This window comes from Cupriavidus pauculus, from assembly GCF_003854935.1.
In the GTDB taxonomy this organism is placed as follows: Bacteria; Pseudomonadota; Gammaproteobacteria; order Burkholderiales; family Burkholderiaceae; genus Cupriavidus; species Cupriavidus pauculus_C.
This window is the reverse complement of the sequence record NZ_CP033969.1, coordinates 3,193,059-3,250,729: the sequence shown is the minus strand read 5'-3', so window position 1 is coordinate 3,250,729 and position 57,671 is coordinate 3,193,059. Positions and strand designations below refer to the sequence as shown.

The window sequence follows — 57,671 nt, the reverse complement described above, 5'->3', positions numbered from 1 at the left end:
CAGCCGCTATGCGGCGCTGGTCAGGAAGGCCAACGTCAAGGTCGAATAACTCACCCACAACCGATTGCCAGGCAGCAACATGACCTTCTACAGGCTGGGCGATTACGCGCCCGTCATCAACCCCTGACCGCCACCGGCCGCCCGGTGGCGCGGAACCGCTTCCACAGCTTGCGCTGGTTGTCGCGGTCGTCCTGCACGCGGGCGGCCAGGAAGCCGCGCGCGTAGCTGGCGCCGGCGGAGGCCTTGCGGTGGTGCAGTTCCAGGTGGCTGAGCAGTCCGTCGGCCACGGCCATGTCGTTGCCCCAGCCCAGGTCGTCCTGCAGCTTCGACAGCACGCGCCGGTAGGGCTTCAGCGTCTTCGGCCGGAACAGGCCGGCGAAGAACTCGGTGGCGTAGCGCAGCTTCTTGGCCGCGATCCGGGCGCGGTGGCGGCGGTGCGCGTCGAGCTTGTGCAGCCCGCGTCCGCGCTGGACCAGCTTGCGGTGGCGCTTGCGCATCACCTTGTCCGCATGGTCGATGGCGTTGGCATCGAGCTGCTTCGTGCGGGCCGAATCAGTGCCGTCGCGCCACGGGGCGGTCGTGAGCCACTGGTCGAGTGCCTGCATCAACTCGGCGTAGCGCGGCGAGGTGACCGCCTGGGCGGCATCGGCCTGGCGCGCTTGCTCGATCGACAGTGCGGCGGCGCTGGTTTCGCGCAGCGCGTCGCGCTGGTCGTCGCCGGCATCCACCTGGCGCAGCGTGGCATTCGCCAGCACGTGCCAGTCGCGCGCGCGGCCCAGTTCGTCGGCCAGCCACTTCACTTCTTCCTCCATGCCGTCCGGCAGCGTCACCACGCCCTCGAACAGGTCCAGCGCGGAGCGGAAGCGGCGCAGCCCCACGCGCATCTGGTGCACGCCTTCCGGTGAATCGCCGGCCGCCACCAGCGGCGCGTTGGCGTGCACCTGGTCCAGGCAGTTGTGCAGGATCTTGCAGAACGCCGATTCCACGGTGTCGCGCCGCTTCAGCGTCAGCCGGGCCGCCGTGGTGGCCGAGCGGGTGTCGGTGTGCGGGTCGGGCCGCGCCGTCGAGTCGCCGGCGTTCGGCCGCTGTGCCAGGTCGGTCGGCAGCTTCAGTTCGTTCTCCATGGTCGCCTTTCCTTGTGCAGCGCGCGTCCCGCCGGGGAACGACCATGCCGTCCGTACAAGCGGTGCGCGGGAATTACATGCCCTGGGGCGCCCGGGCCGTTGCGGACGGGCGCCGTCAGGGCGCTGCGGGAATGGCTGCAAGAGCCATGCCTTTGCCGGGCGCAGGCCGGTTCTCTGTCATGAAATTGACATATTCGGCGCCGCTGTCACAAAACCGTCGCAGCGGTGCGCCAAGCTCGTCGGCCACACCCACTGCGGGAGAGGCACGATGCGCTGGCTGAACGACCTATCCACGAGTCAGATGAAGGCGCTGGTCGAGGCCACCGCCGCCGAGCGGCGGCGCGTGCGCCAGTTGCTGAAGGAGGGCCGGCCCGAGCAGGCCGAGCAGGACCCGGTGCGCCGGCGCGCGTTCTCGGTCAAGAGCGGGGTGTCGATGGGCATGCCCGAGTCGGTGTCGGGCACCAACGACTTCCAGCCGGTCAGCTTCCTGGTCGATGGCGCCACGGCGCGGCGTTGCGTCTGCCGTGTGCAGATCGAGCTCGACGGCGCCACCGAGAGCGCCACCGCGTTCCTGATCAGCCCGTCGCTGATCATGACCAACCAGCATGTGATCCGCAGCGTGGACCACGCGCGCGCCGCCGAGCTGGTGTTCGACGACGAGATCAACGGCGCCGGCCAGCCCGTGGCGCCCACCGTGTTCGTGCTGGACCCCGACCGGCTGGCGGTGTTCTCGCCCGAGGCCGAGCTGGACTACGCCATCGTGGCCGTGGGCCACCGCGTGCAGGGCGCCGGCGCGCTGGCCGATTTTGGCTACGTGCCGCTCAGCGACGCCAAGGACAAGCACCGCAAGGGCATGGCCGTCAACATCATCCAGCACCCGCGCGGGCGCAAGAAGACCATCGCCATCCGCAACAACTTCCTGCTGGACCGGCGCGACCAGTACCTGATCTACGATACCGACACGCTGCCGGGCACGTCGGGCTCACCCGCGTTCAACGACGACTGGGAAGTGATCGCGCTGCATCACTACGGCCAGGGCGACAACGAGGACGACGCGGCGGGCACGCGCCAGGCCGTGGTCAACGTCGGTATCCGGGTCAGCGCGATCTACACCGATCTCAAGCAACGCACCGAGACCCTGGCGGCTGGCCCGCAGAAAGACCTGCTGGTCGATGCGCTGAGCCGCTACGCCGCGGCGCGGCCCGCCACGCGGCAGCAACTGGAACGCCGTCCGCCGCCGGTGCCGGTGCCGGCGCTGCGGCTCAGCGGCCAGCCGGAGCGTGCGCGGCTGGATCGAGACTACGCCAATCGCAGCGGCTTCGACGGCGGCTTCATCAACGGGCTCGACATCGATCTCGGCCAGCTTGTGCGCGGCATCCAGGCCCGGACGCTGCCGCTGCTGGACGGCACCACGCCCGGCTTGCTGCACTACCAGAATTTCAGCGCCATCGTCCATGCCGCGCGCCGGCTGGCCCTGTTCACGGCGACCAATATCGACGGCCCGACCTACATCGAGCTGAAGCGCAGCCCGGCGCCGCGCGAGCCCGAGCGCGAAGCGTGGTACCGCGACCCGCGCGTGGACCCGGCCGGCGTTATCGACGATACGTTCTACGCGGCCTGGAGCGCGCTGTTCGACCGGGGACACCTGACCCGCCGCGCCGATGCCACCTGGGGCGATTTCGCCGCGCGTGCCGAGACCGATACCTTCCACTTTCCGAACTGCACGCCGCAGCACTTCCTGTTCAACCAGGGCGACAACCTCTGGCAGGGCATCGAGCAATACGTGCTGGAGCGCGGCGTGCGGACCATCGAGGGCGCCCGGCTGTCGGTGCTGCAGGGACCGGTCTTCAACGACGAGACCGACCTCTGGGCCGACGACGTGCAGATCCCGTCCGCCTACTGGAAGCTCGTGGCGTGGCACGGCGCCAGCGGGCTCAAGGCCGTGGCGCTGCTGGCCGACCAGCGCGACGTGCTGGACATCAACCGCGGCGACGCGCACCCGGCCAAGGGCGTGGACGCCGGCATCCGCAAGTTCGTGGTGCCGGTGCCGCAGCTGGAGACGATGACCGGGCTCGACCTGTCCGCGTTCCGCGCCATCGACACGGCCGGTGGCCAGGTGCCCACGCCGGGAGAGCGCTTCCGCGAAGTGCGCGACCTCGACGACATCCCGCTGCGCTAGCGGTCCCGCCCGCCCCGCCTGCCCCAAATGACCCGCGCGCCCGTCGGGGCGGGGTCTGCCGCGCCCGGCCCGAATATGGCGCCCCCGTTTCAAAATCTGCCCAGTCCGTGACGCAAGTGCGTCATCGCGCAAGGTCACGCTTTCGCCCGTGTCGTGCCGTCCGTTCAGGCTGGCGCCCGTTGCAGGTCATGGTGGGCGTGCAGCGCGTCGTCGATGGTGTCGAAGCGGCGCAGCGTGCCGTTGTGCAGGACGGCCCCGGTGTTACAGAAATCGGTCAGCGTGGACGGGTCGTGCGAAACCATGATCAGCGCCGCGTTGGCCAGCCGGGCGCGCAGCGCGTCGTGGCAACGCTGGCGGAAGCGGGCGTCGCCGGCTGCCGTCACCTCGTCGATCAGGTAGCAGTCGAAATCCACGGCCAGCGAGATCGCGAACGCCAGCCGCGCCGACATGCCGGCCGAGTAGGCATGCACCGGCATGCGGAAGTAGCGGCCCAGCTCGGCAAAGTCGTTGACGAACGCGAGCGTGTCGTCGATCGGCTTGCCGTACACGCGCGCGATGAAGCGTGCATTGTCGGCCCCGGTCAGGCTGCTCTGGAACGCGCTGCTGTAGCCCAGCGGCCACGACACAGAGAACGTACGTTGCACCTGGCCGCTGGTGGGCAGCTCCACGCCCGCGGCCAGGCGCATCAGCGTGGACTTTCCAGCGCCATTGGCACCGCAGATGCCAAGCGCGGTGCCACGGCCGATGGTGAAGGAAACGTTTTGAAGGACGGTGGTCGGAACATGCCCCACGAGATAGCGCTTGCTGACGTTCTGGAAGGAAATCATTGGCGTGGCCCGATGCGGTGCGCGGAGGTTTTCGGTGCCGCATTATGAGCACGATCCTTCGGACCGATCAATCGCGGCCGGCGCGCGATGCGGTGGCGCCACGCCACGCGCCCGTGGTCATTCCTGCATTGCCTTGCGCGCAACCGCCCGTGGACCTGGGTGTTGGCATCGATGCCCGCACGTGGAGCCTCGGCGCCGGCACCGGGGTGGCCACCTATGCGCGCTCGCTCGGCGCGAGCCTGGCGCGTGCCGGCGTGGCGGTGCACTGGCTCGGTGGCGGCCGGTCTGCGCGTACGCCGGGGGGCGCGGCACGCGAGTCCGCGCCCGCGCGATGGCTGGCCGCGCTGCGCACCGGCACGCGAGAGGCCGTCTTCGAGCGTCACGCGGGCCTGGCCGAACCCCAGCATCGCGTGCACGATGGGGGCCGTCTGTTCCGCGAGGCCCAGAGCTACTTCAACCTTCACCAGCGCCTGATGCGCGTGCGCTGCGCCGCGCCGCCGGCCATCATGCACTGGACCTATCCGCTGCCGCTGTACCTGGAAGGCGCGCGCAACGTCTACACCGTCCATGACCTGATCCCGCTCACGCATCCGCGCCTGACGTCGATCGGTGCCGCGCGGCACCTGCGCCTGCTGCGCGAGATCGTTGCGCAGGCGGACCATCTGGTGACCGTCTCCGACGCCTCGCGCGCCGAGATCATCGACGTACTCGGTTGCCCGCCCGCGTTCGTCACCAATACCTCGCAGGCCGTGCACGCGGCGCTGCAGCGCGATCCGGGCCTGCCGGCCGGCCTGCGGCCAGGCGGCTACTTCATCTGCTGCGGCATGCCCGAAGCGCGCAAGAACCTGCCGCGCCTGGTGGCGGCCCATCGCACCGCGCAGACGTCCCGCGCGCTGGTGGTGGCCGGCCCCATCGCGCGCGACATCCCGCAGATCGAGTCGATGCTCGCGCGCTCGCCGGGCGTGATCCGGCTGCCCTGGCTGCCGCAGGCGGAGCTGATGGCGCTGATCCGCCAGGCGCGCGCGATGCTGTTCCCGTCGCTGGCCGAGGGCTTTGGCCTGCCCGTGGCGGAGGCCATGGCGCTGGGCACGCCGGTGATGACCAGCAATGCTGGCGCGCTGCGCGAAGTAGGGGGCGGCCACGCGCTGCACGTCGACCCGCGCGACACGCATGCCATGGCCCGCGCCATCCGGGCGCTGGACCGCGACGACCAGTTGTGCCGCCGCCTGCGTGCCGCCGGCTTCGAGCAGGTGGCCGCGTTTGCCCCGCGCGGTTACGCGCAGCGGCTGCTGGCGCTCTATGCCGATGTCTGCGGCGCCACCGCGCGCGGCGTCGCCTGACTCCCATATCGACAGGACAGCCATGCGCATCGGTGTGGATGGATTCAATCTGGCGCTGCCGAATGGCTCCGGCGTGGCCACCTACGCCCGCACGCTGGCGTGGTCGCTCGCGCGGATGGGGCACGACGTGGACCTCGTCTACGGCCTCGCGGTCGGGGCACGCACCGCCGCGCCGCTGCGCGAGGTGCTGTTTTTCGACGCGCTGGACCGGCCGCGCCGCGTGTCGCGCAACCGGCTGGCGGCCATCGGCACGGCCTGCGCCGACGTCCTGGGGCGCACGGCGGTACACGTGCCGCGCACGGACAGCGTCATCGCCCGTGGCCTGGAAGCGCGCGTGCCCGACAGCAGCCGGCTCTTCACGAGCCCCGACCTGTTCGACGCGGCGGCGCGGCATTTCCGGCGCCACGGCAGGTTTCTGCGGCTGCGCGTGCCCGATCCGCCGGACATCATGCACTGGACCTATCCGCTGCCCGTGCGGATCGAAGGCGCGCGCAACATCTACACGATCCACGACCTGGTACCGCTGCGCCTGCCGTACACGTCGCTGGAGAACAAGCGCTACCACTACCGGCTGGTGCGCGCGTGCCTGCGCGACGGCGACCACGTCTGCACCGTGTCCGAAGCCAGCCGGGCCGACCTGCTGCGGATGTTTCCCGCCGCCGACCCCGCGCGCATCACGAACACCTGGCAGGCCGTCATGCCCGTGCCGCTGGCCGATGCCGACGATGGCGCGCGGCTGGCAACCGCGTTCGAGCTGGCGCCGCGCGGATACTTCCTGTACTTCGGCGCCATCGAGCCGAAGAAGAACATTGGCCGGCTCGTGGAGGGCTACCTGGCCGCGCAGGTCGACACGCCGCTCGTCATCGTCGGCGCGCGGGCCTGGAAGAGCGCGGCCGAGACGCGGCTGCTGCACGGTGACGGCGGCCATCCGCTGCGCGGCGTCAGTGAGCGCATCCGCCGCTATGACTACCTGCCGCGTCCGTGGCTGATGACGCTGGTGCGCCAGGCGCGCGCCGTGGCCTTCCCGTCGATTTACGAAGGCTTTGGCCTGCCGGTGTTGGAGGCCATGGCGGTGGGCACGCCGGTGCTGACGTCGAACGTGGCGTCGCTGCCCGAGGTGGCCGGCGACGCGGCGCTGATGGTCGATCCGTACAGCGTGTCCGACATCGCGGCCGGCTTCCGGCGGCTCGATGCCGACGCCGATCTCCGCGCGCAACTGTCCGCCCTGGGCCCGCGCCAGGCGCAGCGGTTTGCGCCCGAACCCTATCAAGCCAGGCTGCGCGCGATGTACGCGCGCGTGCTGTCCCTTCCCGATTCACCATGAAACGACCGTCCGCTTCCCTTGCTTCCCTTGCTCACCTTGCGCCGCGCGCCGTGGCGCTGGCCTGCGCCGCCGTGCTGGCCGGCTGTGCCTACTTGCCCAGCAGCGGCCCCACGGCGCGCGACATCCTGGACGCGCAGGCCAGCGCCGCCAACGCGCTGGGCTATCGCATCGCCGACGTCGACGCCGACCTGATCGGCAAGCTCGACGCCATGCCCGCCGCGCCCGCGAGCGTACCCGTCGATGTGCCGGTGTCGCGCGGCGGTGATACCGTCTTCGAGCGCATCGGGGCCGGCGATACGCTGGGCATCTCGATCTTCGAAGTCGGCACCACGCTGTTCGGCCCGGCCTCCACGCTGGGGGCGATGGGCGGCGGCATGACGGCGGCCCCGCAGCCCACCGCGGCCGGGCAAGCCATGCCGACGGTCACGGTGGCCGCCGACGGCACGATTCCGGTGCCCTACGCGGGCCGCATTCGGGCCGCCGGCCGCACGCCGCGCGAACTGGAAGACGCCATCCGCGCCGCGCTGCGGGGCAAGTCGCAAGACCCCCAGGTGGTGGTCAGCGTGCGCGACAACCTGGCCAACAGCGTGATGGTGATGGGCGAGGTCCGCAAGCCGGGCCGGGTGCCGCTGACGCCCGGCGGCGAGCGTGTGCTGGACATGGTGGCGCTGGCCGGCGGCGCGGCCTATCCGATGACCGACGTCGCCGCGCGCCTGACACGCGGACAGACCACGCTGGAACTGCCGCTGGCCGACCTGTCGCCCGAGAGCGACGCCAACCTGCCGCTGCGGCCGCAGGACCGCCTGATGATCGAACGCCGGCCGCGCAGCTTCTCGGTCATGGGCGCGGCCGGCAAGGTATCGCAGGTACCGTTCGACGCCCCGCGCGTGAACCTGGCGGAAGCCGTGGCCAAGGTGGGCGGCCCCGGCGACCTGCAGGCCGACCCGCGCGCGATCTTCGTGTTCCGCTACCAGCCCGATACCGCGCCCGTGATCTACCGGCTCGACCTGATGAACCCGTCCAGCTATTTCCTGGCGCAGCGCTTCGCCATGCGCGACAAGGACGTGGTCTACATCGCCAACGCCGAATCCAACGGCCTTACCAAGTTCGTGTCGATCCTGAACCTGCTGTTCTCGCCGGTCTATACCGGGAATCAGTTCTTCAAGCGGTGAGGGAAGGGGGCCGGCCCGCGGCCGGCCGCCGCTGTCATGGCCATTGCAGCCGGCTCCGGATCTCCTGGACCGGCCAGATGGCGAGGCTCTTGTCGGCAAAGTGCCCGTCGTGCTCGTCGCAGCCCTCGATGATGTACCGGCGTGGGGCGGGCCAGTGAAACGGCGCCAGCTCGAAGTTCAGCCGGCGCCACTGTCCAAAGTCGATCTCTTCGTTGGCCGATGGCGTGCGGAACGAGAAGTGCGTGGTCAGCAGATACAGCGCACCACTGCTGCAGATGTTGCGCAGCGCCGCCGCGATGCTGGCATGCGGAAAGTGCACCAGGCCATCGCGGCACAGCACTGCGTCGACCTTCGGCAAAGGCGAGGCGATCACGTCCAGGTGCTCGAACTGTATGCGGGGGCCCCGGTAAGTCCGCCGGTTGTGCTCGACGAGTTCCGGCACGATGTCGGCGCCGATGTAGTGGACGCCGCCCAGGTCGACGTGCCGCATCCAGTTGAAGTCGCCGCAAGGGATGTCCAGCACCGATCGGATGTTGAATTCCCGAAGCAGATGCGGCAACTCCGCCCGCAGATGGCGCGTGCGCGTCATTTCGGAGCCGGACCCCGAGACAGATTCGGGGCTGCCCCATTGGTTCCGGTGATAGATCTCGGTGAAGACGGCCTGCGCTTCGTTTGCCTGGTTCATGGGGGTTTCCTGCTCTGTTTTCGTGGGGAGGATAGAAGGCGTCAGGGGGCGGCACGGTCCGAAAGCCGCCAGTTGCCCTGGGTCGATTGCTTGTAGGCCATGGTGTCGCGTTCCTCCGAGAAGCTCTCGTACTGCCCCTTGGTCAGCAGCAGCACGCGTGCGCAGGCGTCCGGCTCGCTCATGAGCAGATGGCTCACTGCACGGGTCAGAATGCCGGGGCCCGTCGCGTGCCAGATATCCAGCCTGACGCCGGCCCGTCGGGCGCGCGCCAGTTGGGCAAGCAACTGTTCCAGCACGCGCCCGACGATGTCCGAGCGGGGCCTCGCTGCGAGGAATGCGTTGTAGAGGTACGGCGCCACGTCGGCGGAGCGCGCGGCAACCAGTTCGACCGAGGCAAGCGCGTGCAGGATGGGCGCCAGCGGCCTGCGGCAGTACTCGTCGGCGTCCACATAGATGCCCCCGTCACTGGCCAGATAGGCGATGCGGAACACATCGGACTTCATGGCCGGATGGTGGCACCAGTCGTAGCTTGCCCCCGCCTCCTCGCCATACCGGTCGAGGATGTAGGCCCTGGCCGATGCATCGTCGAAGACGATATGGCGCAGCCCTGGGTTCATGGCCGACCAGGACGACATGGCATCCATGACTTCCGGGGGCGGGCTGGGGGTGTCCCAGAACTGGACCAGCGTCGTCGCGGCAGGCACGCCGCCGTCCACATGCCGCGCGCCCGTGCCTTCCCGAAAGGTCTGCAGCCGGCCACTGGCGTGCTGGGCCGCCAGGGCGAACATGAAGGGCGCGGTGTCGTCGGGGGCGTCGTGCATCCATTCCCGGCAGTGTTCGAGCAGCAACTCGCCTTCGTTCAACGCCAGAAGTACCGAGCTTGCCAGCGCGCGGGATTCCTGTGATACGCGCCGCAGTGCGGGGGTCAGCAGACGCCACGCGACGTCGTTCTCGCCCACTTCATACCGCAGGCGGGCCGTCGCGATCTCGAACGCGGCTTGGCCGCCGAACAGCCAGCGGATGCTGTCGAGGAAAGCGACCGCCGCGGCCGGCCCGGTATCGCGGGCGAGCACGTCGGCGTGGATGGCAAACGCCTCCCAGGTGTGGGGATGCTGGCGCATGACTGTCCGGGCAATGGACCCGGCGGCACGGTGCTTGCCAATCTGGCCGAGCAGGCCGGCCAGCCGCAGCGTGTCGGGCAGGGTTGAGCGCTCGCCGTCGGCGTGGCGGCGGGCCGCCAGTCTCTGGCGCGCCTCGTGGCGGGCCGCGCGCCAGGCGGCGATCGCGTTGTCGCGCGCCGCCGCCCACCAGCTTGGCAGCGACGCGGGCAGCGGGGCGAGGATGTGCGCGGCGCGTCCCAGCATCTGCATCGATGCCAGCGCGTTGCCGAGGTTGAGCCGAAACTCCGCGCAGTGAGGATCGAGCTCGAATGCCGACGTGAACAGCCGCAGCGCTTCCCAGCGCCGGGCGATGCCGGTGGACCAGAGCATCTGCGCCAGCTGGAATCGCGGCCACGGGTCGGTCGCGGATAGCGAGATGCAGCGCCGCAATGCCACCATGGCAAGCCGCGTCTCACCGTTGTGCCGGTGCAGCAGCCCCTTGCGGTACCACGCCAGGGTACAGCTTTCGTCGGTGTCGAGGATCCTGCGGTAGGCGTCCAGCGCGGCGTCGAAGCGGCCCGCTTCCGCCAGCGACTGCGCTTCCGCCAGATCGGTCTGTAGGGTTGCGTTGGCTTCCGGCATGCCTATCCCCGCCCGTACACGTCATCGAACCGCACGATGTCGTCCTCGCCCAGATAGCTCCCCGACTGCACCTCGATGATCTCCAGCGTGGTCTTGCCCGGGTTTTCCAGGCGGTGCGCCACGCCCAGCGGGATGTAGGTCGACTGGTTCTCGCTGACCAGGAACGATTCCTCGCCGCGCGTCACGCGCGCCGTACCGCGTACGACGATCCAGTGTTCGGCGCGGTGGTGGTGCATCTGCAGCGACAGGCGGCCGCCGGGTTCGACGACAAGGCGTTTCACCTGGAAGCGCTCGCCCTGGTCGATCGACTCGAAGCGGCCCCAGGGGCGTTCCACGCGGCGGTGCGTGCTGGCCTCGGTGCGGCGCTGGGCGCGGATCTTCTCCACGGCCGTCTTGACGTGCTGTACATGGGCCATGTCCGCCACCAGCACGGCGTCAGGGGTTTCCACCACGGCCAGGTTGCGGGTGCCGACGCAGACCACCAGCCGGCTGGCCGCGTGCGCCAGCGTGGTGTGCGCGCCTTCCAGCAGCACCTGGCCCCGCACGGCGTTGTCGGCGGCGTCGCGCGGCATGCGCTGCCAGATGGCGTCCCAGGCGCCCAGGTCGCACCAGCCGGCGTCCAGCGGCACCACGGCCGCCGGCGTGTCGCCCAGGCGCTCCATCACGGCGTAGTCGATGGAATCGGCGTGGCAGGCGGCAAACGCGGCCTCGTCCAGCAGCAGGCCGTCGGGCAGCGGCGTTGCCGAGGCGTGGGCCTGCCGGCACGCCAGCAGGGTCTGTGGATGCAGTTGGGCCACCAGGCCCAGCCACACGTCGGCGCGCACCACGAAGATGCCGCTGTTCCACCAGTGCTGGCCGGCGGCGACGTACCGCGCGGCCACGTCGTGCGACGGCTTCTCGACAAAGCGCGCCAGCCGCCGCGTGCCGCGGTCGTCCAGCGCGGTACCGAGTTCGATGTAGCCGTAGCCGGTCTGCGCCGCATCCGGCACCACGCCCAGCGTGACGACGGCGCCGTCTGCGGCATGGCCGGCCGCCGTGGCAATGGCCCGCCGGAACGCGGCGGTATCGCCCATGGCATGGTCGGCCGGCATCGCCACGATCACGGCGTCGGGGCGCGTGGCGGCGATGTCGAGGGCGGCCGCGGTCAGCGCGGGCGCGGTGTTGCGCGGGCACGGCTCCAGCAGCAGCCGGGGCCGATGGCCGCTGCCGCGCAGCTGGCGCGCCGTGGCCTCGGCATGGGCGTGGCCGCAGACCACCATGACCTGCGGCGCCGCCTGCAGCCCCGGCGCGTCGATGCCGGCAAGCCGCCCGGCCGTGGCGCACAGCAGCGTGGTATCGCCAAGCAGCCCCGGGATCAGCGGCTTTGGCATCTGCTCCCGCGACAGCGGCCAGAGCCGCGTGCCGGCGCCACCGGCCAGGATCACGGGCTGCAGCAGGATCGCCGTGGCGGCGGCGGCCGTGGCGTCGGCGGCCCGCGCCACGGGCATGTCGATGACGTCCATCACGGCCCCCTTAGAGTCCAGCCAGCAGTTGTGAGGTCTGGCGCGCCGCCAGCAGAAAGCGGTCCGTCTCGGCCGGTACCGCCAGCGCGTCGAGGGTGCCCAGCGTCACGGCTTCCACCAGACGCAGGCGCGCGGCCGTATCGTCGGCCGCGCAGACGTACACCCCCAGCACGGCTGGCCCGATCACGCGCGCGTCGGCGCCCTGGGTGGTCTCGCCGAGCGATTCGTGCGCGTCGGCGTGCAGCGACAGTTCCAGCGGCTGGCCAGGCGGCGGGGCATCCACGTCGATGGCGATCCAGCTCTCGCGCCCGGCGTCGAGCCGGCCTTCGCTGCGCGGCCCCTCGCCACATGCCAGCCGGTACTGCGTGGCGCGCGACGGCAGCCCGCGCACGCACAGGTAGACGCGCACCCTGGCATCGGCCAGGTCGTCCGTCAGCCGCAGTGCCAGCCGGCTGTCGCCCGGCCGGCTCCAACAGCCCCAGTCCTCCACGCCGTGCCAGCCGTCGCCGGCGCGCAGGCTCTCGGTGACCACCGTGCCCTGGGCCAGCGGCAGCCGCCGCGGCGCGGCCATCGGGTAGTAGCGGCCGGTGGCGAGCGTCGGGGCCGGCGCGGCGGGCTGCGCATCGCCGATGCCGCCCTGCCAGCGCTGCACGGCCTGCGCGATCTGGTCGCCCAGTTGCTGCCAGGTGCGTGGCCGGAACTCCGCCGCGATGCGCTGCTCGCGCGACCGGCGGTACGGCACGTCGAAGATCAGCTTTTCCACCACGCGCAGCAGTTCGCCCGGCGACTGCGGATCGAAGTAGTCGGCCAGCAGCCCACCGGCTTCCGGCAGCGACGCCACGTCGGACACCGCCGGCACCCTGCCGTGGCACAGCGATTCGGTCACGGGCAACCCCCAGCCTTCGTACAGGCTTGGATACAGCGTGAACAGGCAGCGCTCCAGCAGCAGCGCCACCTGCGGGTCGGCCAGCCCGGACAGGATCGTCACGCGGCTCGCCAGCACGGGATCGTTGTCGAGCATCGCCAGGGCGGCCTCGTTCTTCCAGCCCCGGGCGCCCACGCAGACGAGCTGCGGTACGTGCCGCGCGCCATGGTGGTCAATCAGGCTGCGCCACGCGCGAAACGCGGCCAGGTGGTTCTTGCGCGGCTCCACCGTCGACAGCATCAGCACGAACGGCTGCCGGCTCCAGCCCCAGCCCTGCATGTTGGCGGCCTCTGGCGCGCGCAGGCCGGGCTTGCGGATGTCGGCATCCAGCCGCACCACTTCCACGTGGCCCGCCGGCAGCGGCTGGCCCAGCCGCGCGGCGGCGGCTTCCAGGTCGCGCCGTGTCGATTCCGAGTTCACGAGGAAGCGGTCGGCGTGCGCAAACGCGCCCAGCAGCCACGCGGCAAAGCGGTCGACCAGGTCGTCCACGCAATGCTCGGGCATGACCACGGGGATCAGGTCGTGGACGAACGGCACGTAGCGGATGCCGTATCGCTGCCTGGCCAGCCGCACGTGCAGCAGGTACTCCGGAAACCACGACGTGCCCAGGCTGACCAGCCACGCGCCGCGCGGGAACGCCATCGGCGCGCTGCCCAGCATCAGCGTGTCCAGTTGCATCAGCGTCTGCTGCCAGGCTGCTGGCGGCGCGTCGCCGTGGCCCAGGCAGATCCGGCAGAGTTGCGCGAACAGCGCGCCGGGCACTTCCAGCCAGCCCTGATCGCCGAGGTAGCACACCATCGGCGCGGGATGCGCGGGATCGGTGGCGCGGCAGGCGGCGGAGATCAGTTCGAGCTGCACGCGCTGGATGCCGGTGGGCAGGCGCGAACCGCGAAAGTGGTGGATCAGGTCGGTGGCGTCGAAGACGATGGCGGCGCCCTGGCCGGCGGGCCGGGTCGCCTGCAGCGCGTCGCGGTCGATCCGGCGCAGGATCTCGACGGCGCTGGCCAGTTGCTCGCGGGCCAGCCGGGCCGCTTCGGCATGGGCCGCGTTGGTCGGGTTGGCCGGGTGGGCCGCGGCGGCGCGTGCGGCGTCAAGCATCACGGACAGCGCGGCGACCGGGTCGTCGGCCGGCACCGTGGCCGGTGCACGGTTCCACGCGCCGCGCAGGGCGTGCATGTCCACGCGGATGCCGCGCAGCGCCAGCGCGTGCAGTTCGCGCAGCGCGTCGTCATGGCCCGGCGCCAGCGTCAGCGCCTGCGCGTAGCAGGCGGCGGCTTCCTCCAGTTCGCCGGCCAGCTTGGCGGCGTGGCCCATCTGCAGATGGGTATCGGCCACGTCGGGCGCCAGCCCCAGTGCCCGCCGATAGGCGGCGCGCGCTTCCACGACGTTGCCGCTTTCCTTGAGCGCGTGGCCGTACTGCACCCAGATCGGCGCCAGTTCGGGGCGCGCGTCCAGGGCCTGGCGATAGTGCGCGGCGGCGGTGCCCCAGTCGCGCGCGTCGCGCGCGGCGTCGGCGGTGGCCACCAGCGTGGCGGCCTGGCCGCCGGCCTGGTCGGCCCACATCTTCTTGAACAGTTTCACAACGGGTCTCCGGGTCAGGCCGCGTGCTCGCGCACGCCGGCCACGATCAGCCAGCCGATGCCATAGGCCACCAGCAGGCTGACGAACAGGCTGGTCACGATCAGTGCGCTGCGCGGGTAAAGCGCCCGCACGGGCAGGTTTGGCTCCACCACGCGCACGATGTAGAGCTGCTGCTTGAGCGCGTTCTCGCGCGCGGTTTCCAGCGCGGTGGCCACGCCCGCGTAGCGCTTGGCGGCAAAGTCCTGCTTCATCAGCAGGCGCTGGTAATCGGCCATGCGCGGCGCGGTGCCCTGTGCATCGGTCAGCCGGGCCTGCTGGGCGGCCAGTTGCTGTGCCAGGCCGGCCACGCGGTCGCGCAGCGCCACGGCCTGCGGGCTACCTGCGTCCACGGCCGCCAGCACGGTGGCCAGTTGCGCGCGCGACTGGGCCAGCGATTCCTCCAGCCGGCCCACCAGCGTCTGCTGGCCCACGCCGGTCTTTTCCGGGTCGATGTCGCGCTGTTGCAGCCGGAAAGTGGTCAGCGCGCGCTGGGCTTCGATCACCTGGGCCTCGGCCTCCCTGAGTTCGGCCGTGGCCACGCGCACCGCGTCTTCCACGGCACGCTGGTTGAACGCGTTGACGCGCGACTCGCCCAGCGTCAGCAGCCAGCTTGCCAGCGCCCGCGCGTCGTCCGGGCGGAACGCATGCACGCGCAGCGTCGTGATGCCGGTGTCCTGGCTGAAAGCCACGGTCACCTGGCGCCGGTAGTAGCGCAGCAGCGTCTCCGGGCTCGGATCGGCCCACCAGAGCCGCGACACCACGTCTGCCTCCGGGCGGCGGAACAGGGACACGAGATCCACCTTGTCGTGGAGCGCGCGCACGGCGTCGTGCGACTCCAGGTAATCGCCCACGCTGAACAATTGCGCCTGCGCGTCGTTGAGCACGCCGGCCAGCCCCAGCATCTGGCCCAGGCCGCCCGTGCCCTGCGGCAGCTGCGACTGCGTGGACCGCACCACGAAGCGCGCCTCGGACTCGTACTGGCTGGCGGCTATGCCGAAGTAGTAGAGCGCGGCCAGCAGCGTCGGGAGTACCACCACGGCCAGGAACACGCGGTGTCGGTGCCAGAACGCCGCGAGGCGTGGCGCCTGGGCGTGGGATGCCGGATGGGCGGGTATCTCGGCGGCGGGGGCGGTCGATGCATCGGCGGTCATGGCGTGGCGTGGTTCAGTGGTGGACGTGGCGGCGCAGGACCCGCAGGCTGGCCAGCCCGGCCAGCGTCAGCGCCAGGCACCACGCCACGATGTAGAAGGGGTCGATGTAGGGGCTCTCGAAGCTCTGGAACTGACCCTCGCGCAGCAGCTCGAAGATCTGCGTCAGCGGCACCCACGACAGCCAGGTGCGGTACGGGTCGGGAATCCACTTGAGCAGGAAGAACGCCCCCGACATGGGCATGGCCAGGTACACCACCGGGTGGATCAGGCGGTGCGCCATCTTGCTCAGGTAGGTGGCCGTGCAGACCAGCATCGACACGCCGAACGAGAACCACGTCATCAGCGCCAGCGCTGCCAGCATGACCAGCGGCCGGGCCGGCGGCTGGGCCACGCCCAGCGCGCAGGCGCCGGCCAGCAGCAACAGCAGCGCCACGACGCTGGATGCGGCCTCCAGCACCGCGCGCGCCACCAGCATGTCGAAGATGGTGACCATGCGGTGGTACAGCAGCGGCTGGTTGGCGTGCAGCGCGCCCTCGGCCCGCGTGACGATCGAGCGGAAGATGATGAACGCGCAGTAGCCGCCCAGCGCGAACGGCACCGGCAGGATGCCGCCGCGATGGTGGCTGTCGCCAATGTGGATCAGCGATACCGATCCGGCCAGCAGCATTGGCTCGGCAATCAGCCACAGGTAGCCGATGTTCTCGCGGCCGTAGCGCGTATGCAGTTCGCGCAGGATCAGCGCGCCGATCACGCGGCATTGCACGCGCAGGCCGTGGCGCAGCGGCGAGGCGATCGAATCAGTTGGCAAGGTTGGCCTCCGTCGGTGGGCGGGCGGTGTCCGGCAGCCGGTCGATGGCGTCGAGCACCATGCGGCAGTGGTCGTCCCAGCCCGGCGCGCGCCAGGCGGCGATGCGGGCAAGCTGGGCGCGGCGGCGCGGCGCGGCCGCGTCGGTGTAGTCGTGGATCGCGCGCAGCCACGCGGGGCCGTCCAGCGGGTCCAGGTACTCGGGTGCGTCGCCGCCGGCCTCGCGCAGGGCGGGCAGGTCGCTGGCGATCACGGGCACGCCCAGTGCCAGCGCCTCGGCCACGGGCAGGCCGAAGCCTTCAGCCAGCGACGGCATCAGCAGCGCCCGCGCGCAGCGCAGCAGCGTGGCGACGTCGCGATCGGCCATGCCGTGGGTCAGCGTCACCACGCCGCGCAGCGCCGGCGAGCGCGCCAGCAGGTTCAGGATGTGTGCGTTCTCCCAGCCGCTGCGGCCCACGATCCGCAGGCGCGGCGCCCCCGCCGGCCCGGCCTGTGCCACCAGCCGCTGCCAGAGCTGCAGCAGCAGCATGTGGTTCTTGCGCGGCTCGATCGTGCCGAGCATCACGAAACAGGGCGCACCGGGTGACGGCCCGGCGTCGGCGCCCGGCGCGCGCGGGGGCGCCACACCCAGCGGCGCGACCATGAGCCGGGCGCCGTGCGGGCCCCGCGGCAGCCGCCCGGCAATGGCCTGGAGCGTCGCCCGCGAGTTGCAGACGACCAGGTCGGCCAGCGCGTCGACGGTCTCCATGCGCCGCCGGTGCACGTCGGCCATGCCGGCACGCGCGAACTCGGGATGCGTGAGCGGGATCGCGTCGTGGACCAGGCAGGCCAGCCGCGCCTGTTCCGCCGCCAGCGCGCGCGCCACGGCGGCGGGACGTTCCAGGTTCGTGTGCGACAGCAGCAGGTAGACAGCCCGCCGCGCCGACGGCCACGGGCGCGGCAGCCGCGGCCACGACAGGCACAGCGCCGCCCAGAGCCGCCATGCCGCCAGGCGCGGGCCCGTGCGGTCGCCGCGCCAGCGGCGCGCGGTGTCGTCGAGAAAGCGGCGCGTGGCCGCGGCGGGCAGGCGCACGTGCCAGCCGCACGGGTGCATGGCGGTATAGACCAGCCGCCCGGCAGCGTGGCGGCCCAGATAGTCGGCATGGGCCATCTCCACACGGTCGATGCCGGTGGGCGTGGCATGGCGCGCGCGGCGCATCAGCCGCGTGATGTCCAGCAGCAGTTCGGGGTGGCTCATGCGATGGCTCCAGCAAGCGCCGCAGGCGCCGGCGCTGCGGTATCGGCCGGCTCGGCGGCGCCCAGCAGCCGCCGGCATACCGGTCCGATCAACAGGCCGATGGCCGCCGCGTTGTGAAAGCCGCCGTGCAGCAGGCAGCGGTGGCCCAGCACGCGGCGGAACGCATCGAACAGCGCCGCGTCGGGCGCGCACGGCGCCTGCCAGAACGTGGCCAGCGGCTGCGGGTCGGTCAGGCCGGGCAGGTCGTAGACTGCCGTGCCCAGCACGCGCACGGGCACGCCGGCGGCCAGCGCCAGCGTGCCGCTGGTGCTGTTGACGGTGACCATGCCGCACGCGTGGCGCGCCAGCAGGTCGAGGTCGCCGCCGTCGATCCAGACCAGCCGCCCATCCATGCCGGCGCGTCGGGCCTGGCGCATTGCCACGCCGTGCCAGTCGGTCACGCCATTGTCGAGCGGATGCGACTTGATCGCCAGCAGGTAGCCGGCCGGTGCGTGGCGCGCGAAGTCGTCGATGACGCGCGCCAGCGCATCGGCCAGCCCGCCGAACGGCGAATGCACGCGCAACTGGAAATCGGAGTCGAGCTGCAGCGGAAACAGGAAGTACGGCTGCCCCGCCAGCCGCGCGGTGGCCTGTGCCGCCTGCCGTGCCGCGCGCCGGCGCCGGGTCAGGCGCAGCGCCCAGCCGGCCAGTTCGCGCGCCGGATGGCAGCCGCGATGCGTGGTGTAGTGCGGATACGCGGGCCAGGAACAGTACGCGGCCAGGTAGTACCCCAGCGCCGCCCGTGCGCGCGCGCCAAAGTTGCCGGGGATCGGCGCATGCGGCGGCGGCGCGGGCAGGCCGCGTGCCTGGGCCAGAAACCAGGCCGCGTCGCGCGGCAGCGTGGAATGGCCGTTCACGCCGTCGCGCTCCAGCGTGATCCAGTCCGGACGCAGGTAGCCTTCCTCGAACACATGCACGCGCGCGCCATGGCGGTGCGCCACGCCAATGGCCGCGCGATGCAACGGACGGCAGTCGCCGAACAGCACCAGATCGGTCACGCCCAGCCGTGCCAGTTGCGCCGCCAGCCAGTCCGGCCAGCGATGGTCGCGGCCGCGCCACGCCAGCGCGGGGCCGGCGCGCCAGTCCAGCGCGTCGCCGCCATGGAAGTTGATGCGGTGCACGCCATGCCGCGCGGCCCGCAGCGCGGCGCCCAAGCGGCTGAAGAACGCCCCGGGCGGCCCCTGCAGGAACAGGAAGGTGCGCGGCGCGCCGGCGGTCACGACCACGCCCCCAGCAGGCGCCCCTGCATGGCCCATATGGCGCGCCGCAGCCGGCCCTGCCACTGGCGCAGGCGCGACAGCACGGGCGCGTGCTTGCGGCGGCCCCGCTCGGCAAAGCGCTGCACCAGCACCTCGGGCGGGCAGGGCAGGCCGGTCTCGGGGTCGAGGTAGCGCGGGTACAGCAGCAGCGTGCCGGCCACCAGTTCGTCGAGCGTCAGCGTGCGCCGGCGCCACGCCATCGGCGCCATGTCGCGCGTCAGGCCCCAGCCTGCGTAGAACGGCTGGCCGTGCACGATGACTTCGCGGCCGCGCAGCAGCGCCTCGAAGCCGGCCAGCGACGTCAGCGCGTGCACGGCGTCGGCCGCATCGAGCCAGCGTGCCAGGGACGTGCCACGCGCGACCATATCGGCATGGCGCAGCGCGTCCTCGTCGCTGACCACGCCGGGGCGGTGGCCGGCCTCCACGTCGGGGTGGGGCTTGAAGACGATGTAGGCGTCAGGCTCCACCGCGCGCACGCGGCGCAGCAGTTCCAGGTTGCTGGCGATGCCGGCGCCGCCGAGCCGCAGCGATGCGTCGTCGGTCACCTGGCCGGGCACCAGCACGCAACGCCGCCCCGCCGGCAGCGGCGGCAGCGGGGCGTCGGCATGGCCGCTGCCGTACTTGGTGATGCGGTGCGTGACCAGCATGCGCCGCAGGTTGCGTGCGCGGCGCAGCAGCGCCGGCGTGAACGTGGTGTCGGCCAGCAGCACTTCAAGGTCGCTGCCGCTGGTGGGGTCGTAGTACATGCCGCGCCGGTCCACCACGATCGACATTGGCGGATACAGGTCGCTGCCCAGGCCGCGCGACCGGATGAAGCCGTCTTCCACGCGATACAGCGGCACGCGCGCCTCGCTGGCTTCCACGGCCAGTTCCAGCGTCTCGCGCGTGGCCCACACGGCCACCGCGCCGCGCTGCCGCCGGGCAAACTGCGCGGGCCGGCGCGATCCGGCAAAGAAGGGCACCGGGCGCGCGCCATTGTGAAAGAAGCGCGTGATGTCGCGCCGCTTCCAGAGCGCCATGCCGGTGCAGCAGGCCACCTCGCGGTTCTGGTGGCAGAACGCGCGCCAGAAGTGCAGCAGCTCGATGACCGCGTCGCAGTCGCACGGCTTGCCGGTGAACGGGTCGATGTAGCGCGTGCCGTCGCGCAGCACCGCCTCGGCCAGTTGCGCCAGAGACCGCGGCGCCTTGCGCTCGGTGAGTCCCACGTCATGCGTGAGCCCGCGTCCGGACAGGTAGCCGGTCTGCACGCAGGTCACGGGCTTGCCGGCCAGCAGCGCCAGGAAGCCGACCGTGTCGTTGCCGTCGACGATCACGCGCGCGCAGCGGTCGAGCAGCGGCCACGGGTCCACGGGATCGTGCAGCAGGATGCCGCCCTGCGCCTGCAACTGCGTGTGCAGCGTGCTCTTCCAGTGCGCCGTGGTGGGCATCACCAGGCACGGCAGCAGGTTCCAGCCCTGCGCCAGCGCCAGCATTTGCGCGGCCTGGCGCAGGTTGCCGGGGCGCAGCAGCGCCAGCGGACGGTCTCCCGCTTCGGCCAGCGCCGCGGCGGGGTCCGTGCCCCAGAACGTGCCGCCCACGCGCGCCTTGACCACGGCCTGGATCAGCGCGTGGCCGCCGTGGCCGTTGGCTTCGGGCATGGCGTCGAGTGCCGTGTCGATCCAGCCGGGCGCGCCCGCGTCGCGCGCCAGCCGCGTCTCGCTGAGCGGGGGGCCGCGCCACTCGAAGTCCGGCGCCGTCAGCACGCCCGGGGCACGGCGCAGCCCGTTGGACTGGGCGACTGGGTTGTGTGCTTCAGGCAGTGGCAGCGGGCGCGATGACATGGAGACGAAGTGAGTTGTGCGAGGCCCCGACCTTGGGGCGAGGTCGGATGCTAGGCACGCTTCGCGTCTCGGATATGGCGAAATCTCCGTAGATCGCGCGTCACCCGGCCCGCTGCGCCTGCATGAATCGATTGCGACAGAATCTGCGCAGGCCGGCGTGGCCGGCGCGCCACGGCCGCGCGCCCAGGCGCGTGCCGCCAGCCCTTGCGGCGCGCGGCTTCCGGCAAATCTGCCTATTTCCGTTCACGAACGCGTCACCGGTGGTCTGCAAGCTGCCGCGATTTTGAAGCGACCCCGTACCCGGCGATGAATCCCCTGCTCAAGCCCACCCCGCAAGTCCGCGCCCGCGCGCGCGCCACCGCATGGCGAGGCGTGCCGCGTCCGCTGGCGCAGGCGATGGCCGTCGTGCTGGCCGCGTGGTCCGCGCAGGCCACGGCCGCGGGCCCGGCCTTCAACGGCGCGTGGATCCGCCAGCAGGCCGGCCAGCAGGCAGCGGCCGATGCCGCGCGCATCGGCACGATGACGCAATGGGGCGCCACGCTCACGCCGCAGCAGATCCAGCAGATCAACGCGCAGACGCGCTTGTCGATCGCCAACCTGGGGCAGGTGGCGCAGGCCGCCGCGGCGGCGGCCGAGGCCCAGCGCAAGGCGCGCGAGGCGGCGCTGCGCGCGGCCGGCGGCGTGCCGGACGGCCTGGGCGAAGGCGGGCTCAAGGTCGATACCAACGCGGCCACGGCCGGCTGGAGCGGTGCCGACGGCCCCACGCAGACCATCGATCCCGCCACCGGCCGCGTGCTGGTGGGCGTGCGGCAGACCAGCGACCGCGCGATCCTGAACTGGGAAACGTTCAACGTCGGGCGCAACACATCGCTGCATTTCGACCAGCAGGCGAGCTGGGCCGTGCTGAACCGCGTCAACGACCCGCAGGCGCGTCCCAGCCAGATTCAGGGGCAGATCAGCGGCGCCGGTACGGTCATGGTGCTGAACCGTAATGGCGTGATCTTCTCGGGATCGAGCCAGGTCGATACGGGCAACCTCGTGGCCGCCGCGGCGCGCATGAGCGACGCGCAGTTTCGCGGCAACGGCCTGTACAGCACGAACACGGGCAGCACGTTCGCGCCAAGCTTTACCGACGCCAGCGGCAAGCTGATCGTCGAGGCCGGCGCGCAACTGAACACGCGCGCGCCGGCATCGGTCACGCAGGGCGGCGGGTACGCGCTGCTGCTGGGCGGCGAGGTGCGCAACGACGGCACGATCGCCACGCCGCGCGGCCAGGCGCAACTGGCCGCTGGCGACAGCTTCATCCTGCGCCCCGGCTACAGCTCGGACAGCAACCAGGTGTCCACCACGCGCGGCAACGAGGTGGCGGTGCTGCGCGCGGCGGACAGCGTGGCGGGGACGGTGGTCAACCGCGGCGTGATCCAGGCCGAACGGGGCGACATCACGCTCGCCGGGCACGACGTCCGGCAGGACGGCGTGGCGCTGTCCACCACGTCGGTCAGCCAGCGCGGCACGATTCACCTGCTGAACTCGGCCGCCGATACCAGCGGCCGCGTGACGCTGGGCAAGGGCAGCGTGACGGCCGTGCTGATCGAGGACAGCACCGACACGGCGCTCGACAGCCAGCGCGACGCGCTGATCGCCGAATCGAAGACCCAGGACGAGGCGCGCATCGCGGGCACGGCGATTCCAGCGGCGTTCGACAACCTGTCGCGGGCGCCGGACCGCCGCGACCAGTCGCGCGTGGAGGTGGTCTCGGGCGGCAACGTCACGTTCGACAACCAGTCGCTGACGCTGGCCACGGGCGGCCAGATCGCGGTCAGCGCGGCGGGCCGGGCCTTCGTGGCCGACGGTGCGCGGCTGGACGTGGCGGGGGCGCCGTCCGTCAAGGTGGCGATGGATGGCAACAACGTCAAGGTCAGCGTGCAGGGCAACGAGCAGCGCGACGCGCCGGGCAGCCGCGACAGCGGCAAGCTGACCAGCCAGGACGTATGGGTCGACGTGCGCGATCTCGTGCTGCTGCCGGCCGGCACCGGCGGCTACGCCACCGACCGCTACTACACGCCGGGCGGGCTGCTCGAAGTGGGCGGCTACCTGGGGACCACGGGCCACACGATCGGCGAATGGGCGGCCGTGGGGGGCTCGGTCCGGCTGGCAGGCAAGGAGGTGGTCACGCAGCGTGGATCGAGCGTGAACCTGGCGGGCGGCACCGTGGTGACCGCGGACGGCTTCATGCGCACGAGCTGGGTGCGCGGCAGCGATGGCGGCTTCTACGACGCCAACACGGCGCCGGGCGACCTGCTCTACGAAGGGCTCTACAACGGTTTCCAGGTGGACTACGCGCGCTGGGGCGTGACCGACCGCTTCTACAACACCGCGCTGGCGCCGACGTACCGGTGGCAGCGCGGCTACGTGACCGGGCGCGACGCGGGCAGGCTCGTCGTCGATGCGCCCACGGCCGTGCTGGAAGGCGACATCCACGCCAACGTGCTGCAGGGCGAGCGCCAGGTGGCGCGGCGCGATGCGGCCGTCACCGACGGCTACAAGGCCGCCCAGAACACGGCGGCGCAGGCCGGCCAGTTCGTGCTTGGCCACTTCCAGAACGACGCGCCGCTGCGCACGCAGCCGGCCGTGGACGTGCGTTTCACGGCCGGCGGCGCCGCGGCCACCGACGGCATGACCGCCGACGATGCGCTGGCGCCCGGGCGCACCGGCACCGCGTGGCTGGACGCCGCGCGCTTCTCGGGCTTCGGGCTCGGCGGCATCGAGGTCTATACGGGTGCGACGTTCCGCGTGGACGGTGCGCTCACGCTGGCCGATGGCGGCGCGCTGAAGGTGGTGGCGCCCCATATCGACGTCAACGCCAGCGTCACGGCCCGCGCGGGCAGCATCCGGCTGGGCAACGTGCTGGCGCGCAGCGGCACGTTTGCGGAGACGCCGCTGGGCATCGACGGCAAGGCGTACGCGACGATCGGGCCGGACGTGACGCTGGATGTGCGCGGCAAGTGGGTCAACGCGCTGCGCGATGGATCGGACGCGGCGGCGCTGGCGTTCGCCGATGGCGGCACGGTCGACATCGGCTCCACCCACGACGTGACCGTGGCGCGTGGCGCGGTGGTCGACGCATCGGGCGGCGGCGCGGTGCTGGCCGATGGATCGCTGCACGGCGGCAGGGGCGGGTCGGTCACGCTGGCCGCCAACGCGCCCGGCGCCAGCGCGGCGGGCATGACGCCCGACCCGGCGTCGACGCTGCATCTGGATGGCGACGTACGCGGCTACGCGGCCGGCGCGGGCGGCACGCTGGCGGTGTCGGCGGGCACCGTCCGCATCGGCGGTGCGTCAGCGGCCGGGCCCGGCGAACTGCTGCTGCCGGCATCGCTGTTCGCCAGCGGCTTCGGGGTGTACGACATCAACGGCTTCAACGCGCTGACCGTGGCGGACGGCACGCGGCTCGATGTCACGCGACCGGTCTACCGGCTGACCGACGCGGCGCGCCAGGCGCCCACCGGCACCGATCCGGCCAGTGCGATGGCGCGCTGGCTGCCGCCGGCATACCTGGAAGATGCCGCCCGGGGCGTGCTGACGCAACGGGCCGGGGCCGACCTGACGCTGCGCTCGGCCGCGTACTACGACAACGCGGGCGGCTACCTGTCGGGCGGCAGGATCGACATCGGCACGGGCACCGTGCTGCAGGTGGACGCGGGCCACGCGATCCGCGTGGACGGCAAGGACCGCATCCGCGTGGATGGCACGCTGGTGGCGCCGGGCGGCAGCATCGCCGTGCTCAATACGCGGGTGCCGGGCGGCGGCAAGGCCGATCCGTCCCCGGGCGACCTTGCCATCGTGATTGACGACCATGCGCGGCTCGATGTGGCCGCCCGCGCGGCCACGGCGCGCGACCAGTATGGCCGCGCCTACGGCGTGGTGCCCGACGGCGGCGCCATCGTGCTGGGCAGCGAGGGCGGCGTGGTGGACGACACCCGGGCGCCGGTGTCGTCCGATGCGTTCGTGATCGTGCGCGCCGGCGCGGTGCTCGATGCATCGGGCACGTCGGCAAGCCTGGCAACGGGCGCGGTATCGAACCGGCTCGATCCGATGTTCCAGGCCGTGTACGACGCCGCGAGCGGTGGCGGCCGCATCGCCGTGCGCAGCTTCAGCGGCTTCACGCTGGACGGCCGGATGACCGCGGCGGCCGGCGGCGCCACCGCGCGCGGCGGGGCGCTGACACTCGAACTGCAATCGCCGCTGTACCGCGACACGGCGCTGCCCGACGCAGCGCGTGTGCCGCGCGAGCTGCTGGTCAGCCAGCATGACCAGGCGTCCACCCCGTACGCGCTGGGGCGCGGCGCGATCAGCGTCGACCGCATTGCGGCCGGGCGCTTCGACGACCTGTCGCTGGTATCGGTGGACGCGGTGGGATTCGTGGGCAGCGTCGACCTTGCGATGCGGCAGAGCCTGCATGTCGGCGCTGGCTGGATCGACGCGGCGTCGCTGGCGGGCGCGGTCGTGCCGGACACCCACGTGACGCTGTCGGCCCCGTACGTGGCGCTGGATGCGGCACCGCGCGCGTCGACCGTCACGGACAGCCGGGCCTATCCGGTGGTGAAGCCACAGCTCCAGCGCGCGCGGGCAGAGACCGACGCGTCGCTGTCGGTGCGGGCCAGCCTGATCGACCTGGGCACGATCGACCTCGCCGGCATGACGGGCGACGTCCAGCTGGCCAACGGCAGGCAGATGGCCGTGGCGCGTGCCGGCTTCGGCAGCGTGGACTTCACGAGCCAGGGCGATATCCGGCTGGCCGGCGCGCTGCGCGCATCGCGCGTGCTGACGCTGGATGCGGCACAGATCTACCCGGTGTCCTCGGCCACGGCATCGCTGTTCGCCACCGAGCGCATCGCGCTGGGCCGGACCACGGCCGACGCGCCGGCGCAACCGTTGGCGGTGTTCGGCAGCCTGACGATCCAGGCGCCCGACGTGCGGCAGGGCGCCGTGCTGCGCGCGCCGCTGGGCAAGCTCCAGATCGGCGTGGGCAACGTCAGCGAGGCCATCGGCGACAAGCCGTTTGTCACCGACACGGTGGCGTTCCTGCCGGGCAGCATCACCTCGGTCAGCGGCGCCGGCCTGAGCCTGCCGTACGGTGGCACCACGGACGGCATCACGTACACGTACCGCAAGGCCGATGGCACCACGCAGGAGGTCAGGCTGGCCGACAGCGCCATCAACGTCATCGGGCAGCATATCGACGTGCAACAGGGCGCGCTGCTCGACCTCTCGGGCGGCGGCGACCTGCGCGGCGTGGCGTTCGTGAGCGGGCGCGGCGGATCGGTGGACGTGCTGAACACGGCGCTGGCCAATGCCAGCCCGGCCAATACGTTCAGCGATGCCGGCAACGCGGTCTATGCGATCGTGCCGTCCATGCAGGCCGCCTACGCGCCGGTGGATGCTGCCGCGCGCAACGCTCCCGGCGTGGGGCGCCAGATCACGGTGCCGTCCGGCGTGCCGGGCCTGCCGGCGGGCACCTATACGCTGATGCCGGCCAGCTATGCGCTGATGCCCGGCGCGTTCCGCGTGGAACTGGGCGGCACGGCCAGCCTGGCCCAGCAGGGCGTGCTGGCCCTGCGCAACGGGTCGTACGCGGTGTCGGCGGTGCAGGGCGTGGCCAATGGCGCCGTGCGCGACGCCCAGCCCACGCGCGTGATCGTCACGGGGGCCGATACGGTGCGCAAGTACGCGCAGTACAACGAAACCGGCTATGCCGACTTTGCGCGCGAGCAGGCCAGCACGCTGGGCAACCCGCTGGCGGCCCTGCCTTCCGACGGCCACGCGCTGAACCTGAAGCTGGGCGTGCCGGCGACGCCCGGCGACGCGCTCACGTTCGATGGCCGCGCGGTGTTCGACGCCGCCAGCGGGGGGCGGAATCCCGGCTACGTGACGGTCGACGCCACGCTGGCCACGACCCCGGTCGAGGTGCGTCCGGCGGGCACGGCGGCGACCGACGGCATGGCGTCGGTCACGGACCGCAGCCTGAACGCGCTGCAGGCGCCGCGGCTGGTGCTGGGCGGCACGATCGTTGCCGAGGCCGCGAACCCGGGCAGTTTCTCGATCAACACGATGACGCGGGCGCTGAACGTCCGCGAGGGCAGCGTCGTGCGCGCGCCGGAGATCATCGCCACCGCCGGCGTCGGCGGCATCACGATCGAGTCGGGCGCGCGGCTGGACACGCTCGGCATGGGCACCGCCACGCCGTTCCGATCGGCGGACGGCTATGTCTATCGCGCGGGCCAGGCCAACGGCGTCAATGCGCTGCCCGTGCTGGCGCTGTCCAACAACTGGCTGGACCTGCGCACGGAAAGTGTCTCGGCCCAGAGCGGCGGCATCCGCATCGGCGCGGCGCGCCTCTACACCGAGGGGTCGCTGGCGCTGATGCTGCAGGGCGCCGGCACGCTGACGATGGACGATGCGCTGCGTTTCGGCGCGCGCGAGCTGAGCCTGTCCGGGTCCAGCATCAATATCGGCAGCGCCGGCGCGCTGGCCGCCGCGGCGCGGGACAACGTGCTGCCGGCCGGGCTGCAGTTCAACCAGGCGCTGCTGGACCGCCTGCTGGCCGGCAACGACGAGCCCGGCGTGCCCGCGCTGGCGTCGCTGCGGCTGGGCGCCAGCAGCGCGATCAACTTCTTCGGCACGGTGGACGTGAGCGCCATCGACCCCGCCACCGGCAAATCGCGCCTGGGCGAGCTGATCCTGACCACGCCGGCGATCTACGGCCGGGGCGAGGCGGGCGACGTGGCCACGCTGACGGCCGGCAAGCTGATCTGGAGCGGCGTGAGCGACGGCGTGGCCTACAACACGACCACGCAGCCGTCGAGCGCGCGGCCGGGCGCGGTGCTGGACGGCGGCGCGGGCATGGGACGCGGCACGCTGAACCTCGTGGCCGACGACATCGTGCTGGGCTATGCCAGCTTTGCGGCGCCCGATTCCCGGCTGAATCTCAATCACATGATCCTCGGGTTCTCCACCGCCAACCTGACAGCGGCCCGCAGTATCTCGGCCAACCACCGCAACACGCTGTCCGCGTGGCAGGCGCAGGGCAGCTATGTGCCGGGGCAGGGCTACCAGTACAGCGGCGGCAATCTGAACCTGAACACCCCGCTGCTGATGGGCGACGCGGGATCGGTCACGCAGTACGTGGCGGGCGGGGCGCTGACCGTGGCGCAGCAGCCCGGCCAGCAGGACGCGGCGGCCGGCGCCGGCGCGCGCGGCGCGGAGATCGGCCTGCGCGGCGGCACCGTCACGCTGGCGTCGCACGTGGCGCTGCCGAGTGGCAAGCTCGTGGCGACGGCCACCGGCGACATCACGCTGACCGACGCGGCGCAGATCGACCTGGCGGGCCGCGACAAGACGTACTTCGACCAGACCCGCGCCACGCCGGGCGGCGACCTGGTGCTGGAGAGCGCCAGCGGCAACGTCACGCAGGCGGCGGGGTCGCGCATCGACGTGTCCGCGCCGCTGGGCGCGGCGGCCGGCACCATCCAGGTCACGGCGCTGGGCGAAGGTGCCGGGCGCGTCGACCTGGCGGGCCGCATCGACGGCGGCGCCGGTGACGGGGTGGACCCGGCGGCCAGCGGCGCGATCGACATCCGCGCGCGCGTGCTGGCGGACTTTGGTGGCCTGAACCGGCGCCTGAACGACGGCGTCGTGTTTGGCGCGCGCAGCTTCGTGGTGAAGCAGGGCGACCTCGTGATTGGCGACGAACTGCGCGCCCATGCGGTGACGGTGTCGGCGGACGGCGGCAGCCTGACCGTGAACGGCAAGGTCGACGCCAGCGGCACGTCGCCGGGCAGCATCCGGCTGGCCGCGCGCGACAACCTGACGATTGCCGGCGGCGCGCTGCTGGACGCCCACGCGACGACGCTGGATGTGGACGGCTACGGCCAGCCCATCGACGCGACGAACCGCGCCACCGTGGCGCTGTCAGCGGCCGGCGGCACGCTGACGCTGGCGCCCGGCGCGCACGTCGACCTGCGCTCGGCCGATGCCGTGGCGCGCGGCCGGCTGGTGCTCGATGCCGGCCGGGCCGGATCGGCCACGGCCAACGACATGCGCATCGAAGCGTCGGGGCCGATCACCGTGGATGGCGCGGCCAGCATCGCGGTGCAGGGCTTCTGGCGCTACGACAACGCGCCGGCGGACCCCGTGCCGACGCTCGACGGCCGGACCAACCAGATCGTCACGCAGGCGTACCTCGATTCGCTGCACCAGGACAGCCTGGCGTTCATCGATGGCGCCCAGCGCAACGCCGGCCTGCTGGCGCGGCTGGCTGGCCTGCGCAGCTATGGCGCGGCCTATCACCTGCGGCCCGGCGTGGAGATCGCCAGCCGCACGGCCAACGGCAACCTGACCGTCAGCGGCGACGTGGACCTGTCCGGCTACCGCTACGGCCCCAACGCCACCAGCGTGCGCGGCAGCGGCGAGCCGGGTGCCCTTGTGCTGCGCGCGGGCGGCGACCTGAACATCTTCGGCAGCATCACCGACGGCTTTGCGCCGCCCGTTGCCACGCCCGACGATGCCAACTGGAAGCTCGCGGCCGGCATTGAGCCGTCGCGCGGCGAGCTGGTGCTGCCGGTGGCCGTGACGCTGCGCGGCGCCACGTCGGGCGTGGTGACATCGTTCACCAACGTCAATGGCGCGCTCGGCTTCGACATCCCGGTGCGGGCCACGGGGTTGAAGGCCGGCGTGGAAGTGCCCACGCGCGTGGCGCTGAACGCGGCCGCGACGATTCCGGCCGGCACCACGCTGCGCGCCGCCGTGCGCAATCCGGACGGCAGCGTGCGCTTTGCGGCCGGCACGGTGATCGCACAGGCCACCAGCCTGGCGCGCGGCAGCCAGCTCGACGCCGGCACGGTGCTGCCCGTGCTGCTGCAGGTGCAGGCGTTCACGGTGCCCGCCGGCACGCCGCTGTCGATCTTCTCCGGCGCGGCCAGCCTGGCGGCCAATGTGCAGGTGCCGTCCGGCACCAAGCTGCCGCCGGGCATCAACCTGCAGTTCGCCAATGCGGCGGGTACCGGCACGGTGGCCAGCATCGACCTGCGGCCGACGGTGGCGGGCAGCCAGGGCCGGCTGTGGGCAGTGGCGCCGATGCTGGCGGCGGGTTCGGACTCGTGGTCGATGCGGCTGGCGGGCGGCGCGGATACGGCTTCGGCCGATACGCGCACGCTGCAGGCCCCCAGCGGGCTGGGCGGCGCGGGCAGCATCCGGCTGTCGGACTATCACTACACATCGATCCGCAGCACGGTCAGGCAGCCCGTGTTCAGCGTGGTCCGTACCGGCACCGGCGACCTGGACATGCTGGCCGGCGGCGACGTCTTCCAGGCCACACCCTACGGCGTCTATACCGCGGGCACGCAGGCAGCCGGCATCGGCGCCAATGGCAGCGACCCGTTCAACCTGGCGCGGGGCGCCAGCAACGGGTCGGTGCTGGGCGCGGGGGTGGCGGCGGGCTACGAGGCGCTGGTCGGCAACGGCAACTACCAGGCGTGGTATCCGCAGCGCGGCGGCGACGTGCGGGTCGCCGCGCAGGGCGACCTGCGGGGCGACCTGATCGGGACGCAGAATGCCGGTCCGCTTGCCGGCATGGTGGCGAGCAACCTGATCGGCAACTGGCTGTGGCGGCAGGGCGGCGACGAGATCGGCCAGCGCACGGCCTGGTGGATCAACTTCGGCACGTATGCGCAACCGTATGGCGTCGATGCGCCGGGCAGGAACACGCAGGTCATCGGCTTTACCGGCATCGGCGCGCTGGGCGGCGGCAATGTGCGGGTCGATGTCGGTGGCAATGCCGGCGTGCTGTCCGACCGCGGGAACAGCGAGGTCCTGCGCAGCAGCGGGCTCAACATCGTATCGGGCGGCAGCGGACGGGTGGTCGACGGCGCGCTCGTGCAGACCGGCGGGGGCCGTCTCGACGTCCGCATCGGCGGGGCCTGGAACCCGGGGCAGACACTGTCGCAGGGTGCTGGCGACCTGACGAATGCGCCGGACCTGTCTGGCTCGGTGGTCAACCTGCGCGGCAACACCGTGCTGGCGGCGGCGTCGGTGGGGTATGTGTCGGGGACGGGCGGCACGGATCCCTCCGACCCGCGCTGGCAGGGTACCGCCCCCAGGCTGATCGATCCGACGATTGGCGGCGGCATCTACGTCGCACCGGGCGATGGAGAGGTCGCCGTGACGACGCGCGGCGACCTGGTGCTGACCGGCGCCCTGGACCCGGGACGCGCCCGGCTGGCGAGCACCACACCGTTCCAGGCGCAGGGCCGGGCCTTTGCGGGCGGCGGCTACAGCTGGTTCTCGCTGTGGACCGACCGCAGCGGCCTGTCGCTGGCGTCCAGCGGCGGGAACGTATCGCCCATCCAGATGCAGCGGGGCCCGGCCTCGCTGTCGGGCGGCTTCGATACCGACGGCGGCTATCTCTATCCGGGCGCCCTGCGTGTGGAGGCCGCGAGCGGCAGCATCTTCTATGGCAAGAGCGACGCTTCGGAAACCCGCGCGTTGCTGCTGGCGCCCACGCGCTCGGGCACCCTGGAAATGCTGGCCGCCGGCGATATCCGCGCGCGGGACTTTCCGGTCAACGTGTCGGGGGCCGACCCCGCCCTGCTGCCGACGCCGTTCCATCCGGCCTTCGAGGCACGGTCCGGCGACAGTACGGTCGGGATCGTGACCAACGTGGCGTCGTCGGGCGGCGCCTCGGTCAATGCCCGCCGCAACTGGCTCTTCACGTACCAGCCGAACACCTACAAGGCCCCCGGCGATGATGGCGCGCGCGACCCGCTGCGCTTCTATGCCGTCGATGGCGACGTGGTGGGGCTGCGCACGGGGCAGATCGTGTCCTTCGGCGGCAATGCGGTGACGCCCGGCGACACCTGGTATGTCGGCAGCCGTCCGGTGTGGGTGCAGGCCGGCCGCGACGTCGTGGGCGCTGGCACCCGGCCGGGCCAGGTGGCCGGGTCCGGACTGCCGGGCAGCGCGTACACCGGCAACCTGTTCGTCCACGCCGCACCGCACGACATCTCGGTGGTGTCGGCGGGCCGCGACATCGTGCAGTCGAGCTTCAACGTGGCAGGGCCCGGCCTGCTGGAGGTGCGCGCCGGGCGCAACCTGTACCAGGCGGACAAGGGATCGATCGAAAGCCTGGGCGCCATCGTCAACGTCGATCCGGCCAACCGCTCGGGCGGGGCGTCGATCGTCGCCATGGCCGGCGTGGGCGCCAGCGGCCCGGACTACGGCGCGTTCGCGCGTCGCTATTTCTCGGCCGGCAACGCGGCCGACGCCGCCTACGGGCTTGACGATCCGGCCAACGCGGGCAGGGTGGCCCGGACCTACGAGAAGGAACTGGCCGCATGGCTGGCGGCCCGCTACGGCGAGGGCGGCACCGGCGGGGCGGTCGAGCGCTTCCTGGCGCTGTCGCCGGCCGAGCAGGGCATCTTCGTGCGCGAGGTCTACTTCAACGAGCTGCGCGCGAGCGGCCGCGAGTACACGGATGCGTCCGGCCGGCGCGCGGGCAGCTACCTGCGCGGGCGCCAGGCCATCGCCACGCTGTTCCCGGCCCAGGACGGCCGGGGCAATGCCATTGCCTACGACGGCGACATCACGCTGTTCGGGGGCTCGGGCATCCGCACGGACTTCGGCGGCCATGTCGAGACGCTGACGCCAGGCGGCCGGACCGTGATCGGCGTGGAAGGCGTGGTGCCGCCGGCATCGTCGGGCCTGCTGACGCAGGGCACCGGCGATATCCGGATGTACTCGCGCGACAGCATCCTGCTGGGCCTGTCGCGCATCTTCACCACGTTCGGCGGCGACATCACGGCGTGGTCGGCCACGGGCGACATCAACGCCGGGCGCGGGGCCAAGACGACGGTGGTGTTCTCGCCGCCGCGGCGCCTCTATGACGACGTGGGCAATGTCACGCTGTCGCCCACGGTGCCCAGCACCGGCGCCGGCATCGCCACGCTCAATCCGATTCCGGAGATCGCGCCCGGCGACATCGACCTGATCGCGCCGCTGGGCACCATCGACGCGGGCGAGGCAGGCATCCGCGTCTCGGGCAACGTCAACCTGGCGGCGCTGCAAGTGGTGAACGCGGCAAACATCCAGGTACAGGGCAAGGCAACCGGGCTGCCGGCCATGGCCAGCGTCAACGTCGGTGCGCTGACGTCGGCCAGTGCCGCGGCAAGCGCGGTGAACCAGGCGGCCGAAGACCTGGCCCGCCAGCAGACGGCCAATGCGAAGGAACGCATGCCGTCGGTCGTGTCGGTCCAGGTGCTCGGTTTCGGGGAGGGCGGGCAATAGCGCGCACGCGATTCAATCATTCATGAACGGACGAGGAGTTTGAAGTGGCGATCGATTTGATGCAGTACAACGGTGTCGAGATTCAGGCGGGAAACTACGCCTACCTGTTCAGCCCGCCCGTTGACAACGGCGACGGGACATGGACCTTGCCGGCCCAGAGCAATGACTACAGCGCCGACATTCCGCGCGAGATGGCCGGTGGCATCGAGCGGGGGCCCATCACGCTCACCATTACTGACGCGGGGAACGGAACCTACAACTTTAGCATCGATACCACCTATCTGAACGGCCCCATGGCCGGGCCGCAACACTACCTGCAGATGACCGGCGTTCGGGTGGTGGCGACCAGCGCCGATGCCATCGTGCTCGTCAACAACTTTGGCGAGTACATCCTGCTGACGACCGATGACATGTACGTCAATGAGGAAAACGGGCTGGGTTACATGCCGGCCAACACCGTGCTGGACAATGCAGGCCAGCCGGCTTTCGAGCCGCCTGCTCCCTGCTTTGCGGCGGGCACCCGGCTTGCGACGGTAGGTGGCACGATTGCAGTCGAAGCGCTGAAGGAAGGAGACGTCGTGCTGACGGCTGCCGGGCAGGCGCGCGAAGTACGGTGGATCGGCCACAGCCACGTGAACTGCGCCCGTCACCCGCGCCCCTGGGAAGTCCTGCCGATCCGCATCAAGGCGCATGCGTTTGCCGACGGCCGCCCGGCGCGTGACCTGGTCGTGTCGCCCGGCCATGCGATCTATGTCGAAGGCGTGCTGATCCCGGCGGGCTTCCTGCTCAACGGCGCCACCATCGTGCAGGAAAGCGTGCAGACGGTGGACTACTACCACGTCGAACTCGATGCCCACGACGTGCTGCTGGCCGAAGACCTGCCGTGCGAAAGCTACCTCGATGACGGCAACCGCAACGCCTTTGCCAATGCCGGCCAGCACGCCGCGCTGCACGGCCGCCTGGATCCGCAAAGCTGGGAGAACGCCTGCGCCCCGTGCGTGATGGCGGGCCCGCAACTGGTGGAGGTGCGCCACATGCTGCTGGACCGCGCCATCGCGCTTGGCTACCGGCGCGAGACCGATGCGGACCTGCACCTGACGGTGGAAGGCGCCCGCATGCAGGCACTGCACGGCCACGGCCAGCGCCAGTGGTTCGTCGTCCCGGCCGGCACCGGCGAGGTGGCGCTGGCCTCGCGCAGCGGCGTGCTGGCACAGTTGTTCGCCGACGCGCAGGACGGGCGCGAGCTGGGCGTGTGCATCAGCGAGGTACGTGTGAACGGCCAACCGCTGCCGCTGGACGGCGATGCGTTCGCGCAGGGGTTCTATCCGCTGGAGACGCAGGGCGCCACGCCGTGGCGCTGGACGAACGGCAACGCCCGGCTGGCGCTGCTGGCCAGCGATGCACCGGCCATGATCGAGATCACTACCGTCATGCAGATGGTGTCGTGGCAGGCGCCGGCGCTGCATGTCGCGCGCATGGCCGCCTGACGCTTGGCTGCCCTCTCCCGCACGGCGGGGGAGGGCGGGGCGGGGCGGGGCGGGGGTGGGGCGAAAGACCCGCCTTCCGGCCGCGATTCCGGCCCTGATGCAGACGATAAAAATCCCCGCCACGCCTTGCGGCGCGCGGGGTTCTTGCCGTTGGCAGGCGCCCCCGTGCGGAGGCGCCTCCCGTCAGACCATCAGCGACCAGCCTTGCCAGCGCAGGCGGTGGCGTTGCCGATGTTCAGGTTCAGCGAGTTGTTGTTGGCCAGCAGATTGCCACGGATGGCGTCGACAATCGCGGTCGGCAGCGGCGCGAAGCCGTTGCCGTTGATGCGATTGACCTGAGCCGACGTGTAGTTCGTGTGTGCATCCAGGAACGCCAGGATCTTGCTCCGGACGTTCGCATCGGCGTAGCACTGAACGTGGTCAAGGAACGTGAAACCCACGATCGGGTAGCCCGAGGCGGGGTTCGCCACGGTCGGCGCCCAGCTTGCCGGCAGGGCCAGGTTCGCGCCCAGCGTGGCCGTCGACAGGCCAGCCGTGGTGTTGGCGGCGGTCGGGGTGTACGACACGCCGTTGTTCTTGTTGGTCAGACGCGCAGCCGGCAGGTTCTTGGTCGCAACCGTCGACGAAGGGGCCAGGGTGGCATTGATGTAGTCCGGGCTCAGGTAGCCGATGGCGTTGCCCAGCGAATCCACGGCGTCGCGCACGCCGCCGCTGCCCGTGGCGGCCGAGAAGTTGCTCGGCACGCCGCCCGGGAAGTTGTTGGCGAACGTGGTGCCGGCCGTGAAGGCCACGTTGGAGTTGCCCGAGGTGCCCGTGGTGCAGACCGCAGCCAGGTGGCGCGTCAGGATTTCCGTCGTGCCGCTGCTGTCGCCGCGATACACGACCTTGATGGCCGTGCCGGCCGGGAAGCCTGCGTTGATGGCGTTCCAGTCGTTGATCTTGCCCGAGAAGATGCCGCAAAGCTGGTCGGTGCTCAGCGTCAGGTTCGCCAGGCCGTTCTTGAACGGAATGCCGACGGCCGTGGCCACGGACGGCATTTGCACCAGCGGGCCAGCGGCGGCGGTGTTGAAGTTGCTGATTTCGGTCGACGACAGCACCGAGTCGCTGCCGGCGAAGTGCACGACGGTGTCGTTGCGGCCGGTGGCGGTGTTGAAGGCGGCCGGGTTGTTCGTCAGCAGGGCCGTCTTGCCGGCGCCGCTACCCGTGGAGGCGTACGAGTAATCGGCCGGGAACTGCTGGATTTCCTGCTTGTACAGGAATTCGGGCAGCGTGGCGCCACCACCGACGACGGTCTGGGCCATGACGGCGGTCGCCGAGAAAGCGGCGGCCGCGCAAGCGGCCTGGATCAGTGCGTGCTTCAGTTTCACAGTGCAACTCCCTGTTGGGTGGAAAGCATGGAATGGATGACATGCATGACTGGTGAAGCCGCGGGTGACGCTGCTGTGGCGTCATGCCCGCAGACGGCATTCTTGGCAACAGCGATGAAAGCCCACGGATGGCACTGTGAAGAGATGACGAAACTGGCTCATGCCATTTCGTTATGTTGACGCGCGCCGGCCGGCCCTGCGGAGCATGAGGCGGACGGCGGACGAAGGCGGGGTGCGCCGGATGCGGGGGGCGCGGCCCCTGTATGACCGGAGCGGGGCGGATGTGTTTCGCGATATTCGCAGATTCGGTCACGGCCGCGCAAATCCTGCTTTGTAACGTGGCACACATCGCCGGCCACGACGCCCGCGAGCACAACAACTGCATTCCGGCTTCGACTCAGGGGAGCGGCTGTGGCCCATCGACGTTTCGACAGGCACACGCCCATGAAACTCGCATTGCATCCGGTAGACGCGCGCATGATCTCGGTCCAGGCCTATCTCGACGAGTACGGCGCCCGGGCCCTGCAGGGGGAGGCCCCGCAGCCGCGCTGCCCGCTGTGCCACCGCGCGCTGTTGCTGATCGGCGCGCTCAGTACCCGCATTCGCCCGCGCTTCAGCCATGGCGCGAACTGCCGCCTGCCGTGCCCGCTGGTGCGGCACGGCGACCTGCCCGACGGGCTGCGGATCGACCCGTCGCCGGACGTCCACGTGTCGGTGGCCCAGCGCCACGCCTATGTGTCGCGCTGGGAATGGCATCTGCAGCGGATGCGGCGTGACGACCTGCTGCCATCGATGCCGGTCGAGCGCTTCCTGTCGCTGGCCGAACTGGCCACGCAGGGCGGGCTCTGGCGCCAGGCCGGGCTGCACCCGGCGCTGGTGCCGTATCTGCAACTGGCGATGGCGGGCTTCCTGCCCGGCGAACGCGGCACGCGGCATGGCGGCAGTTCCGTGCGGTTCTGGTTCGACGGATCGGCCGGCAGCGTGGCGGACGTGCAGGCGCTGCGCGACCCCGCGCCGCGCTTCTACAAGGCGTACTACGCCCGGCCGCGCCTGGCCACGGTGCCGTCGCAGCACCACATGTTCCACCTGGAGGAGGTGGCGCTGGACCTGGGCTTCCTGGCCGGGCCGCGCCCCGGAATGCCGGCCGCCGATGTCGAGGCGTGCTGGGCGTGGCTGTCCGGACGGGGATCGTGATGCCGCGCCAGCGCGGTGCGGCCGTGGTCACGGCGCTGCTGGTGGTGGCGCTGTGCGTGACGCTGGTGACGACGATGTTCGTGCAGCAGCAGGCGTCCACGCGCGCCGTGGAATCGCGCCGGCTGCGGGCGCAGGGCGAGGCCATGCAGGACGCGATCACGGCGTGGGCGGTGGCCATCGTGCAGGAAAGCGGCACGCAGTCGTCGATCGATCATCTGCGCCAGCGCTGGGCCGAGCCACGCCCGCCGGCGCCGCTGGCGGCGTGGATCGGCGCGGCGGCGGCATCGCATGCGACGCTGTCCGGCGCCGGGGACATCGAGGTAGGTGCCGAGATCGAGGATGCCCAGGGGCGCTTCAACCTGATGACGCTGGTCACGGCCGCCAGCCTGACCGAGCCGCCCGGCGTGAGCGCCGTGGGCGTGCAGGCGTATCGGCGGTTGCTGGCGTCGCTGTCGCTCGACACCAGCCTGGCGGCGCCGACGGCGGACTACATCCTGCGCACACTGCGTCCCGACGGCCCGCTGCCGCTGCTGCGCGCCGCGGACCTGCGCGCCGTGCGGGGCTATACGCCGCAGGCGGTGGCCCGGCTGGCGCCGTTCGTCGTGGCGCTGCCCGAGCCGACGTCGCTGAACATCAACACGGCGGGGCCGGAACTGCTGGCGGCCTTCGTGCCGGGGCTGACGGTGTCGCAGGCCAGCACGCTGATTGCCGATCGCGATCGTGCCTACTGGCGCGGCGTGAGCGACCTGCCGCTGCGGGCGGCGGCGATGACGCCGGCGGGCGGCGAACTCCAGGGCCTGATGCTGGACGCGGGCAGCCACTACTTCATCGTCCATGGAACGGTACGCAGCGGGCGCGCCGTGCGCCGCGTGCAGGCGCTGCTGTACCGCAGCGGCATCGGCGTGGCCGTGCGCACGCGCGTGCTCTGGGTGCGCGAGCCGGACGACGCGGCGCCATGACGCTCGCCCCGGCACCGGCCTAGCGCTGCGCCGCCGCGATGACGCGCCGGTAGGCGCTCGGCGGCGCGCCCGCCAGGACGACGATCTCGATGCCGCCCACGGCGTTGCGCGGCTGCGTGGGCGCGGTGCCGGGCGGGGCGGCCGGGGGCTTGCGCTCGCCATCGGTGGCGGCCCAGCCGCGCCGCGCGCCATCGGACAGCCAGCCGCGCACCTGCATGCCGGCGGCGCGGCCGACCAGCGCCTGCCGCTCGACCGGCGCGGCCGACAGGGCGGCGCGTGCCTCGGCACGGCTGGCCAGCGGCGACGACAGTTCGCGCCAGAGCACGCCTTCGGCGCTGCGGTAGCGCACGGCCTGCCAGCGCGGCGGCCCCTCGCCATCGGCGCTGCCGTCCGCGCGGCGCACGATGCGGAGTTGCGTGGCGTCGAACGCGATGGCATGGGCCCCGAGGTCGGCGTCGGGCACCGCATCGGCCAGGTCGATGGCGAGCTGGTCGAACAGGCGGTCGGCCTCGCGCAGGTCGGTCATCGTATCGACCACACCCTGCTGGCCGCGGATGATGCCGGTCAGCGCGCGATAGGACATCAGCGCCACGATGGCCAGCAGCGCCACGGCGATCACCATTTCGATCAACGTGAATCCGCGCGGCTTCATCGGGGCAGTACCTGGGCAAGCTGCGCCAGCCGCGTGCCGGCGTCGCCGGACCGGTAGACGGCTACGGTCACCAGCAGCAGGCGCGGGTCGCTGGTGGCCATCACGCTTTCCTCGCAGTCGAGCGCCACCGGGCCCTGGTTGCAGCCGAAACGGCGCGTGCCCGGCGCGGGCGGCGCGGCGGCCAGGCGCAGCTCGGCCAGCCGGTTCGCGGCGCTCCAGCCGGCCACGGTGCGGGCGCGCAGCGCGTCGCTGCTGTCGGCCATCATGCCGGCGGCGCGCATGCAGGCGCCCAGCGCCACGGCGACGATCACCAGCGCCACCAGCACCTCGATCATCGTGAAGCCGGCGCGGTCATTGCACGGCATAGCGGCCCGGCGCGAGGGTGACGATGCGCACCGTCGCGCCGTCGCGTTGCAGCAGGATGTCGAGCGTCGGCTCCACGGCCTCGCGCCCGAACAGGATGCGGGCGCCGCCGCTTTGCACCGGCGCACCGGGCTGCGACACCTGCAGCGCGGCCAGCGGCGTGCCCCAGGAACCGGGCACGAGCGTGTCGTCGCGCAGCGGCAGCCAGCGCGAGCCGTCGCGGATCAGGAACCGCCACGACCGCGCATCGGCTTCCCAGGCAATCGGCGCGCCGCGCAGCCGGGCCTCGTCGTGCGCGCCCTGCATCAGCCAGATCAGCCGCTGCGCTTGCTGCGCCAGTAGCTGGCCGGGACTGGGCTGGGCGTTGACGGCCACCATGCCGCTGACCACGCCGACGATCACGATGACCACCAGCAGTTCCAGCAGCGTGAACCCGCGCGGGCGCCGGGCGCGGCGTTTCCCGGTGGCCGACGTCGGCATCGTGCCCGCATCCGCCGGGCTGGCCGTCCACGTCCAGGCGTTACGCAGGCGGCCCATCTAGCGCACCATCTGGTTGATTTCGAGGATCGGCATCAGCACGGCCAGTACGATCATCAGCACCATCAGCCCCATGCCCAGGATCAGCGCGGGTTCCAGCAGGCCGGTGATGAACATGGTGCGCCGCTCAAGCTGGCTGGCTTCGCCCTGCGCGGCGCGCTCCAGCATGTCGGGCAGATTGCCGGTGGCCTCGCCGGAACGGATCAGGTGGATCAGCACGGGCGGGAACCGGTTGGTCACCGCCAGCGCGCGGGCCAGCGACGTGCCTTCGCGCACGCGCGAGATGGCGTCTTCAACCGTGGCGCGCAGCGCGACGTTGTTCAACGTCTCGCCGGCGGCCTGCAGCGCGCGCAGGATCGGCACGCCGGCGCTGGTCAGGATGGCCAGCGTGCTGGCAAAGCGCGCGGTGTTGTAGCCGCTCACGAGCTTGCCCAGCAGCGGGGCGGTCAACAGCCAGACGTGCCAGCGATGGCGCGGCCCGGGCTGCGCGAGGAAGCGCCGCACGGTCCAACCCAGCGCCACCACGCCCAGCGCGGCGGCCCAGCCCCATTCGCGCGCGAAATCGCTGCAGGCCAGCATGATTTCGGTGATCAGCGGCAGCTTCTGCCTGGTGGTGGTGAACACGCCCACCACCTGCGGGACCACGTAGGTCAGCAGGAACACGACGATGCCGAACGCCACCACGGTGACCACGGCCGGGTACGTGAAGGCGAGCTTGATCTTCTGCGTGAGCGCGTTGCGGCTTTCCACGTAGTCGGCCAGCCGGGTCAGCACCAGGTGCAGCTTGCCGCTGTGCTCGCCGGCGGACACCAGCGCGCGGTAGATGTCCGGGAAGTCGCGCGGATGCTGCTGCAGCGCGCTGGACAGCGACTGGCCGCCCACCACGTCGGCCCGGATGGCGCTCAACAGCTGCCGCATGTAGCTGCGTTCGGCCTGGTCGGCCAGCGCGGCCAGCGCCTCGTTGAGCGGCAGCCCGGCCGTCAGCAGGCTCGATAGCTGCCGCGTGAAGAGGGCCTGCTCCTGCGCGCCGAGCCGGGGCGAGAACAGGGTCATCTGCTGCCCGGCCGCCGTGGCCAGCGGCAGCACCTTGAGCGGCGTCAGCCCCCGCGTACGCAACTGGCCGCGCGCGGCCTTGCTGCCCTCGGCGTCCAGCACGCCGCGATGCACCTTCCCCCCCAGATCGACAGCTTCATAGCGGAATGCGGGCACGCTGGGCTCCTGGTTGGTCGGGGCGGCTAACCCCACCAACATATCGGCCCACTGCGGCACAACCGTGGCGGCAAAGGGGCAGGTTTTGCCATCGAACCATCACGCACGGCGCGGGCGCGAACACCGGGCCACAAAATATTCCATTTGCGTGCGAAAGAAATGTCAGGAATCTGAAACATTGCCCCCCGTGCCGGGGGTTGGCCGCCGGGGCCGGGGAGGGGACGGCCGCCAGGGGATTGGCGGCGCGGGGCGTGCCGTTCAGTTGCTGCCGAAGTCGCCGGGCAGCGTGCCCTGGTCTGCCAGGTTTGCCTTGCTTTCGGCCAGCAGCGTCATCACTTCCCGCCACCATGCGGCTGACACCAGGTAGGCGTGCGGCCGTTGGTGCCGGATGACCAGTACCGGCTGTTCCTGCGCGGCCTCAAGGGCCCTCGACGGGTTAGAACTGAACTTCGTCACGTTCATGACCCATTGGTTTTCCGTCATTTGCATTTATCCCTTTTATTGCGACGAAACAGGCGACTGCCGGGCTGACCGGCAGGAGCGGCAAGGGGGGTCCGTGAAGATGGAATGGCCGCTTGGCTAGCCGTGACAAAGCGCGTCCGCTGCAAGCGTGCGGGCGCGTTGGCTGCGTATGGTTGGAATGGCGGCTCAGACGCGAAAAATGGACTGCCTCGCGCTCCCTGGCCGTGCACGCCTTGCGAGACGTGAACGCTTCATCAAACTGCCTCCCGGTAAAGCGCTCGGTGCGTGCAAGGGGCCAGGTCGCAGTCGATGCTATGTGAGGTCCGTGTCGGAATCGTTACACGATCTGGACATTCATTGCCATTTTCATTACCCAATTGCCGGCGGCGTCCGGTGGCGCTGGCGTTGCGTGGCACCAGTCCCCACCGACGAAGGGGAGGGCATTGTTACGTTATCGGCGGGGCCCCACGGCGGGCATGAACGTCACCCGTTCGGGTGGCCGCTGCGCCTGCGCCGACGTGCCGAAGGTGTTGCCCATGCGGTTGGCCGTGGCCGAATAGTTGAACAGGCCGAGCTGGTTCGATGGGCGGCCGGCCGCCTGCTCGCCCGGCGTCGCGGCCTCCGGCGGGCGCTGCGCCTGCACCCCGCGCGCCAGCCGCTCGTTCAGGCAATCGAGCGCTGGCGCGCGTTGTCCATTGACTTCGACGCTGACGCACGCAGCGCCGTGTTGCGCGTCGGCAATCTGCCCAGATTCCGCAACAACCACGTCACCGTGCGCCGCAAGAATCGCCGCCATTGCAAATCCCAGAAGTTTTTTCAACGCTGTGCTCCGTGGTAAAGGCCAGGACCGTCGTTGAGCGAACGCTACCGGAGGCTCCTTGCCATGCGCAAGCTGCAGTTGAGACATATTCGCGTTGGCGTGGCGTTCCACGCCGGCACCGCCGTGCTGTGTGCCGCGCTGGCAACGTCCGCGATGGGCGCCGACAAGGTGGTGGCGCGCAGCGGCAGTGCCACTGTGACCCAGGACGAGCTGGAAACGTTCCTGCGCGGCCTGGACGCCCCCGCGCGCCAGCGCCTGGCCGCCGACAAGGCACTGCTGGAGCGGCTGGTGCAGGGCCGCCTGGCGCAGAAGACCGTGCTGGCCGAAGCCGAGGCCAAGGGCTGGGCGAAGAAGCCTGACGTGGCCGCCATGGCGCGCGACGCCGGCCAGCAGGTGGTGGTGCGCAGCTATCTGGAATCGATCTCGCAGGCGCCGCAGGCCTACCCGTCCGACGCTGAGCTGCAGGCCGCCTACGACGCCAACAAGGCGGCATTCACGGCGCCGAAGGCGTGGCACATCGCGCAGATCTTCGTGGCGGCCACCGGCGACGACGCGGCCGTGACCAAGGCGCGCAAGGATGCCGACGACCTGGCCCGGCAGGCGCGCGGTGGCGACTTTGCCGCGCTGGCCCGGGCCCGCTCGCAGGAGCCGCGCTCGGCCGCCAGCGGCGGCGACACCGGCTGGGTATCCGAGGCCGAGATGATTCCCGAGATCCGCGCGGCGGTGGCTGGCATGAAGCCGGGCGCGGTGTCCGATCCGGTGCGCACGCCCAACGGCTTCCATGTGCTGAAGCTGCTGGAGGTGCGCGAGGCGGGCCTGCGTCCGCTGGCCGAGGTGCGCGACCGGCTGCGCGCCACCATGCGCCAGCAGTACGAGGCCGACGCCGCCCAGCAGTACCTGCGGCAGCAGGTCAGCGCGCAGGGCGCCAACGCCATCGACAAGGCCGCGCTGGACAGCGTGATTTCCGCCGTGCGCTGACAGCGCCCGCATCCACAAAGAGGGCAGGTATGGAAATGTCCCGGCAACACGGGATCGGGGAGCGCTCGCGCCTGTCGCGTGCGGCGATGCTGCTGATCATGGTGGCGCACGCCGGCGCCGCCGCCGCGCAGGCCGCGCCGGCCCGCTTCGACGTCAACGAGTACGTGGTGCGCGGCAACACTGTGCTCGATGCCGTGGAGATCGAGACGTCGATCGAGCCGTTCCTGGGCCCCGACCGTTCCGTCGACGACGTCCAGGCCGCGCGCGCCGCGCTGGAAAAGCGCTATCAGGACCGCGGCTACCAGTCCGTCGTGGTGGAACTGCCCGAGCAGCGCGTGACCGGCGGCGTGGTGGTGTTGCAGGTGGTGGAAACCCGCGTGGGCCGGCTGCGCGTGGTGGGTGCCGAGCATTACTCGCCCGCCATGGTGCGTGACGCCGTACCGTCGCTGGCCGAAGGCGGCGTGCCGGACTTCAACGCCGCGCAGCAGCAGCTCACGAGCCTGAACACCACGCCCAACCGGCAGGTGGTGCCGATGGTGCGGCCGGGGTCGCTGCCGCAGACGGTCGATGTCGAACTGAAGGTGGAAGACCACAACCCGCTCGGCGGCAGCGTGTCGCTGAACAACGACCACAGCGTGGATACCCACGCGCTGCGGGCGTCGGCCACGCTGAGCCACGACAACCTCTGGCAGCGCGGCCACCAGGCGTCGGTCACGTTCTTTGGCGCCCCGCAGGCGCTCAGCGAGGCGCGGGTCTGGTCGTTCAGCTACCTGGCGCCGTTCCGGAACTCGCCGTTCAGCGTGCAGGCCACCGGCTATACGTCGGACAGCAACGTGGCGACGGTGGGCGGCACCAGCGTGCTCGGCAACGGCTACGCGGTGGGTCTGCAGGGCAACTACGCGCTGCCGCAGACCGGTGACTGGACCGGCTCCGTCGGGCTGGGGTTCGATTTCAAGGACCTCAAGGAAAAGGTCTCGCTGGGCGGCAGCAGCTCGGACGTGCCGATCCACTACGTGCCGATGACGCTGTCGTTCAACGGCTACCGCTTCAGCGAGCGCTCGCAGAGCGCACTGGCGCTGTCCGCGGTGATGGGCACCGGCATCGGCAGCGGCGCGCAGGACTTTGGCGCCAAGCGCTACCGCGCGTCGCCCGATTTCATGTACCTGAAGGCCGATGGCTCGCACACGCAGACACTCGGCAGCGGCGCGCAGCTCTACGCGCGCGGCGCGGCGCAGGTCTCGTCGGGGCCGCTGGTATCGAGCGAGCAGTTCGCGGCCGGCGGCGCCACCAGCGTGCGCGGCTATTACTCGGCCGAGGCCACGTCGGACAACGGCGTGCTGGGCTCGCTGGAGGTGCGATCGCCGTCGTACGCGGACTGGCTCTGGGCCGGCGTGGACGAATGGCGCGTCTACGGCTTCCTGGACGCCGCCACGCTGCGCCTGAAAGACCCGCTGCCCGAACAGCGCCGCAGCTACACGCTGCTGGGCGTGGGCTTTGGCACCAGCTTCCGGATGTACCGCGCGGTCACCGGCAAGCTCGATTTCGGCTGGCCGCTGCGCGACGCGCAACGGACCGAAGCCGGCTCCCTGACCGTCAATTTCAATGTCCGCGCCAATTTCTGATGCGCCCGCAAGGTGCGCGACGGAGCCCTGTCATGCGTAAACTGCTTCTCTCCCTGGCCCTCGCCGCCGGCCTGCTGCCGCAGGCGGCGCAAGCGTGGTGGCAACAGGAATGGTCCTACCGCAAGCCCGTTTCGGTCGATACCACGCCGAACGGCGCCAACATCGCCGAACCGCTCGGGCGCGTGCCGGTGCTGGTGCGGCTGCATGCGGGCAACTTCCAGTTCGATGGCGTGCACGAGAAGGGCGCCGACCTGCGCTTCGTGGCCGCCGACGACAAGACGCCGCTTGCCGCCCAGGTCGAACAGTTCGACCCGCTGCTCGGCATGGCGCTGGTGTGGGTCGACGTGCCGGCCGTGGCCGGCGGTGCGCGCCAGGACCTGTGGATGTACTACGGCAACCAGAAGGCCACGCCGGGTGGTGGCGCCGCGTCGCCGTTCGATGCCGACTACACGGCCGTCTACCACTTCGATGGCGCGTCGGGCACGGCACCGGCCGATGCCACCGCGTACCACAACAACGCCCAGGGCGGCGTGGCGGTGGGCGAGGGGCTGATCGGCCAGGCGGCGAAGCTCGACGGCAAGCAGGGCATGGCGCTGCCTGCCAGCGAATCGCTGAAGGTTGGCCCGGGCGGCGCGCTGACGATGGGCGCCTGGATCCGCACCGACGCCAATGCCAGCGGCGCGCTATTCGTGCGCCGTGACGCCGGCAATGCACTGGTCGTGGGGCTGGCCAATGGCGTGCCGTACGTGCGGCTGGGGGCGCAGCAGGCCGCCGCGCAGCAGGCCATCGGCGCGCAGCAGTGGACCCATGTGGCCGTCGCGGCCGGCAACGGCGAGATCGCGCTGCTGGTCAACGGCAAGGAAGCCGCGAAGCTGGCGGCGGCGCTGCCGGCGCTGACCGGCCCGGCCACGGTGGGCGCCGATCCGTCCGGCGACCTGCCCGCCCTGGTGGCGGACGTCGACGAACTGCGCGTCTCGCGCGTGCGCCGGCCCACGGCGCTGCTGGCCGCCGAGGCGGCCATGCAGGGCAGCGAGTCGAAGCTGGTGGCCTACGGGCCCGACGAGAAGCAGGCCGGCGGCGGCTTTGGCGAGATCGGTTTCATCCTGACAAACGTGCCGGTCGATGCCTGGGTCGTGATCGGCCTGCTGGCGATCATGTCGGTGCTGTCGTGGTGGGTGACCTATACCAAGGCAACCTATGTTGGCCGGGTGTCGCGCGCCAATGACGCCTTCATCGAGCAGTTCCGCAAGATCGGCCACCGGCTCGAAGCGCTGGCCGAGGCGATACCGGCCAACGCGGCGCTGGAGCGCACGATGCGCGATTCGAGCCTGTACCGCCTGTACCAGGTGGCAGTGAACGAACTGCGCACCCGGCGCCAGCAGGAGGGCACGCAGACCGTGACCACCGAGACGATCGAGGCGATCCGCGCATCGATGGACGCCACCCGGGTGCGCGAGAACCAGCGGCTGAACCGCGGGCTGGTGCTGCTGACGATCTCGATCTCGGGCGGCCCGTACCTGGGCCTGCTGGGCACGGTGGTCGGCATCATCCTGGTGTTCGCGGCCGTGGCGCTGGCCGGCGAGGTCAACATCAACGCGATCGCACCCGGCATTGCCGCCGCGCTGGTGGCCACTGTGGTGGGTCTGTTCGTCGCCATCCCGGCGCTGTTTTCCTACAACTACCTGCTCACGCGCAACAAGAACGTCAGCGCCGACATGGACGTGTTCGTCGACGAGTTCGTGACGCGGCTGGCCGAGCTGCACGCGATGCCCGAGACGCTGCTGGCCGAGGCCGGCGCCGATGCCGGCGCGCACATGGATCGCTTCGTGGCCGAGCTGATGCGCCGCTTTGCCGAGGCGGGCCTGGTGCCGGCGCAGCGCGGCGGCGGCAGCGTGGGCCTGTCACCGGCCGCGCCGGCCGACGGGCGCGGCAACGTCTGAGCCGCACGGACCAAGGAGAACCGCCATGGCCGCCGCGCATGACGACGACAAGCCCTACGACGACATCAACATCACGCCGCTGCTGGACCTGGCGTTCGTGCTGCTGATCATCTTCATCCTGATGACCACGGCCGCCGTGCAGGGCATCAAGGTGGACCTGCCCAAGGCCAGCGCATCGGCCAGCCTGTCCGAGCAGAAGGTCAAGGCCATCACGGTGTCGGATTCTGGCCAGGTCTACCTGGACGCGATGCCCGTGACGCTGCCCGAGCTGGAAGACCGCCTGCGCTCGCAGCGCGCGCTGACGCCCGATTTTCCGGTGATCGTCAAGGGCGACGCTGGCGTGCAGTACCGCAAGGTGGTGGAAGTGCTGGACCTGCTGCGCCGGCTGGAACTGCAGCAGGTGGGCCTGGTGACCGGCAAGCAGAGCAACTAGGCCATGGATTCGCACCCGTCCCCAGCCGCCCGCAGACGCCGGGCCGCCCTGGCCGCGCTGGCGCTGGCCGTGGTGGCGCTGGTTGGCTGGTTGGTCTGGCAATGGTCGGCGGACAAGGCCGCCGCGCGCCGCGAGGCACCGCGCCTGCCGCCGATGGTGGCGCTGCCGCCCCCGCCGCCACCGCCCCCGCCGCCGCCCGAACAGAAGCCGCCCGAGGTGAAGGAGCGCATGCAGGCGCCCGAGCCAAAGCCCATGGAGCCAGCCAAGCCGGCCGAGGCGCCCAAGCCCGCCAACGACGCACCCGAGAGCGTGACGATGAACGCGGATGCCCAGGCCGGCGCCGGGGGCATCCAGATCGGCAGCGGTGGCGGCATGGGCGGTGGGGGCAGCGGCGGCGGCCGTGCCGGCAACGCGACGTACGGCCAGTACCTGGCCTACGCGCTGCAGCGCGCGGTGCAACGCGACCCGGCGACCGCGCGGCTGGCCTATCCGCAACTGCTGCTGCACCTGTGGCTCGACGATGGCGGACGCATCACCCGCGTGGAGCTGGTGCGCTCCAGCGGCGATGCGAAGACCGACGAGGCCCTGCTGGCGGCGTTGCGCGCCGTGGGCCAGGTCGACGAGAAGCCGCCCGCGGGACTGACCTTTCCGGCGCGCGTCGCGATGCAGGCGCGGCGCCCCTGACGACATGGACATTCGGATCATGAGGAGAAAGCAATGAACCAGGCAATGCGCGTGCGCCGGCCTGTACTGCAACCGCTGGCGGCAGCGCTGCTGCTGGCCATGTGCGGCCAGCCGGCGTGGGCCCAGGCCGCGGCCGGCGCGCCATCGGGCGACGTCACGCAGAACCTGATCCGCATCCTGGTGATGCGCGGGACGCTGACCAGGGATGAGGGCGACGCGCTGCTGGCCCAGGCCCGCGCCGCCGCGCAGCCACCGACTGGCGGCGGCACGGCGCTGGCCGCGGGTGGCGTGGCGGGCGTGGCCGGTGCGGCCGTTGCGCAACCGGGCGACGTGCGCGTGCCGTACGTGTCGCCCCGCGTGCGCGCGGAGATCCGCGACGAGGTCAAGCAGGAAGTCATCGCGCAGGCCAGGGCGGAAAACTGGGCGCAGCCCAACACGTTCCCGGACTGGGTGTCGCGCATCACGGTATCGGGCGACGTGCGCGTGCGCTACCAGGCCAACCTGTACGGCAGCGGCAACGCGCCGGCCGTGGACTACGCGGCCATCAACGCGAACGGCCCGGTCAACATGAACAACGCCAGCGGTGTGCTGCCGCCGCTGCTGAACACCACCGAGGACCAGAACGACCTGTTCCGCATCCGCGCCCGGCTGGGCGTGACCGCGGCAATCTCGGACGATCTCACGGCGGGCATCCGGCTGGGCACGGGCAGCAGCAACGGGCCGGTGTCGACCACGCAGACGCTGGGCGGCGGGTTTGCCAAGAAGAGCATCTGGCTGGACCAGGCCTACCTGGACTACCGCTTCACCGAAGCCTTCCGCGTCACGGCCGGCCGCTTCGGCAACCCGTTCTATTCGCTCGACAACGCGGACCTGCTGTTCGCCAACGACCTGAACTTCGATGGCATCGCCGGCCGCTGGCTCAAGCCGGTGGGCAATCGCGGCGTCACGGCGTTCGTGACCGGCGGCGTATTCCCGGTCAACTACGGCGCCGACAACTTCCCGGAAAACAGCCCGGAGAAGGACAGCCATGCGAGCTGGCTGTTCGCGCTGCAGGCCGGCGCCGAGGGCAAGCTGGGCGCGGACCGCGTCAAGGGTGCCATCGCCTACTACCACTTCACCGGCATGCGCGGGGCGTTCTCGTCGCCGTGCCTCACATCGGCGCCTTCCTGCGACACCGACAACACGCGCCCGGCCTTCATGCAGAAGGGCAACACGGTGTTCGGGCTGCGCAACAACGTGCCGGTCAACGTCGACGACACGTCGAACCCGCAGTTCTTTGGCCTGACGCAGAACTTCCGTCCGCTGAACCTGACCGCGCAGTGGGACACCCAGGTCTTCAGGCTGCCGTTCAGCCTGCAGGCCAGCTACGTGCGCAACCTGGCGTACGACAAGGACCGCGCGTTCCAGGACCCGCGCGCGTACCCGGCCAACCACTACGAGGGCGTGGACGGGTCCACGCCGGTGGCCGAGTACAAGGACAAGTGGCGCAGCGGCCCGAACGGCTACCTGCTGCGCGCGATCTTCGGCAACCAGACGATCTCCGCGCGGGGCCAGTGGAACTTCCTGCTCGGCTACAAGTACCTGCAGCCGGACGCCGTGCCGGATGGCTTCACCGACCCGGACTTCCGCCTGGGCGGGACCAACGCCAAGGGCTATTTCCTGGGCGCCGCCTATGGCATCGACAAGCACGCCTGGCTGCAGGCCCGCTGGCTGAGCGGCCGCGAGGTCTACGGCGATCCGCTGGCCATCAACGTGCTGATGCTGGAATTGAACGCCAAGTTCTGAGGAACATCATGGGACCCATCCAGAAGGCGGCATGGTGCGCGGTGCTCTGCGCGATACCGGTGGCGGCGCTCGCGCAGGCGCAGGGCTCGCTGGAAGACCGGCTGCGCACGCAGCTGCGCACGCTGAACGCGCAGAACCAGCAGCTCCAGGCGGAGAAATCGACGATGCATGCCGCGCTGCGCGGGGCCGAGGCCGACCGCGATGCCGCGCGCAAGGAACTGGCCGGGCTGCGCGGCGATCTTGACGCGGCGCGCCAGCGCGCGCAGGGCCTGGCCGCGCGGCAGCGCCAGGTGGAAGAGGGCGCCGCCGCCCAGGCGCGGGCCGCCGACGAGAAGCGCGAGGCATCGCAGGAGGCCGCGCGCACGTTGCAGCAGCAACTGGCCGCGACCACGCAGGACCGCGGCAAGCTGGCCGATGCGCTGCGCGAGCGCGACGCGCAGCTCCAGGCGTGCGGCACCCGCAACGCGAACCTGCTGGCCACGGGCAAGGAGATCCTGGCCGCGTACGAGCGTTTTGACATCGCCGACGCCGTGGCGCTGCGCCAGCCGCTGGCGGCCGGCATGCGCGTGCGGCTGGAGAACGCGGCGCAGGACTACGGCGACCGCCTGCACGAGAACCGATTCGATCCGCGGGCCGCCACGGGCGTGCCCGCCGCCACGCCATGACGACCATGACCGATACCACCAGTCCCACGGACCTGCTGTCCGCCATCGACGCCGACACGCTGGCCGACGCAATCCGCGCCGCCGGCTGCGCGGTGACCACCGCCGAACGCGACGGCCACGTCCATCTGCACAGCGCCAGCCATGGCGTGGGGTTCCAGGTGCTCTGGGGCAATGCCGTGGCGGACGGGCAGTACGCCGACTTCACGCTCAGTTGCGCGTTGCGCGTGGCCGGCGGCGAGATGCCGCGCGACGTGCTCGATGGCTGGCATCGCGGCAAGCGTTTTGCCCGGCTGGCGACGCATGGCGAACTGATCGTGCTGGAGATGGATGTGACGCTGTACGACGGCGTCAGCCGCGCGCACGTGGCGTCGATGCTGCGGCTGTGGGTGATGATGACCGGCGAGTTCCTGCTGCACCTGCGCAGTGCGTCCGACAGCCAGCCGGCGTCCGTGCCGGCGGAGGCGTAACCCGGCCGCGCCGGCCCGGCGTCCGGGCTCAGGCGTCAGGCGTCGGTGCGCTCGCCGAGGAACAGCATGCCGCCGGCGTCGGTACGGCAGACGGCCAGCAGGCGCGGGCCAAAGCCGAGGCATTCGCCGGTCAACGCCTTGCCGCCGGGCAGGCAGTGGCGGGGGCCGGAGACGCGCAGCGAGACGGCAGACGAGAGCGGGTACGCGCGGGGCTGGCGTGCCGCCGCGGCATCGGACAACTGGCCGGACACGGCGCAGTTGCCCGGTACGCGGGTGGCGATCCGGCCCGCCTCGTCAATGCTGACGTCGATCGTGCCGGCCTCGCCCTGCGCATGCACGGTGCCGCGATAGACGCCCGCGAGCCGCGCCCGCGCATCTGGCGCCGGCGCGTCGCGGCCCAGCGTCCAGCCCTGGGTTTCATGGTGTGCGTGGTCATCGTCGCCACGCGCCAGCCGGATCTCCACCGCCTGCGCGGTCCGCGCCACGGTCACGGTCACCTTGCGCACCGTGCCTTCGAATGGCTGGTACTCGGTGCCGTGCCCGTCCGGGCCGATGTCGACAAAGCCGGCCGGCATGCCGGGCTGGCCGCCATAGGCCAGCAGGCCGTGCCCGGTGGATCCATGGAACACGGCGATGGCGGTGCCGTCGCGCGTATAGATGTCGGACGACATGGAGTCGGCAGAGGTGTGCACGTCGTTCTCGGTGGACTTGGGGTGTCGGGATGCAGCGGTCTTCGACAATTCCATACCAATATGACGCGCGACGCGAGATAGGGTTGACACCAATGCGGACCGGCCGTACCCAGCGGTTGCCGAATCAACGGGGGCCGGGGCGCCCCTTGCATGCAGCCATACACTGCCGCGCCGATGTGTCCGGCATGTGAAGCCCGGCCTCAGACCACCACGAACGCGAACCAGAGCACCACTGGCGCCACGATGGTCACCAGCGCGCCGTAGACCATCAGCTTGCGGAAGAACGCGTGCCGGTCCACGCCCTGCGCGTTGGCCAGCACCAGGGCGCCGTTGGTGGAGAACGGGCTGACGTCGACGATGGTCGACGAGACGGCCATGGCAGCGATGAAGCCGATGGCGCTGACATCGGACCCCTGCTGCAGGAACGGCACGGCCAGCGGGATCAGCGACCCCAGCACGGCCGTGGACGATGCGAACGCCGAGACCACGGCGCCGACGAAGCACAGCAGCAGCGCGGCCATCAGCGGCGACGCCAGCCCGGCCACGCTGTGGCCGACAAAGGCGATGGTGCCCATCTTCTCCATCACGCCCACGTAGGTGCTGACGCCCACGATCAGCATGATCTCGGGCCACGACACCTGCGTCAGCGCCGCCTTCTGCAGGTTGGGCGACACCAGCGTCAGCAGCACGGCAATCGACAGCGACACAAAGCCGATATCGAGCTTGAAGTACAGCGTCAGCACGGCCAGCGCCACCAGGCCCAGCACGGTCAGGTACTGGTACGGCGTGCCGGGCTGCTCGGCCTCGGCGCGCGCGGCCGTGGCCGAAGGGCCCAGCGGGTCTGCCATGCCGGCCGTCGCCACGCGCGCCTGGAACGGCGGGTCGATGGCGGCCACGCCGGGGCCGGCCGCAACCGTGCGCGGCAGCGCCGGGGCGCGCAGCAGCCGCATGCCGCCCAGCGCCACGAACAGGCCCAGCGCCACCAGCAGGTTCACGCCCAGGCTGGCAAAGGCCGTGGCCATCTCGTTGAGCGGCAGCCCGGCTTTCTCGACGATCTTGTTCGTGATGCCGCCATAGATGCTGATCGGCGAGAAGCCGCCGCCCTGCGCGCCGTGCACGACCATCAGCCCCATCATCAGCGGGTTGATGTTGTACTTGGCCGCAAAGCCCAGCGCGATGGGCGCGATGATGGCCACGGCGGCGGGGCTCACGGCGCCCACCGACGTCAGCACCGCCGCGATGCCGAACATGATCCACGGGATGGCGGCGATGCGCCCGCCCACGGCCCGCACGGCCTGCCGCACCAGCCAGTCGATGGTGCCGTTGTTCTGCGCCACCGCGAACAGGTAGGTGATGCCCACCAGCGTCAGGAACAGGTCGGCCGGGAATCCCGCCAGGATGCTCTTGGCAGGCATGGCGCCGAGCAGGGTGCCGACCAGGAAGGCGCCGACGAATGCCAGCGCCCCCATGTTGACCGGCAGGACGGTGGCGATCACGAACATCAGCCCGAGGACCGAAATGGAAACAATGTGCTGCAGCATGGCCTGCTCCCTGGCAGGGCAGCCGTCGCGGCTGCCGCCATCGATGGACAGTTGGAAAGGGTGGGGCTGGCCGGCGGGCGCCGGCCGGGGGCTACCGGGCGTGGTGGCGCGGGCGCACGCGGCGGGGGAATGGCTTGGGCATGGTGTCTCCGGATGTTGTCTTGGCCGCCGCGGTGGGCCGGGCGCGCGCTTTGTCGTTGGCTAGAAGATAGGGAAGCGCGCCGCCGGTATCAATTAAGGTGCGTTCCGGACCATTACGGTCAGCGAAAGCATCGGCCCGGTGCCAGCGCCCGCCGTGCCGCACAGAGGGCCTGGCCGGCACCCGGCGGGCGGCGGGCGCATATAATGCGCCGGCTTGCCGCCTGCCGGGCGGCCGTCCGCCTTTTTCATCGCCCGTCCGCCTGCCCATGTCCGCTGCCGCCTCTTCCGATCCTGTCCGCCTGCCTGGCGCCGTCGTCATCGGCGGCGGGCCGGCCGGGCTCATGGCGGCCGAGCAAATGGCCGCGCGCGGCGTGGCGGTGGACGTCTACGACGCCATGCCGTCGGTGGGACGCAAGTTCCTGATGGCCGGCAAGGGCGGCATGAACATCACCCACTCTGAGCCGGCCGACGCCTTCGTGGCCCGCTACGGCGCCCGCGCGGACCGCATCGGGCCGCTGCTGGACGACTTTGGCGCCGACGCGCTGCGGGCCTGGGTCCACGACCTCGGCATCGACACCTTCGTCGGCAGCTCGGGCCGCGTCTTTCCCACCGAGATGAAGGCCGCGCCGCTGCTGCGCGCGTGGCTGCACCGGCTGCGCGAGTCCGGCGTGCGCGTGCACGTGCGGCACCGCTGGACCGGCTTCACGCCGGGCGCCGATGGCTGGCACGGCCTGCGCTTCGCCACGCGCGATGGCGAGACCCACGTGGCCGCGCGCGCCGTGGTGCTGGCGCTGGGCGGGGGTAGCTGGGCGCGGCTGGGGTCCGATGGCGCGTGGATGCCGCTGCTGGCGGCGCGCGGCGTCGACGTGGCGCCGCTGCGGCCCGCCAACTGCGGCTTCGACGTGGCGTGGAGCCCGCTGTTCCGCAGCGAGCATGCGGGCGATCCGGTCAAGGCCGTGGCGATCGGCGTGACGGCGCCCGATGGCACCGTCTGGCATCGGCAGGGGGAATTCGTGATCAGCGAGACCGGCATCGAAGGCAGCCTGGTCTACGCGCTGTCCGCGCCGATCCGCGACCAGATCGACGCGCAGGGGCTGGCGACGATCACGCTGGACCTGGCGCCGGGACGCACGGCCGCGCAGGTGGCCGCCGAAGTGGCCCGGCCGCGTGGCGCGCGCTCGGTGTCCAGCCATCTGCAGAGCCGGCTCGGCATCACGGGCGTCAAGGCGCGGCTGCTGCGCGAGGTGCTGTCCAAGGAAGCGATGCACGACCCCGTGGCGCTGGCGGCGGCCATCAAGGCGCTGCCGCTGCAACTGCTGCGCGCGCGGCCGATCGACGAGGTCATCAGCACGGCCGGCGGCGTCCGCTTCGAGGCGATGGACGACCGGCTGATGCTGGACGCGCTGCCCGGCGTGTTCTGCGCCGGCGAGATGCTGGACTGGGAGGCCCCCACCGGCGGCTACCTGCTGACGGCCTGCCTGGCCAGCGGGCGCACCGCCGGGCTGGGCGCGGCGGCCTACCTCGGGGCCTGACGGCCCGCGCCGGGCACGCTCACTCGCCGGCCGGCGCCACGTTGGCGCCCGCGATGCCGTGCCGCTGCAGCGCCTGGGCGACCTTGCCCGACGCCTTCATCGCTTCCACGAATGCCGACAGGTACGCGGCCGCCGCCTCGCCGCGCGCCCGGTTCACGCCCATCGCCTGGCGGATCACCATGAAGCGCTCGTCCAGCAGGCGCAGGCCGCTCATGCCGGCCGTATCGGCCTGGAGCTGCTGCTTGACGCCGGCGGCCACGTCGAGGCCGCCATCGAGGAACGTCCGCACCACCGCCTGCGACGACGGCGCGCGCACGATTTCCGCGTGCTGCAGCTCGCGCGTCAGGTACAGGTCGTAGGCGCTGCCCTGGCCGACCACCACGCGCCGGCCCGGCTGGTCGACATCGGCGTTGTGGCGCACCGGCGAGGCGTCGCGCACCAGGTAGTAGCCTTCGATCAGCACGTACGGCGGCGTGAACGCAATGGTGGCGCCGCGCTTGGGATCGATGGCGAAGAAGCCGATGTCCGCCTGGCCGCTGGTCACCACGTCCACCGACTTGCCGGCCGTCTCCACCACCACCAGTTCCAGCGGCACACCCAGTTGCCCGGCCAGCGCCGTGGCCAGGTCCACCGACACCCCGCCCGCGCCGCCGCCGTCCTTGCGCTGGGCCAGTACCGGGTTGCCGAGGTTGATCGACGCGCGCAGCACGCCGGTGGGCGCAAAGGCGTCGAGAAGGGTCTTGTCAGCCGTCATGGAGGCTCCTCTGTTGGCGATGGAATGGCGCCGGGCCGTGTGACGTGCCGGCCGCCGCCGCGACATTGTAGGCCGTGGCCGCGCCGTGCGCGCCGGCGGGGGTTGGCCTTTGGGCCAATGGAGCGGGCGGGGCATTGGGCACTAGAGTGCTTCGCATCGAACGCGCCGTGCGAACAGGAGGCACCGATGATCCGGCCCATGCGCCACACCGTCGTCCCCGGCCTGGCCGCGCTGTGGCTGGCCGGCTGCAACACGGCCCCGATTCCACCGGGCAAGAATGTGCCGATCCAGGCCGCGCTGGACGCCATCACGCGCGACATGTGCGCGTTCCAGCAGCAGTTTGCGCAGGCGCCGCAGGGGCGCGGCGTGGGCGTGGATACCTACACCGTCGAGCTGGTGCTGACCGTCGACGCGGCCCGGCAGCCGCCCGTGGCCGTGGCGCCCGACATCGCGTTCATGCCGACCCTGACCTACGGCAACACGCTGATGATGGCCAAGGACAGCCGGCTGGTGGTCACGTTCCGGAACACGGGGCAGGGCGGCGCCGGGCCCTGTCCGCCCGCGCCGCCGCCGCAGCCCGGCACCCCGGCGCCGCAGCCGCCCGGCTGAAGCGGCACGGCCACGGCCGGCTGGCCGGCCAGCGTGGTGCCAGCCCTACATCGACGCGGCGCGCGCGTCGTCGGCGGCGGACACGAAGCGCCGCTGCCGCATCCACTTGGTCGCCACCCATTTCTCTCCGCGCACCACCGCGGCCGCCGCGTGCAGCGTGCGGCCGTCCAACTGGCCGCCGTCGTCGCAATACTCGAAATAGAGCGCGTTGCCCTTGCGCGGCAACACCGACAGGCCGATCTCTGGAAACACGGTCTCGCCGCCTTCGGGCACGTCGTTCAGGTAGATCACCATCGTGCTCACGCGCTGGCCGCTGCGCGCGATGGACGCCTGGTTCGACGGGTTGTCCGGCATCAGGAAGTCGAAGTGCGGGCGGCTCTGGGCGCCGGGGCCGTAGTGCAGCACCTGCAGGCCCTCGCCGTGTTCCACGGGCATCCGCATCAGCGCGGCGACGCGCGCATCGATCGTCGCCAGCAGCGGCGATTCCGCCAGCCGGAAGAACATGCCCTGGCTGCTGCGGTCGGGGCTGACCACGTGCTCGCCGGTGCGCGGGTCCACCAGCGTCGACGGCGCCAGGCGCGGGCGCGCCGCCGCCACCAGCGCGTCGCATTCGGCCGGCGTCAGTACCGCTTCCAGCACCGCCACCACGGGCCGGTCCGTGCGCGACAGCACGTGCACGGCACGGTCCCCGCCATCGAGCACGGCCGTGCGCGGCAGCCGGGCCGCGCCGGGCGCCGGGGGCGTCCGCTCGATCGTGACGAAGCCTTCGGGCATCGGCAGCCCGTCGCGCAGCACGCGGTCGAACGCCTGCACGAGCTGGCCGGCCACGGCCGGGTCAAAGCGCTGCCCGACCAGCGCGGCGGTGATCTCGGCCGGCGGGCCGCCGCGCCGCAGCGCATCGACGATCCAGTCGCGCAGCTCGGGCGAGAAATGGACCTTGGCAAGCTGGCGGGGCGGGTTGGAGGACGGGGCAGGGGTGGCTGGGGCTTGCATGGGCGGTTGTCACACGGGGCGCCGCCAGGCGGGCGCGGCGCCAAGTATCCAGCCCCGGTCGGGCGCGTGGCAACAACGTATCCACTTTGTATCAGGATCGGTGTGGTTGAAATGTCCTGTAACCAGGCGGCTGGCGGCGTGCATGAAACGGTCACATTGGATTCCTAGCATCGGGGCCGCTGCACTGGTCGGGAAGGGCGTACGCGCTGGCCCCGGCCGCGAAGGCGTCCGGCGCAGGCGGCCCCACCCGCCACCCCAAGGCGACGGCATCGGCTTCGGTGCGGCATCCCACTAGATCCAGCGCGTCCAACCATAACGATCGCGCGTGTCCTGGCGAGCCCCATCCATGCACCCTAAACACTCCACCTTCGTCCCCTTGCTTACCGCGCTGGCGGCAGCCGCGCTGCTGGCCGCCTGCGGCGGTGACGATTCCTCTGGCACCACCACCGGCAGCACCGGCGGCAGCGGCGGCACGGGCAACACCGGCGGCAACACCCCCACCCAGACCGTCAGCGGCGTGGTGGGTGGCGCAGCCGTCAAGAACCCCACCGGCTTTGCCAGCTCGTCGGCATCGGGCGTCGACTACGCCAAGAGCACCACGGGCGACGCCGTCGACCAGTCGTTCGTGCCGGTCACGTACGCCAACGCCACGGTCTGCGCCGATGCCAACGGCAATGGCGTCTGCGATGCCGGCG

The 57,671-nt window shown here is 71.4% G+C and carries 42 protein-coding genes (2 of these 42 cut by a window edge); 20 read left to right on the top strand and 22 right to left on the bottom strand.

Annotated features, from left to right (window positions below):
* A protein-coding gene (locus tag EHF44_RS16255; RefSeq protein ID WP_124684603.1) for a tripartite tricarboxylate transporter substrate binding protein crosses the window boundary here: on the top strand, window positions 1-49 show its end. 941 nt of this gene lie to the left of the window's left edge; 49 of the gene's 990 nt are visible here — the last part of the coding sequence; its start codon lies off the left edge, out of view; the stop codon is at window positions 47-49.
* Window positions 50-116: 67 nt separating this feature from the next.
* Here EHF44_RS16255 and EHF44_RS16250 read toward each other — a convergent pair whose 3' ends face one another.
* Entirely contained in the window at window positions 117-1,124 is a 1,008-nt protein-coding gene (locus EHF44_RS16250; protein ID WP_124684602.1) for a CHAD domain-containing protein, read from the bottom strand.
* Between the two features lie 268 nt (window positions 1,125-1,392).
* On the opposite strand from EHF44_RS16250, the gene EHF44_RS16245 reads away from it, so the two are divergent.
* Entirely contained in the window at window positions 1,393-3,303 is a 1,911-nt protein-coding gene (locus EHF44_RS16245; protein ID WP_172966069.1) for a DNA/RNA non-specific endonuclease, read from the top strand.
* Window positions 3,304-3,467: 164 nt separating this feature from the next.
* On the opposite strand, the gene EHF44_RS16240 is transcribed toward EHF44_RS16245, so the two are convergent.
* Window positions 3,468-4,130 carry an ABC transporter ATP-binding protein gene (locus tag EHF44_RS16240; protein WP_124684600.1) on the bottom strand — a complete coding sequence of 221 codons (663 nt, stop codon included), beginning with the start codon at window positions 4,128-4,130 and terminating at the stop codon, window positions 3,468-3,470.
* A gap of 44 nt (window positions 4,131-4,174) precedes the next feature.
* Here EHF44_RS16240 and EHF44_RS16235 point away from each other — a divergent pair, with 44 nt between their 5' ends.
* Genes EHF44_RS16235 through EHF44_RS16225 form a run of 3 tightly spaced genes read left to right on the top strand, consistent with a single transcriptional unit; the run spans window position 4,175 to window position 7,966 of the window.
* Window positions 4,175-5,470: a glycosyltransferase family 4 protein gene (locus EHF44_RS16235; RefSeq protein ID WP_124684599.1), complete on the top strand. Its 1,296-nt coding sequence runs from the start codon at window positions 4,175-4,177 to the stop codon at window positions 5,468-5,470.
* 22 nt (window positions 5,471-5,492) lie between these two features.
* Window positions 5,493-6,794 carry a glycosyltransferase family 4 protein gene (locus tag EHF44_RS16230; protein ID WP_124684598.1) on the top strand — a complete coding sequence of 434 codons (1,302 nt, stop codon included), beginning with the start codon at window positions 5,493-5,495 and terminating at the stop codon, window positions 6,792-6,794.
* A complete protein-coding gene (locus EHF44_RS16225) occupies window positions 6,791-7,966 on the top strand; it encodes a polysaccharide biosynthesis/export family protein (protein WP_124684597.1) in 1,176 nt (391 codons plus the stop codon). Before EHF44_RS16230 ends, EHF44_RS16225 begins: the two co-directional genes overlap by 4 nt.
* Before the next feature lie 34 nt (window positions 7,967-8,000).
* On the opposite strand, the gene EHF44_RS16220 is transcribed toward EHF44_RS16225, so the two are convergent.
* From EHF44_RS16220 to EHF44_RS16180, 9 genes are read right to left on the bottom strand one after another with little or no spacing between them, the layout of a single operon-like run.
* Window positions 8,001-8,651, bottom strand: coding sequence for a class I SAM-dependent methyltransferase (locus tag EHF44_RS16220; protein ID WP_124684596.1), 651 nt, complete (start codon window positions 8,649-8,651; stop codon window positions 8,001-8,003).
* A 41-nt stretch (window positions 8,652-8,692) separates the two neighbouring features.
* Window positions 8,693-10,393 (bottom strand): glycosyltransferase, encoded by a 1,701-nt coding sequence (locus EHF44_RS16215; RefSeq protein ID WP_124684595.1) that lies wholly within the window; start codon window positions 10,391-10,393, stop codon window positions 8,693-8,695.
* Window positions 10,394-10,395: 2 nt separating this feature from the next.
* Entirely contained in the window at window positions 10,396-11,895 is a 1,500-nt protein-coding gene (locus EHF44_RS16210; protein WP_124684594.1) for a mannose-1-phosphate guanylyltransferase/mannose-6-phosphate isomerase, read from the bottom strand.
* A 10-nt stretch (window positions 11,896-11,905) separates the two neighbouring features.
* Window positions 11,906-14,401 (bottom strand): glycosyltransferase family 4 protein, encoded by a 2,496-nt coding sequence (locus EHF44_RS16205; protein ID WP_124684593.1) that lies wholly within the window; start codon window positions 14,399-14,401, stop codon window positions 11,906-11,908.
* 14 nt (window positions 14,402-14,415) lie between these two features.
* A complete protein-coding gene (locus EHF44_RS16200; RefSeq protein ID WP_124684592.1) occupies window positions 14,416-15,591 on the bottom strand; it encodes a hypothetical protein in 1,176 nt (391 codons plus the stop codon).
* 13 nt (window positions 15,592-15,604) lie between these two features.
* Entirely contained in the window at window positions 15,605-16,399 is a 795-nt protein-coding gene (locus EHF44_RS16195) for an ABC transporter permease (RefSeq protein WP_124684591.1), read from the bottom strand.
* Window positions 16,389-17,633, bottom strand: coding sequence for a glycosyltransferase family 4 protein (locus tag EHF44_RS16190; protein WP_172966068.1), 1,245 nt, complete (start codon window positions 17,631-17,633; stop codon window positions 16,389-16,391). The genes EHF44_RS16195 and EHF44_RS16190 overlap by 11 nt, the downstream gene beginning before the upstream one ends.
* Window positions 17,630-18,892 (bottom strand): capsule biosynthesis protein, encoded by a 1,263-nt coding sequence (locus tag EHF44_RS16185; protein WP_216643961.1) that lies wholly within the window; start codon window positions 18,890-18,892, stop codon window positions 17,630-17,632. Before EHF44_RS16185 ends, EHF44_RS16190 begins: the two co-directional genes overlap by 4 nt.
* Entirely contained in the window at window positions 18,889-20,751 is a 1,863-nt protein-coding gene (locus tag EHF44_RS16180) for a capsular polysaccharide export protein, LipB/KpsS family (RefSeq protein ID WP_216643959.1), read from the bottom strand. The genes EHF44_RS16185 and EHF44_RS16180 overlap by 4 nt, the downstream gene beginning before the upstream one ends.
* 306 nt (window positions 20,752-21,057) lie before the next feature.
* Between EHF44_RS16180 and EHF44_RS16175 the strand changes: the two genes are divergently transcribed.
* Together EHF44_RS16175 and EHF44_RS16170 are read left to right on the top strand one after the other, a co-directional pair.
* Window positions 21,058-33,090, top strand: a complete 12,033-nt coding sequence (locus tag EHF44_RS16175) for a filamentous haemagglutinin family protein (RefSeq protein WP_124684588.1) — start codon at window positions 21,058-21,060, stop codon at window positions 33,088-33,090.
* 44 nt (window positions 33,091-33,134) lie between these two features.
* Window positions 33,135-34,577 (top strand): Hint domain-containing protein, encoded by a 1,443-nt coding sequence (locus tag EHF44_RS16170; RefSeq protein ID WP_124684587.1) that lies wholly within the window; start codon window positions 33,135-33,137, stop codon window positions 34,575-34,577.
* Between the two features lie 191 nt (window positions 34,578-34,768).
* On the opposite strand, the gene EHF44_RS16165 is transcribed toward EHF44_RS16170, so the two are convergent.
* Window positions 34,769-35,944 (bottom strand): substrate-binding domain-containing protein, encoded by a 1,176-nt coding sequence (locus EHF44_RS16165; RefSeq protein WP_124684586.1) that lies wholly within the window; start codon window positions 35,942-35,944, stop codon window positions 34,769-34,771.
* 444 nt (window positions 35,945-36,388) lie between these two features.
* On the opposite strand from EHF44_RS16165, the gene EHF44_RS16160 reads away from it, so the two are divergent.
* Window positions 36,389-37,138, top strand: a complete 750-nt coding sequence (locus EHF44_RS16160) for a hypothetical protein (RefSeq protein ID WP_124684585.1) — start codon at window positions 36,389-36,391, stop codon at window positions 37,136-37,138.
* On the top strand, window positions 37,138-38,097 hold the full coding sequence (gspK, locus tag EHF44_RS16155) for a type II secretion system minor pseudopilin GspK (RefSeq protein ID WP_124684584.1): 960 nt from the start codon (window positions 37,138-37,140) through the stop codon (window positions 38,095-38,097). Before EHF44_RS16160 ends, gspK begins: the two co-directional genes overlap by 1 nt.
* A gap of 19 nt (window positions 38,098-38,116) precedes the next feature.
* On the opposite strand, the gene EHF44_RS16150 is transcribed toward gspK, so the two are convergent.
* The 6 genes from EHF44_RS16150 to EHF44_RS16125 form a co-directional block, all read right to left on the bottom strand.
* On the bottom strand, window positions 38,117-38,749 hold the full coding sequence (locus EHF44_RS16150; protein WP_124684583.1) for a PulJ/GspJ family protein: 633 nt from the start codon (window positions 38,747-38,749) through the stop codon (window positions 38,117-38,119).
* The gene (gene gspI / locus EHF44_RS16145) at window positions 38,746-39,114 is read right to left on the bottom strand and encodes a type II secretion system minor pseudopilin GspI (protein WP_124684582.1); all 369 of its coding nucleotides are present in this window, start codon (window positions 39,112-39,114) and stop codon (window positions 38,746-38,748) included. The genes EHF44_RS16150 and gspI overlap by 4 nt, the downstream gene beginning before the upstream one ends.
* The gene (locus EHF44_RS16140) at window positions 39,101-39,649 is read right to left on the bottom strand and encodes a GspH/FimT family pseudopilin (protein ID WP_124684581.1); all 549 of its coding nucleotides are present in this window, start codon (window positions 39,647-39,649) and stop codon (window positions 39,101-39,103) included. Before EHF44_RS16140 ends, gspI begins: the two co-directional genes overlap by 14 nt.
* Window positions 39,650-40,858, bottom strand: coding sequence for a type II secretion system inner membrane protein GspF (gene gspF / locus EHF44_RS16135; protein ID WP_124684580.1), 1,209 nt, complete (start codon window positions 40,856-40,858; stop codon window positions 39,650-39,652). It lies immediately after the preceding gene.
* A 258-nt stretch (window positions 40,859-41,116) separates the two neighbouring features.
* A complete protein-coding gene (locus tag EHF44_RS16130; RefSeq protein WP_172966067.1) occupies window positions 41,117-41,341 on the bottom strand; it encodes a hypothetical protein in 225 nt (74 codons plus the stop codon).
* A gap of 430 nt (window positions 41,342-41,771) precedes the next feature.
* On the bottom strand, window positions 41,772-42,140 hold the full coding sequence (locus EHF44_RS16125; RefSeq protein WP_124684578.1) for a hypothetical protein: 369 nt from the start codon (window positions 42,138-42,140) through the stop codon (window positions 41,772-41,774).
* Between the two features lie 63 nt (window positions 42,141-42,203).
* Here EHF44_RS16125 and EHF44_RS16120 point away from each other — a divergent pair, with 63 nt between their 5' ends.
* From EHF44_RS16120 to EHF44_RS16085, 8 genes are read left to right on the top strand one after another with little or no spacing between them, the layout of a single operon-like run.
* Window positions 42,204-43,118 carry a peptidylprolyl isomerase gene (locus tag EHF44_RS16120; RefSeq protein WP_124684577.1) on the top strand — a complete coding sequence of 305 codons (915 nt, stop codon included), beginning with the start codon at window positions 42,204-42,206 and terminating at the stop codon, window positions 43,116-43,118.
* Window positions 43,119-43,153: 35 nt separating this feature from the next.
* Complete coding sequence (locus EHF44_RS16115; RefSeq protein ID WP_253699898.1) at window positions 43,154-44,740, top strand: ShlB/FhaC/HecB family hemolysin secretion/activation protein; 1,587 nt, start codon at window positions 43,154-43,156, stop codon at window positions 44,738-44,740.
* Window positions 44,741-44,772: 32 nt separating this feature from the next.
* Window positions 44,773-46,680, top strand: a complete 1,908-nt coding sequence (locus EHF44_RS16110; protein WP_124684575.1) for a MotA/TolQ/ExbB proton channel family protein — start codon at window positions 44,773-44,775, stop codon at window positions 46,678-46,680.
* 25 nt (window positions 46,681-46,705) lie between these two features.
* Window positions 46,706-47,113 (top strand): ExbD/TolR family protein, encoded by a 408-nt coding sequence (locus tag EHF44_RS16105; protein WP_124684574.1) that lies wholly within the window; start codon window positions 46,706-46,708, stop codon window positions 47,111-47,113.
* 3 nt (window positions 47,114-47,116) lie between these two features.
* Entirely contained in the window at window positions 47,117-47,797 is a 681-nt protein-coding gene (locus EHF44_RS16100) for an energy transducer TonB (protein WP_124684573.1), read from the top strand.
* Between the two features lie 33 nt (window positions 47,798-47,830).
* Window positions 47,831-49,582 (top strand): putative porin, encoded by a 1,752-nt coding sequence (locus EHF44_RS16095; RefSeq protein WP_124684572.1) that lies wholly within the window; start codon window positions 47,831-47,833, stop codon window positions 49,580-49,582.
* Between the two features lie 8 nt (window positions 49,583-49,590).
* On the top strand, window positions 49,591-50,247 hold the full coding sequence (locus tag EHF44_RS16090) for a DNA repair protein (protein WP_124684571.1): 657 nt from the start codon (window positions 49,591-49,593) through the stop codon (window positions 50,245-50,247).
* Entirely contained in the window at window positions 50,244-50,714 is a 471-nt protein-coding gene (locus tag EHF44_RS16085) for a YbjN domain-containing protein (protein WP_253699896.1), read from the top strand. The genes EHF44_RS16090 and EHF44_RS16085 overlap by 4 nt, the downstream gene beginning before the upstream one ends.
* A 35-nt stretch (window positions 50,715-50,749) precedes the next feature.
* On the opposite strand, the gene EHF44_RS16080 is transcribed toward EHF44_RS16085, so the two are convergent.
* Both EHF44_RS16080 and EHF44_RS16075 read right to left on the bottom strand, forming a co-directional pair.
* Window positions 50,750-51,460 (bottom strand): hypothetical protein, encoded by a 711-nt coding sequence (locus EHF44_RS16080; protein WP_148094322.1) that lies wholly within the window; start codon window positions 51,458-51,460, stop codon window positions 50,750-50,752.
* A gap of 146 nt (window positions 51,461-51,606) precedes the next feature.
* Window positions 51,607-52,947 carry an SLC13 family permease gene (locus EHF44_RS16075; RefSeq protein WP_124684569.1) on the bottom strand — a complete coding sequence of 447 codons (1,341 nt, stop codon included), beginning with the start codon at window positions 52,945-52,947 and terminating at the stop codon, window positions 51,607-51,609.
* Window positions 52,948-53,354: 407 nt separating this feature from the next.
* Here EHF44_RS16075 and EHF44_RS16070 point away from each other — a divergent pair, with 407 nt between their 5' ends.
* Complete coding sequence (locus EHF44_RS16070) at window positions 53,355-54,620, top strand: TIGR03862 family flavoprotein (protein WP_124684568.1); 1,266 nt, start codon at window positions 53,355-53,357, stop codon at window positions 54,618-54,620.
* A gap of 19 nt (window positions 54,621-54,639) precedes the next feature.
* On the opposite strand, the gene EHF44_RS16065 is transcribed toward EHF44_RS16070, so the two are convergent.
* Window positions 54,640-55,374, bottom strand: coding sequence for an ABC transporter substrate-binding protein (locus EHF44_RS16065; RefSeq protein WP_124684567.1), 735 nt, complete (start codon window positions 55,372-55,374; stop codon window positions 54,640-54,642).
* Window positions 55,375-55,560: 186 nt separating this feature from the next.
* Between EHF44_RS16065 and EHF44_RS16060 the strand changes: the two genes are divergently transcribed.
* Complete coding sequence (locus EHF44_RS16060; RefSeq protein ID WP_253699894.1) at window positions 55,561-55,983, top strand: hypothetical protein; 423 nt, start codon at window positions 55,561-55,563, stop codon at window positions 55,981-55,983.
* Between the two features lie 45 nt (window positions 55,984-56,028).
* On the opposite strand, the gene EHF44_RS16055 is transcribed toward EHF44_RS16060, so the two are convergent.
* The gene (locus EHF44_RS16055) at window positions 56,029-56,976 is read right to left on the bottom strand and encodes a 2OG-Fe(II) oxygenase (RefSeq protein WP_124684566.1); all 948 of its coding nucleotides are present in this window, start codon (window positions 56,974-56,976) and stop codon (window positions 56,029-56,031) included.
* A gap of 346 nt (window positions 56,977-57,322) precedes the next feature.
* Here EHF44_RS16055 and EHF44_RS16050 point away from each other — a divergent pair, with 346 nt between their 5' ends.
* Window positions 57,323-57,671 carry the beginning of an alkaline phosphatase family protein gene (locus EHF44_RS16050; RefSeq protein WP_124684565.1) on the top strand. It continues 1,871 nt past the right edge of the window, so 349 of the gene's 2,220 nt are visible here — the first part of the coding sequence; the start codon lies at window positions 57,323-57,325; the stop codon falls past the right edge of the window.

Excerpts from the sequence above, each read along its gene's own strand:
- EHF44_RS16250 (WP_124684602.1), bottom strand. The coding sequence starts at position 1,124 with ATGGAGAACGAACTGAAGCTGCCGACCGACCTGGCACAGCGGCCGAAC.
- EHF44_RS16245 (WP_172966069.1), top strand. The coding sequence starts at position 1,393 with ATGCGCTGGCTGAACGACCTATCCACGAGTCAGATGAAGGCGCTGGTC.
- EHF44_RS16240 (WP_124684600.1), bottom strand. The coding sequence starts at position 4,130 with ATGATTTCCTTCCAGAACGTCAGCAAGCGCTATCTCGTGGGGCATGTT.
- EHF44_RS16235 (WP_124684599.1), top strand. The coding sequence starts at position 4,175 with ATGAGCACGATCCTTCGGACCGATCAATCGCGGCCGGCGCGCGATGCG.
- EHF44_RS16230 (WP_124684598.1), top strand. The coding sequence starts at position 5,493 with ATGCGCATCGGTGTGGATGGATTCAATCTGGCGCTGCCGAATGGCTCC.
- EHF44_RS16225 (WP_124684597.1), top strand. The coding sequence starts at position 6,791 with ATGAAACGACCGTCCGCTTCCCTTGCTTCCCTTGCTCACCTTGCGCCG.
- EHF44_RS16220 (WP_124684596.1), bottom strand. The coding sequence starts at position 8,651 with ATGAACCAGGCAAACGAAGCGCAGGCCGTCTTCACCGAGATCTATCAC.
- EHF44_RS16215 (WP_124684595.1), bottom strand. The coding sequence starts at position 10,393 with ATGCCGGAAGCCAACGCAACCCTACAGACCGATCTGGCGGAAGCGCAG.
- EHF44_RS16210 (WP_124684594.1), bottom strand. The coding sequence starts at position 11,895 with ATGGACGTCATCGACATGCCCGTGGCGCGGGCCGCCGACGCCACGGCC.
- EHF44_RS16200 (WP_124684592.1), bottom strand. The coding sequence starts at position 15,591 with ATGACCGCCGATGCATCGACCGCCCCCGCCGCCGAGATACCCGCCCAT.
- EHF44_RS16190 (WP_172966068.1), bottom strand. The coding sequence starts at position 17,633 with ATGAGCCACCCCGAACTGCTGCTGGACATCACGCGGCTGATGCGCCGC.
- EHF44_RS16180 (WP_216643959.1), bottom strand. The coding sequence starts at position 20,751 with ATGTCATCGCGCCCGCTGCCACTGCCTGAAGCACACAACCCAGTCGCC.
- EHF44_RS16175 (WP_124684588.1), top strand. The coding sequence starts at position 21,058 with ATGAATCCCCTGCTCAAGCCCACCCCGCAAGTCCGCGCCCGCGCGCGC.
- EHF44_RS16160 (WP_124684585.1), top strand. The coding sequence starts at position 36,389 with ATGAAACTCGCATTGCATCCGGTAGACGCGCGCATGATCTCGGTCCAG.
- gspK (WP_124684584.1), top strand. The coding sequence starts at position 37,138 with ATGCCGCGCCAGCGCGGTGCGGCCGTGGTCACGGCGCTGCTGGTGGTG.
- EHF44_RS16150 (WP_124684583.1), bottom strand. The coding sequence starts at position 38,749 with ATGAAGCCGCGCGGATTCACGTTGATCGAAATGGTGATCGCCGTGGCG.
- gspI (WP_124684582.1), bottom strand. The coding sequence starts at position 39,114 with ATGCCGTGCAATGACCGCGCCGGCTTCACGATGATCGAGGTGCTGGTG.
- EHF44_RS16140 (WP_124684581.1), bottom strand. The coding sequence starts at position 39,649 with ATGGGCCGCCTGCGTAACGCCTGGACGTGGACGGCCAGCCCGGCGGAT.
- EHF44_RS16130 (WP_172966067.1), bottom strand. The coding sequence starts at position 41,341 with ATGACGGAAAACCAATGGGTCATGAACGTGACGAAGTTCAGTTCTAAC.
- EHF44_RS16120 (WP_124684577.1), top strand. The coding sequence starts at position 42,204 with ATGCGCAAGCTGCAGTTGAGACATATTCGCGTTGGCGTGGCGTTCCAC.
- EHF44_RS16115 (WP_253699898.1), top strand. The coding sequence starts at position 43,154 with ATGTCCCGGCAACACGGGATCGGGGAGCGCTCGCGCCTGTCGCGTGCG.
- EHF44_RS16110 (WP_124684575.1), top strand. The coding sequence starts at position 44,773 with ATGCGTAAACTGCTTCTCTCCCTGGCCCTCGCCGCCGGCCTGCTGCCG.
- EHF44_RS16105 (WP_124684574.1), top strand. The coding sequence starts at position 46,706 with ATGGCCGCCGCGCATGACGACGACAAGCCCTACGACGACATCAACATC.
- EHF44_RS16100 (WP_124684573.1), top strand. The coding sequence starts at position 47,117 with ATGGATTCGCACCCGTCCCCAGCCGCCCGCAGACGCCGGGCCGCCCTG.
- EHF44_RS16095 (WP_124684572.1), top strand. The coding sequence starts at position 47,831 with ATGAACCAGGCAATGCGCGTGCGCCGGCCTGTACTGCAACCGCTGGCG.
- EHF44_RS16090 (WP_124684571.1), top strand. The coding sequence starts at position 49,591 with ATGGGACCCATCCAGAAGGCGGCATGGTGCGCGGTGCTCTGCGCGATA.
- EHF44_RS16085 (WP_253699896.1), top strand. The coding sequence starts at position 50,244 with ATGACGACCATGACCGATACCACCAGTCCCACGGACCTGCTGTCCGCC.
- EHF44_RS16080 (WP_148094322.1), bottom strand. The coding sequence starts at position 51,460 with ATGGAATTGTCGAAGACCGCTGCATCCCGACACCCCAAGTCCACCGAG.
- EHF44_RS16075 (WP_124684569.1), bottom strand. The coding sequence starts at position 52,947 with ATGCTGCAGCACATTGTTTCCATTTCGGTCCTCGGGCTGATGTTCGTG.
- EHF44_RS16070 (WP_124684568.1), top strand. The coding sequence starts at position 53,355 with ATGTCCGCTGCCGCCTCTTCCGATCCTGTCCGCCTGCCTGGCGCCGTC.
- EHF44_RS16065 (WP_124684567.1), bottom strand. The coding sequence starts at position 55,374 with ATGACGGCTGACAAGACCCTTCTCGACGCCTTTGCGCCCACCGGCGTG.
- EHF44_RS16060 (WP_253699894.1), top strand. The coding sequence starts at position 55,561 with ATGATCCGGCCCATGCGCCACACCGTCGTCCCCGGCCTGGCCGCGCTG.
- EHF44_RS16055 (WP_124684566.1), bottom strand. The coding sequence starts at position 56,976 with ATGCAAGCCCCAGCCACCCCTGCCCCGTCCTCCAACCCGCCCCGCCAG.